Annotated in this window: 53 protein-coding genes (2 of these 53 only partly in view); 10 read left to right on the top strand and 43 right to left on the bottom strand. The window is 60.4% G+C overall.

Annotated features, from left to right (window positions below):
• From GS_RS16160 to GS_RS16130, 7 genes are all read right to left on the bottom strand, one after another.
• Positions 1-43 carry the start of a cytochrome c3 family protein gene (locus tag GS_RS16160; RefSeq protein WP_010943840.1) on the bottom strand. The gene continues 545 nt to the left of window position 1, outside the view, so only the first 43 of its 588 coding nucleotides appear in the window; the start codon lies at positions 41-43; its stop codon lies off the left edge, out of view.
• A 21-nt stretch (positions 44-64) separates the two neighbouring features.
• Complete coding sequence (locus GS_RS16155) at positions 65-1,303, bottom strand: SBBP repeat-containing protein (RefSeq protein ID WP_010943839.1); 1,239 nt, start codon at positions 1,301-1,303, stop codon at positions 65-67.
• Positions 1,304-1,451: 148 nt separating this feature from the next.
• Positions 1,452-2,237 (bottom strand): cytochrome c3 family protein, encoded by a 786-nt coding sequence (locus GS_RS16150; RefSeq protein WP_232008929.1) that lies wholly within the window; start codon positions 2,235-2,237, stop codon positions 1,452-1,454.
• Between the two features lie 403 nt (positions 2,238-2,640).
• The gene (locus GS_RS16145) at positions 2,641-8,733 is read right to left on the bottom strand and encodes a CARDB domain-containing protein (RefSeq protein ID WP_010943837.1); all 6,093 of its coding nucleotides are present in this window, start codon (positions 8,731-8,733) and stop codon (positions 2,641-2,643) included.
• A gap of 383 nt (positions 8,734-9,116) precedes the next feature.
• Positions 9,117-10,559: a cytochrome c3 family protein gene (locus GS_RS16140; RefSeq protein ID WP_010943836.1), complete on the bottom strand. Its 1,443-nt coding sequence runs from the start codon at positions 10,557-10,559 to the stop codon at positions 9,117-9,119.
• Between the two features lie 9 nt (positions 10,560-10,568).
• Complete coding sequence (locus GS_RS16135; RefSeq protein ID WP_010943835.1) at positions 10,569-12,074, bottom strand: sigma-54-dependent transcriptional regulator; 1,506 nt, start codon at positions 12,072-12,074, stop codon at positions 10,569-10,571.
• Positions 12,075-12,076: 2 nt separating this feature from the next.
• The gene (locus GS_RS16130) at positions 12,077-13,255 is read right to left on the bottom strand and encodes a PilZ domain-containing protein (protein ID WP_144011898.1); all 1,179 of its coding nucleotides are present in this window, start codon (positions 13,253-13,255) and stop codon (positions 12,077-12,079) included.
• A 506-nt stretch (positions 13,256-13,761) separates the two neighbouring features.
• Between GS_RS16130 and GS_RS16125 the strand changes: the two genes are divergently transcribed.
• From GS_RS16125 to gpmI, 8 genes are all read left to right on the top strand, one after another.
• Positions 13,762-14,400, top strand: coding sequence for a cytochrome c (locus GS_RS16125; RefSeq protein WP_010943832.1), 639 nt, complete (start codon positions 13,762-13,764; stop codon positions 14,398-14,400).
• 135 nt (positions 14,401-14,535) lie between these two features.
• Positions 14,536-15,552, top strand: a complete 1,017-nt coding sequence (gene obgE, locus GS_RS16120; RefSeq protein ID WP_010943831.1) for a GTPase ObgE — start codon at positions 14,536-14,538, stop codon at positions 15,550-15,552.
• An 8-nt stretch (positions 15,553-15,560) separates the two neighbouring features.
• Positions 15,561-16,682, top strand: coding sequence for a glutamate 5-kinase (proB, locus tag GS_RS16115; protein ID WP_010943830.1), 1,122 nt, complete (start codon positions 15,561-15,563; stop codon positions 16,680-16,682).
• A gap of 271 nt (positions 16,683-16,953) precedes the next feature.
• Positions 16,954-18,210 (top strand): glutamate-5-semialdehyde dehydrogenase, encoded by a 1,257-nt coding sequence (locus GS_RS16110; protein ID WP_010943829.1) that lies wholly within the window; start codon positions 16,954-16,956, stop codon positions 18,208-18,210.
• A gap of 31 nt (positions 18,211-18,241) precedes the next feature.
• On the top strand, positions 18,242-18,892 hold the full coding sequence (gene nadD, locus GS_RS16105; RefSeq protein ID WP_010943828.1) for a nicotinate-nucleotide adenylyltransferase: 651 nt from the start codon (positions 18,242-18,244) through the stop codon (positions 18,890-18,892).
• Complete coding sequence (gene rsfS, locus GS_RS16100; protein WP_010943827.1) at positions 18,882-19,277, top strand: ribosome silencing factor; 396 nt, start codon at positions 18,882-18,884, stop codon at positions 19,275-19,277. The genes nadD and rsfS overlap by 11 nt, the downstream gene beginning before the upstream one ends.
• Positions 19,278-19,314: 37 nt before the next feature.
• A complete protein-coding gene (locus tag GS_RS16095; protein ID WP_010943826.1) occupies positions 19,315-19,776 on the top strand; it encodes a 23S rRNA (pseudouridine(1915)-N(3))-methyltransferase RlmH in 462 nt (153 codons plus the stop codon).
• Between the two features lie 18 nt (positions 19,777-19,794).
• Positions 19,795-21,336: a 2,3-bisphosphoglycerate-independent phosphoglycerate mutase gene (gpmI, locus tag GS_RS16090; RefSeq protein ID WP_010943825.1), complete on the top strand. Its 1,542-nt coding sequence runs from the start codon at positions 19,795-19,797 to the stop codon at positions 21,334-21,336.
• 93 nt (positions 21,337-21,429) lie between these two features.
• Here gpmI and GS_RS16085 read toward each other — a convergent pair whose 3' ends face one another.
• The 15 genes from GS_RS16085 to GS_RS16015 all read right to left on the bottom strand — a co-directional run bounded on the left by GS_RS16085 (position 21,430) and on the right by GS_RS16015 (position 35,372).
• A complete protein-coding gene (locus tag GS_RS16085; RefSeq protein ID WP_010943824.1) occupies positions 21,430-21,849 on the bottom strand; it encodes a TraR/DksA family transcriptional regulator in 420 nt (139 codons plus the stop codon).
• 191 nt (positions 21,850-22,040) lie between these two features.
• The gene (gene rimO / locus GS_RS16080) at positions 22,041-23,384 is read right to left on the bottom strand and encodes a 30S ribosomal protein S12 methylthiotransferase RimO (RefSeq protein WP_010943823.1); all 1,344 of its coding nucleotides are present in this window, start codon (positions 23,382-23,384) and stop codon (positions 22,041-22,043) included.
• A 12-nt stretch (positions 23,385-23,396) separates the two neighbouring features.
• Entirely contained in the window at positions 23,397-23,882 is a 486-nt protein-coding gene (locus tag GS_RS16075; RefSeq protein WP_010943822.1) for a YajQ family cyclic di-GMP-binding protein, read from the bottom strand.
• A gap of 20 nt (positions 23,883-23,902) precedes the next feature.
• Positions 23,903-24,631: a LolA family protein gene (locus tag GS_RS16070; protein WP_010943821.1), complete on the bottom strand. Its 729-nt coding sequence runs from the start codon at positions 24,629-24,631 to the stop codon at positions 23,903-23,905.
• 91 nt (positions 24,632-24,722) lie between these two features.
• Positions 24,723-25,535 carry a LolA family protein gene (locus tag GS_RS16065; protein WP_010943820.1) on the bottom strand — a complete coding sequence of 271 codons (813 nt, stop codon included), beginning with the start codon at positions 25,533-25,535 and terminating at the stop codon, positions 24,723-24,725.
• A 39-nt stretch (positions 25,536-25,574) separates the two neighbouring features.
• Entirely contained in the window at positions 25,575-26,063 is a 489-nt protein-coding gene (locus GS_RS16060) for a chemotaxis protein CheD (protein ID WP_010943819.1), read from the bottom strand.
• Positions 26,060-26,674: a chemotaxis protein CheC gene (locus tag GS_RS16055; RefSeq protein WP_010943818.1), complete on the bottom strand. Its 615-nt coding sequence runs from the start codon at positions 26,672-26,674 to the stop codon at positions 26,060-26,062. Before GS_RS16055 ends, GS_RS16060 begins: the two co-directional genes overlap by 4 nt.
• Positions 26,671-28,356, bottom strand: coding sequence for a chemotaxis protein CheA (locus GS_RS16050; RefSeq protein ID WP_010943817.1), 1,686 nt, complete (start codon positions 28,354-28,356; stop codon positions 26,671-26,673). Before GS_RS16050 ends, GS_RS16055 begins: the two co-directional genes overlap by 4 nt.
• A 2-nt stretch (positions 28,357-28,358) precedes the next feature.
• Positions 28,359-28,724, bottom strand: coding sequence for a response regulator (locus tag GS_RS16045; protein WP_010943816.1), 366 nt, complete (start codon positions 28,722-28,724; stop codon positions 28,359-28,361).
• 16 nt (positions 28,725-28,740) lie between these two features.
• The gene (locus GS_RS16040) at positions 28,741-29,157 is read right to left on the bottom strand and encodes a chemotaxis protein CheW (RefSeq protein ID WP_010943815.1); all 417 of its coding nucleotides are present in this window, start codon (positions 29,155-29,157) and stop codon (positions 28,741-28,743) included.
• A complete protein-coding gene (locus GS_RS16035) occupies positions 29,154-30,440 on the bottom strand; it encodes a methyl-accepting chemotaxis protein (protein ID WP_010943814.1) in 1,287 nt (428 codons plus the stop codon). The genes GS_RS16040 and GS_RS16035 overlap by 4 nt, the downstream gene beginning before the upstream one ends.
• A gap of 59 nt (positions 30,441-30,499) precedes the next feature.
• Positions 30,500-31,375 (bottom strand): CheR family methyltransferase, encoded by an 876-nt coding sequence (locus GS_RS16030; protein ID WP_235044926.1) that lies wholly within the window; start codon positions 31,373-31,375, stop codon positions 30,500-30,502.
• Positions 31,376-31,480: 105 nt separating this feature from the next.
• Positions 31,481-32,467: a thiamine-phosphate kinase gene (gene thiL, locus GS_RS16025; RefSeq protein ID WP_010943812.1), complete on the bottom strand. Its 987-nt coding sequence runs from the start codon at positions 32,465-32,467 to the stop codon at positions 31,481-31,483.
• Positions 32,464-34,923, bottom strand: coding sequence for an endopeptidase La (lon, locus tag GS_RS16020; RefSeq protein ID WP_010943811.1), 2,460 nt, complete (start codon positions 34,921-34,923; stop codon positions 32,464-32,466). The genes thiL and lon overlap by 4 nt, the downstream gene beginning before the upstream one ends.
• Positions 34,923-35,372, bottom strand: a complete 450-nt coding sequence (locus tag GS_RS16015; RefSeq protein WP_010943810.1) for an Hsp20/alpha crystallin family protein — start codon at positions 35,370-35,372, stop codon at positions 34,923-34,925. The genes lon and GS_RS16015 overlap by 1 nt, the downstream gene beginning before the upstream one ends.
• Before the next feature lie 473 nt (positions 35,373-35,845).
• Here GS_RS16015 and GS_RS16010 point away from each other — a divergent pair, with 473 nt between their 5' ends.
• Entirely contained in the window at positions 35,846-37,762 is a 1,917-nt protein-coding gene (locus GS_RS16010; protein WP_010943809.1) for a tetratricopeptide repeat protein, read from the top strand.
• Between the two features lie 120 nt (positions 37,763-37,882).
• On the opposite strand, the gene GS_RS16005 is transcribed toward GS_RS16010, so the two are convergent.
• Positions 37,883-38,074 (bottom strand): twin-arginine translocase TatA/TatE family subunit, encoded by a 192-nt coding sequence (locus tag GS_RS16005; protein ID WP_010943808.1) that lies wholly within the window; start codon positions 38,072-38,074, stop codon positions 37,883-37,885.
• Between the two features lie 222 nt (positions 38,075-38,296).
• Between GS_RS16005 and GS_RS16000 the strand changes: the two genes are divergently transcribed.
• The gene (locus tag GS_RS16000; RefSeq protein WP_010943807.1) at positions 38,297-38,482 is read left to right on the top strand and encodes a hypothetical protein; all 186 of its coding nucleotides are present in this window, start codon (positions 38,297-38,299) and stop codon (positions 38,480-38,482) included.
• A gap of 51 nt (positions 38,483-38,533) precedes the next feature.
• On the opposite strand, the gene rd is transcribed toward GS_RS16000, so the two are convergent.
• The 20 genes from rd to GS_RS15900 form a co-directional block, all read right to left on the bottom strand.
• Positions 38,534-38,692, bottom strand: a complete 159-nt coding sequence (gene rd, locus GS_RS15995) for a rubredoxin (RefSeq protein WP_010943806.1) — start codon at positions 38,690-38,692, stop codon at positions 38,534-38,536.
• Between the two features lie 66 nt (positions 38,693-38,758).
• On the bottom strand, positions 38,759-38,950 hold the full coding sequence (locus tag GS_RS15990; protein WP_010943805.1) for a ferredoxin: 192 nt from the start codon (positions 38,948-38,950) through the stop codon (positions 38,759-38,761).
• A 130-nt stretch (positions 38,951-39,080) separates the two neighbouring features.
• Positions 39,081-40,088 (bottom strand): DUF2169 family type VI secretion system accessory protein, encoded by a 1,008-nt coding sequence (locus GS_RS15985; protein ID WP_010943804.1) that lies wholly within the window; start codon positions 40,086-40,088, stop codon positions 39,081-39,083.
• Between the two features lie 241 nt (positions 40,089-40,329).
• Positions 40,330-41,553: a hypothetical protein gene (locus GS_RS15980; protein WP_010943803.1), complete on the bottom strand. Its 1,224-nt coding sequence runs from the start codon at positions 41,551-41,553 to the stop codon at positions 40,330-40,332.
• On the bottom strand, positions 41,550-43,433 hold the full coding sequence (locus GS_RS15975; protein ID WP_010943802.1) for an amidohydrolase family protein: 1,884 nt from the start codon (positions 43,431-43,433) through the stop codon (positions 41,550-41,552). The genes GS_RS15980 and GS_RS15975 overlap by 4 nt, the downstream gene beginning before the upstream one ends.
• Positions 43,430-43,807, bottom strand: a complete 378-nt coding sequence (locus GS_RS15970; protein WP_010943801.1) for a hypothetical protein — start codon at positions 43,805-43,807, stop codon at positions 43,430-43,432. Before GS_RS15970 ends, GS_RS15975 begins: the two co-directional genes overlap by 4 nt.
• Positions 43,808-43,858: 51 nt before the next feature.
• Positions 43,859-44,239, bottom strand: a complete 381-nt coding sequence (locus tag GS_RS15965) for a DUF4150 domain-containing protein (RefSeq protein WP_010943800.1) — start codon at positions 44,237-44,239, stop codon at positions 43,859-43,861.
• A 19-nt stretch (positions 44,240-44,258) separates the two neighbouring features.
• Positions 44,259-45,302, bottom strand: coding sequence for a 3-oxoacyl-ACP synthase (locus GS_RS15960; protein WP_010943799.1), 1,044 nt, complete (start codon positions 45,300-45,302; stop codon positions 44,259-44,261).
• Entirely contained in the window at positions 45,299-46,552 is a 1,254-nt protein-coding gene (locus tag GS_RS15955) for a TIGR02270 family protein (RefSeq protein ID WP_010943798.1), read from the bottom strand. Before GS_RS15955 ends, GS_RS15960 begins: the two co-directional genes overlap by 4 nt.
• Before the next feature lie 20 nt (positions 46,553-46,572).
• Positions 46,573-46,818 (bottom strand): hypothetical protein, encoded by a 246-nt coding sequence (locus GS_RS15950; protein ID WP_164930461.1) that lies wholly within the window; start codon positions 46,816-46,818, stop codon positions 46,573-46,575.
• Between the two features lie 288 nt (positions 46,819-47,106).
• Positions 47,107-49,200, bottom strand: a complete 2,094-nt coding sequence (tssI, locus tag GS_RS15945; protein WP_010943797.1) for a type VI secretion system tip protein TssI/VgrG — start codon at positions 49,198-49,200, stop codon at positions 47,107-47,109.
• 56 nt (positions 49,201-49,256) lie between these two features.
• Complete coding sequence (locus GS_RS15940) at positions 49,257-50,174, bottom strand: LysM peptidoglycan-binding domain-containing protein (RefSeq protein ID WP_010943796.1); 918 nt, start codon at positions 50,172-50,174, stop codon at positions 49,257-49,259.
• A gap of 54 nt (positions 50,175-50,228) precedes the next feature.
• Complete coding sequence (locus GS_RS15935; RefSeq protein ID WP_235044925.1) at positions 50,229-50,651, bottom strand: hypothetical protein; 423 nt, start codon at positions 50,649-50,651, stop codon at positions 50,229-50,231.
• 151 nt (positions 50,652-50,802) lie between these two features.
• Complete coding sequence (locus GS_RS15930) at positions 50,803-51,288, bottom strand: Hcp family type VI secretion system effector (protein ID WP_010943794.1); 486 nt, start codon at positions 51,286-51,288, stop codon at positions 50,803-50,805.
• 81 nt (positions 51,289-51,369) lie between these two features.
• Positions 51,370-52,854 (bottom strand): type VI secretion system contractile sheath large subunit, encoded by a 1,485-nt coding sequence (gene tssC, locus GS_RS15925; RefSeq protein ID WP_010943793.1) that lies wholly within the window; start codon positions 52,852-52,854, stop codon positions 51,370-51,372.
• Between the two features lie 10 nt (positions 52,855-52,864).
• On the bottom strand, positions 52,865-53,350 hold the full coding sequence (gene tssB / locus GS_RS15920) for a type VI secretion system contractile sheath small subunit (protein ID WP_010943792.1): 486 nt from the start codon (positions 53,348-53,350) through the stop codon (positions 52,865-52,867).
• A 101-nt stretch (positions 53,351-53,451) separates the two neighbouring features.
• Positions 53,452-55,071, bottom strand: coding sequence for an esterase/lipase family protein (locus GS_RS15915; protein ID WP_010943791.1), 1,620 nt, complete (start codon positions 55,069-55,071; stop codon positions 53,452-53,454).
• A 15-nt stretch (positions 55,072-55,086) separates the two neighbouring features.
• Positions 55,087-56,115: a T6SS immunity protein Tli4 family protein gene (locus GS_RS15910; protein ID WP_010943790.1), complete on the bottom strand. Its 1,029-nt coding sequence runs from the start codon at positions 56,113-56,115 to the stop codon at positions 55,087-55,089.
• Complete coding sequence (locus GS_RS15905; protein WP_010943789.1) at positions 56,112-56,780, bottom strand: DUF4150 domain-containing protein; 669 nt, start codon at positions 56,778-56,780, stop codon at positions 56,112-56,114. Before GS_RS15905 ends, GS_RS15910 begins: the two co-directional genes overlap by 4 nt.
• On the bottom strand, positions 56,780-57,671 hold the 3' portion of the coding sequence (locus GS_RS15900; RefSeq protein WP_010943788.1) for a 3-oxoacyl-ACP synthase. Its footprint extends 302 nt past the window's final position; the window shows 892 of its 1,194 coding nt (coding positions 303-1,194); its start codon lies beyond the right edge, outside the window; it ends in the stop codon at positions 56,780-56,782. The genes GS_RS15905 and GS_RS15900 overlap by 1 nt, the downstream gene beginning before the upstream one ends.

Below are 57,671 nucleotides of genomic sequence, written 5' to 3'. Positions count from 1 at the left end.
GCCCCACCCGCAACAGCCATATCACAGCAACAGACCTTCTCATGCCGATGCGCGCCTCATCAGGCTACTTCGCGGCGGGTTCCGCAGCCTTGGGTTCGGCCTGGCCAGCCTTCTTCCCCTCCTGGGCCTCCTTTTCGCGGGCTTTCCGTGCACGCTCTTCCAGTTCCTTGCGGATTTTCTCGTACTCCTGCTCGTAATCGATCCCTTCGCGTTTGCCGTACCCGTACACGGCCACCTTGTTCGCTTTCCCCCCCTGGTTGGTGACGAACACCACGCCGTCCAGCTTGAAGGAAGAGTCCGCCATTTTCTGGAAGTACTCCAGGTTGGCCGTGGAATAGGCGATCCCTGCCGGGAGATTCAGTGATGCGGTGCTATCCTTGCCCGCGTCGCCGTAGAAGAGGAGCAGGCGTCCCGTATCCGAAAAGAGCTGAACGTTCTGATGTCCGCCGTCAACCACGTGGATCAGTCCGGTGGGATCCACCGCGATTCCCTTGGGGCGGGCGAACTGGCCGAAGCCATCACCCATCTGGCCGAAGGAGAGCAGCAGGTTGCCGTCCCGGTCGAATTTGAGGACTCTGCCGCTGACCCCGTTGGTGGCATAGAGAAACCCCTTGGAGTCCATGGCCAGGTTGATGGGCATGGCGAGCCGCTCGAAGGGGCCGCCCGCTGTGCCGAAACTTTCGAGATACTGGCCGCTCTTGACGTTGAACACTTTGATATCGCTGCTTTTGATGTCGAGCACGAAGGCCCGGTCGCCGCTAACGACCACATCCACGGGCTTCATGTCCCGGTCCCCGCCGATGGCCTTGAGGAAATCGCCTTCCGGCGTGAATACCACCACCTCTCTCCGGCCCGCGTCGGCCACGTAGATGAAGCCGTCCTTGTCCACGGCCACGTTGGCCGGAGTGGTCAGCTTGCCAGGTCCGGCAGCCCCCTTGAGCAGCTCGAATTTTTTGCCCGGCAGGTCGATGACGACGATCTGGGCGGTTCCCACATCGCTCACGTAGAGCTTGCCGCCGGCCTCGGTAATGCCGTACGGCTTCACGATGTAGCGGATCTTTTCGCGTTGCTCGGCCAATCCCCCGAAGAGGGAAAACGATGAATCCTTCCCTTCCACATCGGTCGAGTTGGCAATCCCCATCAGGTACTGGAGCCGGGGCAGGTTGGGAGGCGGCGGAAAAAAGGTCTTTCCCGCAGTGCCGGTTTTACCGGCACATCCGCTGATCCAGAGCAGCGAACAGAGCAGGAACAGCCGGGCAGCTTGTGTGAAAGGACGGTGGGCTACGGCGAAACGCGGCTTCATGAAAACCTCCTCGGAATAGGGTGGAGGATGATAACCAGTTGTAAATTCGTATTATTACGGTTTTTATATGATTGTGTTGGTGAAAAGGCCGCTGCCCGACAAGGCAGCGGCCTTTTCTGTTGCAACAGTAGTGCCGGAATAGTGCCGGTTACTTTTTGTGGCAGGTGAGGCAGATCTGGGAGCCGGCCTGCTTGTTAATGAGGAGGTAGTCCTCAGGGTTCTCGTTGTTGTGTACGTCGTGGCAGCTGGCGCAGGTCATGATGTTCTTGCTGCCGTTGTTGTACATAAGATCGGAGATCTTCCGGTCATGGGTACCGGCATAGTTAACGCCCGTACCGGCCAGGGTCACGGAGAACTGGGTGTTGGCAGCCTTGATGCCGGAGCCGAGGGTGCCGTTCCCTTTGTCGGTCGAGGCAACCGCATCGTAATCGAACCCGATCGGGTGATCGTTGGTGAGGCCTTCACCGAAAGCGAGGTCGCCGACGCTGATCTCGTTCCAGTTGTCACCCACGGCGGCGGAGCCGTTGCCCGCAGCCGGAGCGGTTCCATAGTGCTGGCTTACGGCGATGACGCCGTCATGGCAGCTCATGCAGAGACGGCTGGGACCGACGAGCGGGTCGGACTGCATGTTGTCGACAGAACCGCCGTCAAAGGTCCGGGATGCATAGGGAGTATAGGTTTCTTCGTTCACCTGGTGGGACCAGAGCGGGTTGTACTCGGCAATGGCGCCGCTGACGATGGCATGGTGCGGGGTGTGGCAGTAGGCACAGACCCGGCCGTACTCGTCACCGTTGGTTACCACGTTGTTGATGTTGTGCGGCGAGTTGGACACGCCGGTTCCCGGGGTGTAGGTCTGCTTGGCGAGGGCCACGCCGGCCAAGGCGCCTGCGGAAAGGGCGGCGGCGCAGACTACGGTAAGAATTCTGTTTTTCATGATGTTCATTCCTTTCTCTGCCTTAAATTGAATTACAGTGCTCAGCTCTCTTTCCCCTTCTTCGTTCATTCGAATCTGTTGCCCGCATGTAATGAATTGGTGCCCTTCCCCCAAAGGACCCCGCTTGGCAGGCTTTGTCAGATATATAGCAACGCCGGTGCCATTTATGGTGATGAATTTATATTTTTAAATATTTGGTTTAATAATTTGAAATTATTGCTTTATTTGAATGTCATGAAATGGGCCGTTTGCTCTTCGTAAATACCGATGGCTTTCCGGTCGGGGGATTTCCACCACCTTTGAGGGTGGGCGGGTGAAATCACTCAGGGGCACCAGACTCTCTGGGGGGGACGCAAAAGAGCCCGACCGGGGCCGGGCTCTTTTGCGTTCAGGATAAGGGTTGTTAGGGTACAGTCACCGCAATGGCGCGCGGTTGAGAGGTATTGTTGGTTTCATCCGCCTCTGCCACTGCATTGGCAGGGTCTGCAACGGCAATCAGGTAGTAGGTTGCCGGCTCCATGTCCGCGGGCAGTTTCACCGACTTGCCGACAGTGGCGCCGCCGCCCGGGCCCAGTGAAGGTATGGTGGATACTCCCAGATAGATGTCGTCTGGCGAGACAGTCTCGTCGGTTGACAGGTAATAGTTAACGAGCGAGTAAGGAGAGCCGCCGGCACGGGTTGTGACGATCACCTGGGCGGAGATCGTTTCGCCGGCACTGGCCGTAGCCGGCGCGGTCAGCGCCGAGACCGCGAGGTCGGCGCCAACCAGGTCGATGGGGGCCGCAGCCGATGCGTTGTTGCTCTCGTCGGTCTCGGGGATCAGGTTGCCACCGTCGACGATGGCACCCAGGTAGTAGCGTCCGCCCTCCAGATCATTGGGGAGCTTGAGGGTGGTAGTCACCGTGTTCGCGCCATCGATGTCCAGGCCGGATACGAAGCGGGTCCCCAGGTAGGCATCTGAGCGGGTTATGACGGCATCGCGCGACAGGTAGAAGGTGACATCGAAGCCCGGCACTGCGCCGCCGGCGCTCTTCACGGCATTGGCGACTCCGATGGTCGCCCCCGCGAGGGCGGCGGCCGGCCCGCTCAGTGCCTCGACCGTCAGATCCCTTCCGGTGACGGTGAGCTGCACGGTTCGGGTGTTGTCAGCCTCGTTGGCCTCCCTGACCGTGTTGTAGGGGTCGCTCACGGCGCCGAGGTAGTAGGTCCCGGGCAGGATGTCCGCTGGAACCTTCAGGCCGGTTGCGGCGTTGTTGGCCCCCCCCGCGGGCAGGGCTGAGACGGTGCGGCCTCCGAGATAGCGGTCGGCCGCGGTGATGATGCTGTCGGTCGACAGGTAGAACTCCATGTACGATGAGGGCGCCGAGCCTGCCGTAGTGGCAAGGGCGTTGACCACGGCGATGGTTTCGCCGGGCTTGGCCGAGGCCGGTGCCGAGAGAGACGCTAGTGCCAGTTCGGCACCCGTTACCTCCACGGCGACTGCCTGGTCTGTCCCGGTCGAGTTGTTGGTCTCCGTTTCCTCTTTCACGTAATTGTAGGGGTCCACGATGGCGCCCACGTAATAGCGGCCCGTGAAGACGTAATTCGGAATCGTCACCGTGGCCGTTGCGGTGCTCGCTCCGGCCACAGCCAGGCTGCTCACCGTGCGGCGGCCAAGGTACACGTCGCCGGTAGTAATGGTCTGGTCTGAGGAAAGGTAGAAGTCGACCGTAAAACTTCCGGATCCGCCCTGGGTCGAAAATGCCCGGCTGGAAATGGTGAGGGGGACCCCTGACAGGGCGCTGCCGGGGAGGCTCAGGCCGTCTACCTGGAGATCGGGGCCGATGATGTGCAGGGGGATGCCCAGGGAGTTGTCGTTCTCGTTCGCCTCTGCAATGACGTTGCCGGGGTCTGCGATGGCACCGATGTAATAGTCTCCCCCGGTCAGGTAGCGGGGGATCGTCAGGATTGTGGTCGCCGTGCTGCTTCCCCCCGCGGGGAGGGACGCGGTGCGGTAGCCGAGGTAAATGTCGGAGGTGGTGATTGCCGGGTCGGTGGAGAGATAGAACTCTACCCGGTGGGTGGGTGCGGCGCCGGCCATGCTCCTGATGGTGCTGGCCAGGCTGACGGTGCCCGCCGTGTAAGCCGTGTCGGAGGCGGAAGTAAGGGATTCCACGACAAGCTCGGGACCGTTAACCGTAATGGCACGGCCGGCAGAGGCGTTGTTGGTTTCATTGATTTCGGTAATCACTCCATAGGCGTCGGCAATGGCACCGAGATACCAGGTGTCGCTGGTCAGCGTCGTGGGAAGCGTCACGGTGGCAGTGACGGTCTGTGCGCCTGCGGCGCCGAAGGAGCCGACCGCCTTGGTGGCCAGATACGTATCGGCGCTGGTTATGACCGGATCACGCGAGACGAAGAATTGGACCGCGGATGCCGCCGCCGGCATGGTGGCGGCAACCGTTGCCGTAATGGTGACCGGTTGACCGGTGGTGCCGGAGGCTGGCGCGGTCACACCCTGAACGGTCAGGTCAAGGCCGTCCGCCAGGATCTCGACCTGATTGCCGGCCAGGGCGTTATTGCCCTCGTCGGATTCTGCGATCATCCCGAGATCGTCGACCACGGCGCCCACATACCATGTCCCCGCGGCAACGATGTCCGTTATGGGAACTGGTATGCTCACCGGCGCCGATGCCCCGGGTTCCAGGGATGCAATGACGCCGCTCCCCAAAAACATGTCGGAGGTGGTGATGGCGGTGTCGGACGAGAGATAGACGCCGACGCGCACGCCGGTTGCTGCATAGTGACCCGTATTGGCGACGGTTGCGGTGGCGGAGGCGGTCGAGCCCCGGACAATGCTGGCCGGCATCGTTACCGTAGTCACGGATAGTTCTGCCGTGCCGATGGTAAGAGGCTGCCCGGTTGCCCGATTATTGTTTTCGTCCGCCTCTGCCACCTCACCCAAGGCGTCGACGACCGCGATAATGTTCAGGGTGCCCGACTGGATGCCTGGCGGGAGGACGCCGCTGATGCCGACCGTGGTTGACGCGCCGGGAGACAGAGCGGCGGCGGGGGCGGTACCGATCAGGATATCGTCGCCGGAGAGGTTCGTGTCGACCGAAAGCCAGGCAGCGACTGTTGAAACGGGTGCGCTGGCGGCTCCGTCGTTGCGCACCGACAGGCTCGTCGAAATGGTGCCTCCCGGCGACATGAGGGTTGTGTTGCTCACCGTCAGCGGTACCAGATCGGGGCGGCCCACCGTAACCGGATTGCCGGTCAGGGAGTTGTTGTCCTCCCGGGCTTCGGCCACCTGGTCGGCGGGGTCGACGGTTGCGACGATGAAGTAAACTCCTGGTACGACTTCCGGAGGCAAGCTGGCGGTGAAGGAAACTGCGCCGCTTTGGCCCGCCGGGATGGGTGAGATCGGGATACTGCCGAGGGGGATGCCGGCGGCAGCCCCGCCGCGGGAGAGGTAAAAGGCAACCTCCGCCGACGGGGCATCCGCGGTGCCTTCGTTCCGCACCGTCCCGTCCACCCTGATGGCCGAGCTTGGCAGGAGGTTCGTGGTAGAGACGACCGACGTCACGAGCAGATCAAAGGGGGGCAGGGTCCTGTTGACCGTCAGGGTTTGCCCGGCCGGGTTGTTGAGCGTATCCGTCGCGATTACGGTAATGGTGTTGCTGCCGGGCACCAGGGAGGCGGTGGCCTCGTAGTAGCCATCGGTGGCGCGCCAGACGGCTGGTTGGCCGTTGACCGTCACCCGGTCGATTCCGGCCGGATCGGTGGCGGTGCCGAAGACCCTGACCGTCGGGAGATAGGTCTCGTTGTTTTCCGCCGAGCAAAAGACCTCCAGGGACGGCGGGAGGCTGGCGGTGCGGAAGGTATAGTTGTTGCCGCCATTGGTATCCGTGGAGACGTTGCCGGCGGCGTCGGATGAGGTGACGGAAAAGAAATAGTCCTGTCCTTCCGACAGACCTGAGAGTGCCAGGAGATGGTTCGAGACAAAGGCTCCGTCGATGACACTGAGACCCAGGGAGCCGTCAGAGCCGTAGCTGACCTTCGAGTCTGCGGGTTCGTCGGTGGTCCAGGCTACGGTCGCCGAGGTTTCGGAGAGCTGGGCTCCGACGCCAACCGCCGAGATCGTCGGCGGCACGCTGTCGACAATCCGGGCCGACACGCTCACGAGGCGGGGATAGCCGCTCAGGTTGATTTCATCGGTATAGCGGGCGCTGATCGTCTCGCCATGGCGCGCTTCCAGCGCACCGTTGTCATGGATGGCGGTGCCGCCGAGTGCGATCCGGCAGGTGCCGGTGAAGGTCCCGGTATTGGGGCCGGTTTCGGTGAGGACCACCTGCTCCGGGTTGCTCTCGGTCTCGCCGAGCAGGTCCACCGTCATGGTCTCGATCGCTGAGGCATCGCGGTTGATATCCCGGTCGGTCACCATGACCGACACCTGTCCCGGCGCCTCCAGGGTGCCGTTAGTGCTGTTGGTCAGGGCGATCCGGCCGTCCGAGGTGACCCCGGTGACCCCGGTCATTACCAGAGCGAAGGGCTGGGGACCCACCGGAATGCTGGCGCCGATCACCTTGACCAGGTAGGTGCCGGCCACGGGCCGCTTGATGACCACCTGCTCTTCAACGTTGACCCTGTCGGAGAAACCGCCGGTCCGTGATTCATAGTCGCCGTGGGAACAGTTCAGATCATTGCCCAGGTAGGTCGTTCCGTCCGGTGCGACAACCACCAGATTCAGGTCATTGGTGAGAGGGGACGTGGCACCGGGTGCCGCCGGGGCGTCGGTCCAGGCCAGTGTGATCTTGAGCCTTCTGCCGCCGGGGGAGAAGTAGAGCCGCTGCCAGACGCCGTCGGTTTCCAGCCCTGTACCCCCGTCGACTACTTCCAGGGAGTGGCTGTCACCGTTGAAAAAGAGGGTGTTGATCAGTTTGGGGCGCCCCCAGCCGCCCCTCTTCGAGGGGCACGAGTCGCCGGGGTCGTCCGAGAGGAGCGCTTCGGCGCTGTTCACGAGGACTGCCTTCAGCAGTGCTGCCGAGGGCTGCAGCTTGTTGGTGGCGACAGGGCTGCCGGTGGGGAAGAAGCCGTCGGTAAAGTACTGGCGGATGAGCGCGGCTGCTCCCGAGGTGACCGCCGCTGCCACCGAGGTGCCCGACATGGCCATGGTGCCGCTGTTGCCGCTGCCGAGAAGGCCGTCGGAGCGAGCCGAGACCACACCCTGGCCCGGAGCGCCCACCGACGGATTGGCACGGCCATCCGGAGCCTGGCCGACACTGCTTTCGGCGCTGACCGTGGCGGCATCGGTTCCGTTGCCGGTTGCCACTACGCTGGTGGCGTTCTTGGCTATGGCCGGACTGGTTGCCGTCTGCTCCGCCGGGCCGCCGTTGCCGTTGGCGAACACGGCCAGGAAATCTTTGTGCCGCCAGGAAAAGTCGTCAAGGGCCGCGGCGAGGGCGTCGTAGTTCCCGCTATCGACCCCCCAACTACCGTTGAAAATCCGGGCTCCGCTGTCATAGGCTTTTTTCAGCACGGTTTCCAGTTCCAGGCTGCCGGTCAGCGTGCCGTCGGTGCCGACCAGGTCCTGGACGTGGATGCGCGCGCCGGGTGCAATGCCGTTGCCGGGCATGCCGGGCCCCCGGTCGCCGCAGATGGTCCCGGCGATGTGGGTGCCGTGGCCGTCGGCCACATCGTGGTTGTCTCCCAGAGTGGCGTCGTACCCCACGATCTTGCGGTGTCCCGGCCCGGGAAGAGCGCCGTTCGGATCGGCGAACCAGGGCATGTCGTAGTCGACCCCCGAGTCGGCGATACCGACGATCTGCCCCGCGCCGGTAATTCCCTTCTCCCAGATCGTACGATTATCGACCTCATTGGTCTGTACCACCCAGGCAGCATCGCTGTTGTGCAGCCGCAACTCCCCGACCTCGCCGATCCAGGCTGTCTCCTCCTGCTGGGCAAGGGGGGCGAGCAGCTCCTCCGGTACCTCCACGGTAATGGTGCGTGCACCCACGTTCAGTATCCGGCCATTTCCCCGCAGGGTGGCGGCAATGACCGCTGCCCGGTCGGCGGGGTCGTCCACCCGGAGCACCTTCCGGATCCGGATCTCGGACGTCGGTGCCGCCGTCAGGTCCTTCCGCGCCGTGCCCACCAGTTTGTCGGCCGGTGCAAATCGGGTGATGTCCTCGACGAATGAGAGAAGGGCAACTCTTTTGGCCGCCTTGTCGTCCATGAGCGCAACAAACGCATTCGTGGGCATGTAATCGCCGATACGGCAGCCGAGCGCCTCCAACTGCCGTCGCTGCTCAGGCCGGACCGGACCGTTGAACTGGACGAGCCATCGCTTTCGTATTGCCTTGTCTGCCGACCCGGATTCTTTGGGGGCCGGCCGCTGTCTCTTGCCGGTCTCCGCGCTATAGCCGCTGCCCGTGACCTGTCGGGGCTCCGCCTGGACCAACAGCATGGCGAGCATCCCCACGGTCGCCAGCGACGCGATACATCGCCTCAGTTTCATCACCTGCCCCCTTCGTCCATCACAGTGGCCTTCACTGGGTGCCGCATGCAGCAGGTGCCTGTTCCCGACCGGAGTAGCGTACAGCACTGCATGCGTCATTGCGTGAAAGTTTTAATTAAATTAGATATTCGAATATGCAGTAAATATGCCCCAGTTGCGGCGGGCGGCAGGGTTACGGCAGGTGGCGGCTTTCAAGTGCCCGTGTTATCTGGCTTAAGCCGAGGGCGGAAAAAGTGTAAACGGATCTCGCGGTGGCATGCGACAGGGCAATACGGGGCAATTCACGCAGAGCGGTGCGGGGAGGCTGAGGCAAATCGCCCAGCCCAGCCCCTTGTCTGGGGGGCCGGGCTGGCGCGGAGTCAGTCCGACGGCGGGAGAGAAACCTATTTCGTTTGGCCGGAAGGAGCGGCGTCGCTGGTCGGGGGTGGTGTCTGGGGGACCTCTTTCGTCGCGTCTTTAGGGGCTTCTTTCTGGGGCGTGTAGGAAACCGGCTTTTCACGGTCGTAGGACAACTGCCGGTGACAGCCGGGGGCGCAGCTCCCGCCCGTGGCCGTGGTCTTGAATCGGGTCGGGATCTTCCATTTGCCGAACACGGCCCCATCGGCGCCGATCAGCTTCCGGCCGTTGACGGCGTGGGCGTCGTGGCAGGCCCGGCAGGTCCTTCCCTTGCGCTTGTCGCTCACGTGGAGGTAATGGAGGTTCTGCTTGCCGTTGCGGAAGTTGGTATAGAGCGTGGTGTCGGGATACTTGAGCATGCTCTTGTCGTGACACGAAAAGCAGAGGTCGTAGAGCCCTTCCTTGTACGGCACGTAGAAGGGAGCCGGGTAGCTCTTGACCAGCATGCGGAAATTGTCGCTGCCGTGGGGCGAGTGGCAGGCGGCGCAGGCACCATCGTTGATAGGGCCGTGTAGCTGGGATTTTTTGTCCAGGGCTTTTTTCATGTTTACCAGCGGCAGTCCCGAATACTCCCGGAATACTTTGCTTGAGTGGAGGCCGTCCTGACCGTGGCATCCGAGGCAGAGATTCTTCTGGTCCACGGCGAGCAGCCCCTTGGCCGGGGAGAAGTGGGCCGAGTGGCAGCTGCCGCAGCTCTTGGCCTGGCTGATGGGCTTGTGGGGCACCTTGACGTTCGGGACCTTGGTGGCCATGGCCGAATGGCAGCCATAGCAGAGGTCGGGCATCTTTTCCTTAAGTACGAACTGGCTTGCCGAGCTGTGCGGGTTATGGCACGAGGTGCAGGCATCGTTGCTCACCGGCGGGTGGACCCGGGGTGCCTTAGCCATGGTCTGGGCGAAGTCATTATGGCAGGAGAGGCAGAGTTGTCGGGATTGCTCCTTGAGGAGCTTTTTCTCCGTGGAGCTGTGGTGGGTGTGACAGCTCGTACAGTCGCCGACCGCTGCCGGCCCGTGCTGATAGTGGCGCCGGAACTCGCCCTCGTCGTGACAGCCGGTGCAGAACGCCGTCTGGTCCTCGCCCATGTCAAGGAGCTTGGGGCCGGAAGCCCCGTGATAGCGGTGACAGGCGGTGCAGTCGCCGTCCCTGACCGGCCCGTGGACCACGGGGCCCATGGCCAGCTTGTCATGGCAGAGGTAGCAGAGGTCGACTCCTTTCGCCTTCAGCTCGAACGCCTTCAGTCCCGGATAGGGATGCATCTCTTCCTTCTGAACGTGGCAGGAAAGACATTTCCCCTCCTTGACCGGCGCGTGGAGGTTCTTCAGGTCCTGCAGGAACGGGTGGCACCCCTTGATGGTGCAGGTGAGCGCCAGGGCTGTTCCTGGCAGAGACAGGGCCAGCAGGATGGTTATGGCAAAAAGCAGGCGGAACATGGTCCCCTCTCAGAGCGTGCGCCACGTGGTGGTCGGCCGTTCAGTCCGTCTGGGCACGCCCAGTTCCCCCTCCTTGTCGTCACCGGCGTCGTCTTGCCAGCCGCTTTCCGAGAGGCCGAACTTTTTCATCCGGTAACGCAGCGTGTCGCGGGTCATTTTGAGGTACTGGGCGGCCTTGGTCTGGTTGCCGCCGGTCCGCTCCAGGGCCAGGATGATGAGCTGTTTTTCTACCTCTTCGATGGAGAGCCCGTCGGAGGGGAGCCGGATGGAAAGGGTCCCCGGCGCATCGCTGGCGATCGAGCCAGCCGGGACCGGTGAAGATTCGGCGGCCCCTCCACCGTACTGGAAATCGTCGGTAAAACAGCCAAGGCTGAGGGTTCTGGACGGCTCCAGCATCATTGCCCGTTCAACGGAGTTGCGCAATTCGCGCACGTTGCCCGGCCAGTTGTGCCCGGTCAGCGTGGCCAGCGCGTCATCGCTGATCCCCTCCACCGAGCGGCCGTACTCGTCGTTGAGCCGCCGGATGAAATAGCTTACCAGGGTCGGGATATCCTCGCTCCGCTCTCTGAGCGGAGGCAGGCGGATGTTCATGACGTTCAGGCGGAAGAAGAGGTCGCCCCTGAACCCGCCGTCTGCCACCATCTTGGGCAGGTTCTGGTTGGTGGCGGCGATGATCCGTACGTCGGCCTCCACGTCGTCTTCCCCCCCCAGGCGCCGGAACCGCTTGGTCTCCATTACTTTCAAAAGCTTGGCCTGCATCTGCAGCGGCATGTCGCCGATTTCATCCAGGAAGACCGTTCCCCCCTCGGCCAGCTCGAAAATACCCTTCTGCTTGCGGGACGCATCGGTGAAGGCGCCCTTTTCATGACCGAACAGCTCGTTTTCCAGAAGGTTTTCCGGGATTGCGGCACAGTTGACTTCGATGAAGGGCCGGTCCGAGCGGGCACTGTGCAGATGGACGGCGCGGGCCACCAGCTCTTTGCCGGTACCGCTCTCACCGGTTATCAGGACTGTCTTTGCATCGGTGCGGGAACAAACGTTGATCAGCTTGAATACCTCCACCATTTTGGAGGAACGCCCCACCAGCTGGTCGAAATCTCCCTTCTTGCGTCGTTCGCGCCTGAAGATATCCACCTCTTTTTTGAGCTTCATCCGCTCCAGGGCCTTGTCAACCACGTGACGCAGGGTTTCCAGGCAGAACGGCTTGCCGAAAAAGTCGTCGGCGCCGCGCTGGAAGGCTGTCACCGCCTCGTCCGCGTTGGAGTTGGCGGTAATCATGATGACCGTAACGTCCTCGTTCTCTTCCTTGACCCGGGCGAGGATCTCAAGTCCGCTCATGTCGGGAAGACTGATGTCGAGCAATACGACCTCGGGGCGGAAATTCTGGAACTTCTGGAGCGCCTCGGTCCCCGATGCGGCCGTGGCAACGCTGTGCCCCGCCTTTTCGAGCATGGTGGAAATGGACCACGAGATGAGCTTTTCATCGTCGACTACCAGAATCCGGTGACTGTTCATTGTCAGCATACCTCGCTCTGATAACGGGGCAGCTCGACCACGAAGATTGAGCCGCTCGCTTGACTGCTGGCCACGTAAAGAAATCCCTCGTGCTGGTCAATAACCTGGTGGGCAAAGGGGAGTCCGTTGCCGCAACAGGCTCCGCTCACGGCAGGAAACAGGGTCAGCGCCCGATCGAAAGAAAACGGCGCCGTGCCCGTCCCCCCATCGCTGATCAGAACGCTCACGTGTTCGTTAATGCAGTTGGCGCCCTTCTCGCACGCGCATTCCGGGCAGTCGCACCGGGGAGTTCCCGAGCAGAACTGCACCGTGAGCATGCCACGGCTCATGGTGTCAGCCGCGCTTTCGAACAGGGCGGCGAATGCCTGGGTCAACAGTACCTCATCGGCTTGAATAATGGGGAGATCGGCACCCGGATGCAGCCGTATCTCGATGTCCTTGCTCTGCAGCACTTCCTTCACCGTCTCCAGTGCCCGTTCCACAACCGGCTCAAGTTTGGTCGAGCTGAACAGGGGGAGACTCGGCCGGTGGTAGCGGGCCAGGGTGTCGGCCAGTTTGTCAAGGGCTGCTATCTCTTCGAAAATGTCGCGGTAGATGCCGTCGGGAACGGAGGGGGGGAGCGTCTCTTCCGAGAGGATCTGAAGCGCGCCGGACACACCGGCGAGTCGGTCCTTGATCGCGGGAGCCAAGCGCGAGGCCACGTCCCGCAGAAATGCCATCCGTTCGGTGCGCTGGCGGTGCTGCTGGACAACGGTGTCACGATCTACGCAGGGCACGTCGCAGCAGACCGGGGGCATCTCGGGGTGCCGGCGGAGTTCCGGTTTCCGCTGCTCGTCGCACCGCAGCTGGGAGCCGGTCAGATAGTCGCGGATCAGGTAGGCTGATTCGCGGGGGACGTTGCGGAAATTGATGGCTGCGTACTGGATGGCGGCGCCTAGAGTGGTTGGTGCCGGTTCCGTGCGGACCACAACCCCTTCGCATTCGACCCCCTCCGCATCTCCCTCCGCAAAGGGTACTCCCACGATCACCATGACCCGGTCATTGATGTCGACCCCCCGGGGAACCGGGCAGAATACACCGTGAGAAGAAATGTTGAGTGACATGGAGCGGAAACTCTCCATGGTGTCACCGCAGATCCACAGGGGGACCTTCCGGTCGTACCGCGCGGCTCGTCTGCGCATGATGCTCGGCCTTGTCATTGCCACCCCCTTCCCTCAACGTCCTGTTGCGGGTGGTTTCAGTGCCGGTCGGTGCCGGCCATGTGTCCATTAAATAGCCTGTGTTAGTCTTTTGTTATGATGCTTTAACCTCATACAACAAAAAACAGCAGTAAAGAGCAAGCATAAAATTATTTATCCGAACATAACGAATCTTAATAATAAGGAATTCCGAATAGTTTGAAATATTAATTAGAATTTTTTATACAAAATGTTCACAAATTGCACAATTTGTCCGGCCATTCCGAGATGCTGAAAAACAGGGGCTCTGGGGGCTGTTGTTTCTGTTCTCGGATCAGCTGTTCAATCGTTGAACAGTAATATGTGAAATGACGAGGTCGAGGGGAGGAGTGGTCAGGGTTTTAAATTGTAATGATTTCAAATTGTTAAAACAAAATTTGCAGTAATTAAAGAATCGGCACTCCCCTTGTAATGTGGTCCATTGCAGGCATTTCACGGAGGAGTCCCCCATGGTCTGGTCGAGCGGAACACTACGTCACCTGGTCAGTCTGATTTCAGCCTTCGCGCTGGTTGCTGCCGGTTCCATTGCTGCCGAGGCTGCTATCAGCCGGGGCGTCTGCACCTTCTCGACCCAACTGGTCGACCCCGAGATGCGGGCCGGCTATATCGGCATGGTTGCCACGGCTGCCGATGCCTCTTACTCCACCCGGACGGCAGCGGTTGACGCCGTTGAAGACGAGAGCGAGGGTTTCGCCATTTTCGGAACTCTGCTCGACGCCGGCTACCATGAGCCGGTCGCCTCCCGTACCGATACCATCACCACTGCCTGTCTCGGCTGCCACGATGGTGTCAGCGCGCCGCCGGTGGAGGCGGCACAGCGGATAACTCGCGTGTCGACCGGCGGGTTCACGGCCCAGAGCGTTCAGACCGCTTCCCCCATGAAAACCCATCCCATGGGGATGAATTATGCCCAGGTCGCCGCATCGGGACGCGGCTTCAGGGACCCGGCCCTGGTGGAACAGTCGCTCATGCTCTTTGACGGCACCGTAAGTTGCCTTACCTGCCACAACATGCTCAATCCTCGCCCCATGCATCTGGCGGTGGAGGATTACCGCAGCGCCCTCTGTCTCACCTGTCACGTCAAGTAGGTCAGATCGAACACGCCACGGGGACCGACTCCCCACTCCTTTCCATCGGCAGCCGACGCTGCCGATTTTTTTTGCCCGCCACCTGACGAATTCTGCTATAGTCTCTGTTTCATTTCACGCATTTCACGGGAAGCCATGCAGTTTATCGATGAAGTAAAAATACACGTTCAGTCGGGTCACGGCGGCGCCGGCTGCGTCTCTTTCCGCCGGGAAAAGTTCATTCCCTTCGGCGGCCCCAACGGTGGCGACGGCGGTCGGGGCGGCGACGTTATCTTCCGGGTCGACTCGAACCTGTCCACCCTGCTGGACCTGCGCTACCGGCCCCACCTGAAGGCCGGCTCCGGCAAGAACGGCATGGGCAAGGACCGCCACGGCGCCGGCGGTGAGGACCTGGTCATTCCTGTCCCGCCGGGTACCATCATCAAGGATGCGGAAACCGGCGAGATCCTGGCCGACCTGGTGACGGCCGGTGAGGAAATCGTCTTGCTCAAGGGGGGACGGGGCGGCCAGGGCAACGCGCGGTTCGCCACCTCCACCAACCGGGCGCCCAAGTTCGCCCAGCCGGGCGAGCCCGAGGAGCAGCGGTGGCTGAGGCTGGAGCTGAAACTCCTGGCCGATGTGGGGCTTCTGGGTTTCCCTAACGTGGGGAAATCTTCGTTCATCACGCGTGTTTCGGCGGCCCGACCCAAGATCGCCGATTACCCGTTCACCACCCTGAAGCCGAACCTGGGGGTGGTTCCTTACAAGAACTACCGTTCCTTTGTCATCGCCGACATTCCGGGGATCATCGAAGGGGCCTCCGAGGGGGCGGGACTCGGCCATCGCTTCCTCAAGCACGTTGAACGGACCACCGTGCTGCTCCACGTGCTCGACCTCTCGTGGATGCCCGACCGCGATCCCATTCGCGAGTACGAGGCCCTCAACCGGGAATTGGCCCTCTTCAGTCCCGAGCTGGCCGACAAGCGCCAGATCGTGGTGGTCAACAAGATGGATCTCCCGGCGGTGAGAGAGAATCTGCCTGCGGTGCTCCCCTGGTTCCGGGAGCGGGGCCTTGCGGTCTTTCCCCTCTCTGCCGCAACCGGCGAGGGGATTTCCCCTTTGCTCGACGAAATCGCCCGCTCCCTCTGGGGCAAGGACGAGGAGGAGTGGTAGACGGCGCTATGCGTAGCGGAATCCTCTCCAAGGTCAAGCGGATCGTCATCAAGATCGGCAGTGGGGTCCTCACCTGTGGGGACAACGGGCTCAACAAGCCCCTCATGGGCAGCATCGCCGCCCAGGTGGCCGAGCTGCGCGCCAGCGGCCGCCAGGTGATCATCGTCTCCTCGGGCGCCGTTGCCGCGGGGCGGAAAGAGCTCGGCATCGACGGCAGACCCCGGAGCATTCCCCAGAAGCAGGCGGCGGCGGCCATCGGCCAGTCGCGCCTCATGCACGCCTACGAGGAGGCCTTCGAGCCCTTCGGCCACAAGGTGGCGCAGATCCTTCTGACCCGCGACGACCTGGCCCACCGGGGACGGTTTCTCAACGCCCGGGCTACCCTTGATACCCTCCTCTCCTTCGGGGTGATCCCGATCATCAACGAAAACGACACTGTGGTCTTCGACGAGATCAAGTTCGGCGACAACGACAGCCTCTCCGCCCTGGTCACCAACCTGGCCGAGGCCAATCTGCTGGTGATCCTGACCGACATCGACGGTTTCTACGAGGCGAATCCCCGTACCAACCCCGACGCGCGGCTCATTCCCCTGGTTCGGCAGATCACCCGGGAGATGGAACGGGCTGCCGGCGGCAGCGGTTCCACCGTCGGCACGGGCGGGATGGTAACCAAGCTGGCTGCGGCCAAGAAGGCCGGCCAGTTCGGGGTGCCGACGCTCATGCTCAACGGCAGGAATCCGTCCCTGCTGGCCGAAGCCTTTGCCGGCCGCGAGGTGGGGACCCTGTTCCTCCCCGGCAAGGAGAGCCTCAACCGGCGCAAGCACTGGATTGCCCATACTCTGAGGCCGTCGGGGAAAATCATCGTGGACGACGGCGCCCGCACGGTCCTTGCCCGCCAGGGGAAAAGCCTGCTACCGTCGGGGGTGGTCCGGGTCGAGGGGAAGTTCGACCGGGGCGCCTGCGTCCGGGTCTGCGGCACCGACGGCACTGAGATCGCCCGGGGGCTCGTAGACTATTCCCATGACGAGATCACCCGCATCCTCGGTCATCGAAGTGGCGAGATCGAGGCCATCCTCGGCTACAAGTACGGGGACGAGATCATCCACCGGGACAATCTTGTGGTGCTGTAGCCCCCTTTTGTCACAGTTCATCCAAACGTCCCGTAAGGGGGCCGGGGGCTTTCCCGGAGAAAAAACTCCCGCAAAAAGTGGGGAGCCTGTTCGATGGGAAATCGGCTCAATGATCTGTTCAAGCTCATCAGAGTTATGAAGGTGACGCTTTGGGTTTTTCGGAGGGGGAGCCGCCGGCCCTCTTCCCACAGAGCCGAACCAAAGGTGACAACGTAGAAATTAGTGTCCTGCCACAGCATCAACAGCTGAATCCGCAAGGGAGGGGTTTGACATGTCGATCGCCGAAAAGATTCGAAACATCGCCGCCGACGCCCGCCAGGCCGCAATAGCCATGGCGAAGCTTTCCGCCTCCGCCAAGAACGAGCTTCTCCTGGCCATGGCCGGTTCTCTGGTCAGGAACACCGTCCAGCTCATTGAGGAAAACCGGAAGGACCTGGAAGCGGGCGAGGCCAAGGGGCTTTCGACCGCCATGCTCGACCGGCTCATGCTCAACGAGGCCCGAATCAAGGCCATGGCCGACGGCCTACGTGAGGTGGCGGCTCTCTCCGACCCGGTGGGGGAGGTGACGCGGATGTGGACCCGCCCTAACGGCCTCCGTGTGGGCAAGATGCGGATTCCCTTGGGGGTCATCGGGATAATCTACGAGGCGCGCCCCAACGTCACCGCCGATGCCGCGGCTCTCTGCCTCAAGAGCGGCAACAGCGTCATTCTGCGGGGCGGCTCCGAAGCGATCCATTCCAATCTGGCTATCGCCCGCATCCTCGGGGAAGAACTGAAGCGGGCGGGCATCCCCGCTGCGGCCTTGTCGGTCGTTCCCTTCCCCGAGCGCGAGGGGGTTCTGGAGATGCTCAAGCAGGAGGAGTTCATCGACCTGATCATCCCGCGGGGAGGCGAAAGTCTGATCCGTTTCGTGGTCGAGAACTCGCGCATCCCGGTCATCAAGCACTACAAGGGGGTCTGCCACGTTTTCGTGGACGCGGATGCCGATTTCGACATGGCGGAAAAGATCATCGTCAACGGCAAGGTCCAGCGGCCCGGGGTCTGCAATGCCCTGGAGACGCTCCTGGTCCACAAGGATATTGCGGAGACCTTTATCCCCCGTATTGCCGAGACCCTCATCGAGCTGAAGGTGGAGCTGAGGGGCGACGACTGCGTCCGCCAGTTTGTGCCCCAGGCCACAAAGGCCACCGAGGACGACTGGCATGCCGAATACCTGGAGCTGATCCTCGCGGTCCGGGTGGTGGACGACCTGGACGAGGCCGTGGCCCACATCAACCGTTACGGCTCGCTCCACACCGAGGCCATCGTCACCCGCGACTATCACAATGCCCAGCGCTTCATCCGGGAGGTGAACTCCAGCACTGTGCTGGTCAATGCCTCCACCCGATTTGCCGATGGCAACCAACTGGGGCTCGGTGCCGAGATCGGCATCTCCACCACCAAGCTCCACTCCTTCGGCCCCATGGGACTGGAGGATCTGACAACGACCAAGTTCATCGTCTATGGCGATGGACAGGTGAGGCCGTGAGCGGGGGCAGGGACCCGGAGGCCGGCAAGGGATGAAAACGGGCATTCTCGGCGGCACGTTCAACCCGGTGCACGTGGCTCACCTCCGCATCGCGGAGGAGGTGCGGGACACCTTTGCCCTGGACCGGGTTCTGTTCATTCCGGCAGCGTCCCCGCCCCACAAGGCCATGGAGGGGGAAGTCCCCTTTGAGACGCGCTGCGCCATGGTGCGGCTCGCCACGGCGGACAACCACGCCTTTGCCGTGTCGGACATGGAGGGGGGGCGACCGGGTAAGTCCTATTCCGTCGACACGATCCGGGCTCTCAAAGAGGAGTATCCGGGGGACGAATTTTTTTTCATCATCGGCAGCGACTCGTTCCTCGACATTGGCTCCTGGTACGACTACGAGGCGATCTTCGCCTCCTGCAACCTGGTGGTGGCGGCCCGCCCCGGAGCCGAAGCGGCGGACCTGCTCGCGGCGCTGCCGGTTGCCATAACAGCGCAATTCTGCTATTATCCCGCGGAAAAACGGCTCGCCCATCGCTCGGGATATTCGGTCTACTGGCTGGCCGGCGTCCCCCTCGACATCTCGTCCCGTTCCATCCGCGGACTCGCTCGCCTCGGCAGGTCGATCAGGTACTTGGTCCCGGAGGCGGTGGAGCGCTACATCAACGAACAAAGGATCTATGCCCATGACGGATAAACTCACGCTCACTCCCCTCGAGCGCGCGCTCCAGTGCGCCCGCTTCGCCCTCGACAAGAAGGCCCTTGATGTGAAGGTCCTCGAGATCGGCCGGATATCGTCCATTGCCGACTATCTGGTGCTTGCCACGGGCCGTTCGGACAAGCAGGCCCAGGCCATTGCCGATTCGGTCAAGAAGGGGCTCAAGAAGTACGGCAAGGTCATCGATATGGAGGGGCTGCGGGAAGGGAACTGGATCGTGATCGACTACGGTGACGTGATCGTCCACATCTTCCGGGAGGAACTGCGCTCCTACTACGACCTGGACGGCCTCTGGTCCGCTGCCGGGCAGGTGGCGATTCCCGCGGAGTACCTGTGGGAAGGGAAGGAAGGGGGAGGGGAGTGATCCTCGCCCTCTCCGTGCCGGCCGGGGTCGGAGCGCCGTGAAACTGCGCGTGCTCTGGGTCGGCAAGACCCAGGAGGAGTGGGTTCGGCGCGGCATTGACGAATATGCCGGCCGGGTGAGACGCTATGCTCCCCTGGAGATCGGCGAGGCGCGGGATGAAAAGGGCGCTGCGGCCGAGGCCATGCGCGCTCGGGAGTGTGAGCGGCTCGACAAGCTCGTTCCCCGCACCTCACGCCTGATCCTTCTGGATGAGCGGGGCGATCAGCTCACTTCGCCGGAATTCGCCGCCTACATCTCCCGTTGCCGGGACACGGCGGTACCCGAACTGGCCTTCGCCATCGGCGGGGCCTACGGCTTTGCCGACGAGTTCAGGCGCCGGGCCGACCGGGTCATCGCCCTGTCGCGGATGACCTTTACCCACCAGATGGTCCGGGTGGTGCTGCTGGAGCAGATCTACCGGGCTTTCACCATCATCGGCAACGAACCCTATCATCACTAATCCTGTCACGGAGGAGCAATGCCCAGACCGCTCGTGCTCATGATCCTCGACGGGTGGGGGATCAATCCCGACCCTTCCAATAATGCCGTGGCCATTGGCCGGACCCCGGCCATGGACCGCCTCATGGCCGAGTACCCCTCGGTGGAGATGGAGACGTCGGGCATGGCTGTGGGGCTTCCCGACGGCCAAATGGGGAACTCGGAGGTGGGCCACCTGAACATCGGCGCCGGCCGTGTGGTCTACCAGGACCTGACCCGCATCACCAAATCGATCGACGACGGCGACTTCTTCACCAATCCGGTGCTTCTCGACTGCATGGCCCGCGTCAAGGCTGCCGGCGGCAGGCTGCACCTGGGCGGGCTCCTCTCCGACGGGGGAGTCCACTCCCATAACACGCACCTCTATGCCCTCATTGAGTTGGCCCGGCGTCAGGGGGTGAAGGACGTGTTCGTTCATGCCTTCCTCGACGGCCGCGACACCCCGCCCAGCAGCGGTGCGGGCTACCTGGCCGAGCTGGAGGCGGAGATCGGCCGGATCGGCTTCGGCAGGGTCGCCACGGTCATGGGGCGCTACTGGGCCATGGACCGGGATAATCGCTGGGAGCGGGTGGAGCGGGCCTATAACACCATTGTCAAGGGTGAGGGGGCGCACCGTCCGGACTCGGCTGCGGCCATCGAGGCGAGTTACAGTGCCGGTGTCACTGACGAGTTCGTTGAGCCGGCCGTCATCGCCCCTAACGGCAGCCCACTCGGACTTCTCGCCGACGGGGACGGCTTTATCTGCTTCAATTTCCGTTCGGACCGGGCCCGTGAGATCACCCGGGCACTCACGGACCCCGCCTTCGCCGGCTTCGATCGTTCACCGTGGCCCCGCCTCGCCTCCTATGTCTGCCTTACTGAGTACGATGCCACCTTTCCGCTCCCCGTGGCCTACCCCCCCGAAAGCCTCGCCAACATCCTGGGCCAGGTGGTGAGCCGGGCCGGGCTCCGGCAGCTGCGGATCGCCGAGACCGAAAAGTATGCCCACGTCACGTTCTTCTTCAACGGCGGCGTGGAAGAGCCGTTTCCCGGCGAGGAGCGGATCCTGATCCCCTCTCCCAAGGAAGTGGCCACCTACGACCAGAAGCCGGAAATGAGCGCCCCGCTCGTGACCGATGCGCTGCTGAAGCGGATCGACGAGGGAGTAGACGATGTGGTGGTGGTCAATTTCGCCAATGCCGACATGGTGGGACACACCGGCATCCTTGATGCCGCCGTGCGCGCCATCGAGACGGTTGACGAGTGCGTGGGCCGGGTGGCGGCAACGGTGCTGGAAAAGGGGGGGGCACTGATCATAACTGCCGACCACGGCAACGCCGAGATGATGGTGGACGAGACCGGCGGTCCCCACACCGCCCATACCAACGAACGGGTACCACTCATCCTGGTGGACGATTCCCGGAAAGGGGCACGACTGCGGCCCGGGACCCTAGCCGACATCGCGCCGACCATGCTTGGGTTACTGGGGATTCCGCAGCCGCCGGAGATGACGGGGAAAAGCTTGCTGGTCGCTACCGAGTGATGGTTGTGGCGGTATTTTGACTCCCAGGTCAGAGGCGACAAAAAAGGGCGCTGTCGGCAGCGCCCTTTTTCTCTCGGTCCGCTCGAGAGGCTGTCAGGCCTCTTCTTCTTCGCCGAAGGCGATCTCGCGATACGCCCGCTCTTCCTCGAAACGGCGGGTCTGGGCCTGGATCTTTTCGATGTCCGACTGGCACTTGACGCAGTAGCGTGCAAAAGGCATGACCTTGAGGCGTCCCAGGGGGATTTCTTCCTCGCACTCCTCGCAGATGCCGTATTCTCCGTCCTCGATCTTCAAGAGGGCCTCATCGATTTTGCGCAGCTTGTCCCGCTCCCGGTCACTCAGAAGCAGTCCCAGCTCCCGGTCGCGCTCGCTGGACGCCTGGTCGTAGATGTCGCCCGTGGGCTCGCCCCCTGCATTCTCGGAGCCGCTACGCATCGCCTTGTGTATCTCCTGAAGGGTCTCATCCTTGAGTTTGACGAGAAGAGCCTTCATTTCCTCAGATTTTTCAATCATTTACTATCTCCCTCTGCTGATTTTCCGGCCTCAAGAGCCACGAAATGATACCGAAAACTTTTTTGAAGTCAAGCAAAAAGCGGGCCTGAATGCCGATCAGCCTTTGCCGGTGAGTATACGGGGAAATGCCGAGTGAGCGGTGCTGGACGCGGGCCGGTCAGATGTCATCCGCCGGCCCGCGGGAGGCAGGGTCAGGAGATGATCTCGCCGATGAGATCGTAGTCGGAGGAATCGGTAATCCGAAGACGTACGATGTCACCCACGTTGGCGTTGCCGGCGGTGATGTAGACCTGGCCGTCGATGTCGGGCGCCTGGCGGGAGGAGCGTCCCTTCAGGAGGAGCTCTGTCTCCTCGCTGTATCCTTCCACGATGACCTGTTCTTCCGTGTCGATGAGCCGGCGGTTCCGCTTGAAAGATACCCGAGCCTGGGCCTTCATAAGCTTTTTGTAGCGCTCGCGCTTCACCCGCTCGGAGACCTGGTCGGGCATCTCCGCGGCCGGGGTCCCTTCTTCGCGTGAATAGCAGAACACGCCGAGACGGTCGAACTGGGCTTCTTCCACGAAATGGAGGAGCGTGCGGAAGTCCTCTTCCGTTTCACCGGGGAAGCCGACGATGAGGGAGGTGCGGAGCGCGATGTCCGGGATCTCCTCCCGCAGCCTGGCCACGAGCTCCCGGATCTGGGGCTCGGTGCTGCGGCGGTTCATCCGCTTCAGGATCGGGTCGCTGATGTGCTGGATGGGCAGGTCCAGGTATTTGCAGACTTTTGGTTCGTTCTTGATGGTCTGGATCAGGCCGTCGGTAATACCGTCGGGGTAGGCATAGAGGAGTCTGATCCAGGCGAGGCCGTCAATGGCGGCCAGTTCGCGGATGAGGGTCTCCAGGGAGGGTGCGCCGGGCAGGTCGCGGCCGTAGGTGGTGATGTCCTGGGCAATCAGGTTGATCTCCCGCGCCCCGCCGGCCACGAGGGAGCGGGCCTCAGCGAGGACGCTCTCCAGAGGACGGGAGCGGAAGGCTCCCCGCAGAGACGGGATCACGCAGTAGGAGCAGCAGTTGGAGCATCCCTCGGCGATTTTCAGGTAGGCGGTGTAGGCCGGGGAGGAGTTGAGGCGCGTGAGGCTTTCGTCGAATACGAAGTTTGGGTCGCCGATATAGCGCAGCTGCTCCGGCCGCGAACTCTTCTCCTCGATGATCTCCGCGATGCGGGGATAGTCGCCGGTGCCCACGAAGATGTCCACCTCGGGCAGTTCCCTGGCCAGCTCTTCCTGGTAGCGCTGGGGGAGGCACCCGGTCACAATGAGGAGCCGGCAGCGGCCGTCCTGTTTCCGGTCGGCCAGGTCGAGGATCGTGTCGATGCTCTCCTGTTTCGCCTCTTTGATGAAGGAACAGGTGTTGACGATGATAATGTCCGCCTCGCGCTCATCGGTGGTGATCTCGTAGCGGTCCTTTGCCAGGCGGCCGAGCATTACCTCTGCATCCACCAGATTTTTGGGGCAGCCAAGGCTGACCATGCTGACTTTTTCTTTTGCGTTACTCACTGAATCCCCTCGTTAGTCCCTGAAATTGACGAACTGGAGTTCCACCCCCAGATCCTTTCCCTTGAGAAGCTTGATGACATCCTGGAGGTCGTCGCGGTTTTTGCCGGTCACCCGCACCTGGTCATCCTGGATTTGCGCCTGAACCTTGAGCTTGGACTCCTTGACGACGGCAATGATGTCCTTTCCCTTCTCCTTGGAGATACCCTGCTGGATATCGACCGCCTGCCGCACCATGCCGCCGGATGCCGGTTCCACATTACCGTACTGGAGCGATTTGATGGATATTCCCCGCTTGATGCACTTGGACTGGAGAATGTCGACCACTGCCTTGAGCTTGTAGTCATCGTCGGCCAACAGCTTGATGGCGTCCTTTTCCAGCTTGATCTCGCACTTGCTTCCCTTGAAATCGTAGCGCTGTGAAATCTCTTTCACGGTCTGGTTCACCGCGTTGTCGACCTCCTGCATTTCCACCTTCGAGACGATGTCGAATGAGGGCATAGTTTCCTCCCTGAATAATGTTATTTGACTCCCGGTGCCTGGATTACCTCAACGCCGGCAGGAGCCTTGAATGTAAAGAGAGAACCGGCCAGCCCACGGTTCACCCGTATTTTCGAGAATTCGAAGGACGTGCGGCTCCCCATCTGGTCAACCACAACAGATGAAACGATGGGAAAGGGTACCGTGGCTTTGCCCGCCCGTTGGTACTCTTCGACCGCCTTGGCCGAAACGGTGAGCTGGAGCCGGGCAAAGGCCTGGCCCTGTTTTTTGGGCACCAGGTCCAGGACGTGGTTCCCTTTGGCGTCGCGTCCGTTGCCCGCAAAGCTTACGGCGAAGTCGCGCGATATCTGGCCTATGCCGGTCAGGTAGGAAAGGGCGACCCCCCCGCCGCCCGCAAAGAGGGCAGAGGCATCCATGGTCATGACCTGCCGGTTCTCGGGCAGATAGTACCAGACGGTCTTGCCGTTGGAGACGATCTGCTGGGACGGTTTGACGTAGTTGAAGCGAAAGAGCGCCCGGTCGCCGGCACCTTTGCGGATGAACAGCTCGCCGGAGCCGGTCTGGGACCGCTTGACCGCCGCCATTTCGGTCCGTTGGGTGAAGGATGCCTGCAGGTCCTTGAGGGAAGCGTATCCCTGTTCCAAAGTGGCTACCACGTCGGCCAGGGGGGCTGACGGCGCCGCCGTGGCGGCACCTGTCCCCAGAAGCAGGGTGACGGCAAACAGCAATAGTATGCGCGGCAGAGTCATGTTCCGGTCCTCGTTCTGTTCAAAGGATGACGCGATTGAAAAGGGCGAGGCGGCATATGTCACGCCGCCCTCGCCTGAGCCAGATTCGGGGTCAGCGCCGCTGGGGCGGTTGAACCACCTGAACTCCCGGCGGGATGGCGAAGGTGAAGAGCGACTCGCTCAAGAGGATGTTCGTCCGGGCGTTGCTGAATTCGATGATCGTGGTGTTTCCCTGGTGGTCCACCACGGTGGTGGAAAGGATGGGAAACGTCCACTCCTGGCGGCCGAGGGATGCAATGCTGTCGGCAATCCTCCTGCCGCTGCGGACATAGTTTGCCACCGCCTCGCCGTTGACCGCCATGTAGAGCCTGGCGATGGTTGCCGTTGCCCGGCGCGGCGTCAGTTCCAACACGTAATTGCCCCCGATGTCCCTCCCCTGGGGTGAGAAGACGACGAGAAAATCTTTGGATATCCGGCCGAGCCCCTGGAGGAAGTTGGACGCCTGGTTGCGCTCAGGGTCGAAGGTGTAGGGGTTGAAGACCGGCGAAACATCGCTCACGATTACCTGGCGGTTTTCGGGGAGGTAGGTCCAGAGGGTCCGGCCGTTGCTGACGATCTCGTGTCTCAGGGGGCGGAAGTAATCGAACCGGAACATGAGCGGTTCCCGGCTCGTGGCGGGCCTGAAGAACATCTGGCCGTCGGCCCGCATCTCGCGGTTCTGGGCCGCCAGGGTCGAGCGCTGGAAAAAGTCGGCCGTCACCGAAACGAGGGGGGGCATTCCCGAAGTCCGGTTTGGCCTGAATGTTTTTTCCACGGTGTCGATCACGTCCTGAAGCCCGACATTCACCGGGCCTGGCGCGGCCATGACCGTCAATGGAAGCAGGGCGACCGCCATGATCGCCGCCAGGAGTCTGAGCCCCTTCATATCACCTCTCCGTTGCCCGCCGGCGTCCGGACCGTGCGATCACATGCGCTTGATGGGACGCTGCAGCGCCCGCACCGTGATGACTCCTGTTACCGTATTGAATTCCAGGCTCCGGCCGTAATCGTCGCCGGTGTCCGATGCCACCAGAGGAATGCCGCGCCGCTCGAGAGCCTCTTTGGCCGCCGTCACGTTACGCTCGCCGATGCCACTGTGGGTGGTGCGGTGTTGTGGTTCGAACATGGTCGCGCCGCCGGCCAATTTTGCCACAAGACGTTCAGCGACGCAACCGCATTTAATGAGCTCTTCAACCATCAGGTCAACCGCCCAACAGGTGAATTTTGCTGATTTAACCATGGAGTCCATCCCCCGGACCGGAGCGGGGAGGAGGGTGTGGGCGAGCCCGCCGGTGAGCGCGACCGGATCGTGGAGTGCAATGCCGACGCAGGAGCCGAGGCCGTAGGTCATGAGGATCGTCGGGGCCGATGCAATCTTGAATTCCGATATGCCGACGCTGACGATCCGGCTCAAAGTTTTACTCCGATGGCGTCAAGGATGATCCTGAGAGATTCGGGGTCGGGGAGCAGGAAGAACTGACCGCCGATTTTCTCCTCTTCGCCGAAAAATTCGGTTTCCACCATGAGAGCCAGGTCGCCTACTTCGCCCAGTTCGATCAGGACGTAATCGATGACCGCACCTGCCATGTCGAAGGAAAGGACCGGAACCGAAGGAATCAGGGTCTTGCGCATAAGAGCGCCCAGGGCGTTGAGGTAGGCCGAGGCCAGGATGTTCCCCACTTCCTTGAGCGCCGAGATCTCTAGCTCTGTGAGGAGGGACCCTTCGCTCTTTTCACGGGGGAGAAGCCGTGAAAGGAGCTTGAGGGCGCTCTCCCGGGGCAGGACGATGAGGATGTTGCCCCGGGCGTCGCCGAGCATCTGGAGATAAATTCCGACAACGATCCGCTCGGCTCCGCCGAACGCTTCGGGAACCTCGGTGATCTTCATGAGGTGGACCTTCGGCACCTGGAGGGTTATCCCCTTGCCGATCAGCTGGGAAAGGGCAGTGGCTGCGTGAGCCACACCGATGTTGCTTACTTCCTTGAGGGCGTCCAGGTGCTCCTCGGTCAATGCATCGAATTTCATGCGGTCGTTCCCCCTTTGTGCGCACCGTCAGGGTGCATGAAAACGCGGCGCCGGCTGGTGGCCCCGTCGACAAGATTGGGGAGGTCGAGGATGAAGATGACCCGACCGTCTCCCAGTATAGCTCCTCCCGCAAGCCCCCTGGCACGGTTGAGCGGCGTGCCGAGCGGCTTGGTGAATACCTCTGCCTGTCCGAAAAAACGGTCCACGGCAAACCCCATTGTGCGTCCTGCAACGTCGGCCGTCAGAACGGGCGAGAAATCCCCGCCGGCAGTCGGGCCGGTCCCCACGAGCAGGCCCAGGTCAACCAGCGGGAGGGTTTCCCCGCCCAGATCAAAAACAGCCCGCCCATCTTCGATGCGCTGGAGCCGCCGGTCCAGCTCGACGGTCCGGCGGACGGCGTTGACGGGAACCGCCATGGTCAGCGGGCCGCAGCCCACCAGGAGCACCTGGATGATCGCCACGCTCAGGGGGAGCCGAAGGGTGATCCTGCTTCCCCGGCCTCGCTCGGACTGGATGGACAGGCTGCCACCCGCCCGACTTACAGCGGCTTGCACCGCATCCATCCCCACCCCTCTTCCGGATACCTCGGTGACGCTCCTGGCCGTGGAAAAGCCCGGCCTGCAGACGAGCATCAACGCCTCCTGCCGGCTGAGCGTCGCCGCCTCTTCCGGGGTGATGATTCCCTTGGCAAGGGCGGCGTTGACGAGAGCTGCCGGATCCATGCCCCGCCCGTCATCCGTCACTGTCACGTCCAGATGGTCTTTTTCCCTGCGAACCGACAGGACGATCCGACCCCCCGCTCCCTTTCCGGCCGCACTCCGTTCCTCCGGCGACTCGATGCCGTGATCGACGGCATTGCGCAGGGCATGGAGCAGAGGGTCGGGGAGAATTTCCAGAATGCCGCGATCCAGTTCCTGATCCTTGCCGTCGATGGCCAGCGTCGCCTCTTTCCCGCTACGGCGAGCCAGATCCCGCACCATGCGGGGGAAACGGTCGCAGATGGTGCCGAAGGGCATCATTCTGGCCGACATGACCTCGCGCTGCAGGTCGCGGACCAGTTTCGACAGTTCGGCCGCCGCATCCCGCAGTGGTTCGGATTCGAGTCCCGCCGCCAGTTCCATGATCCGGTTCTTGCCGGTGACCAGTTCGCCGGTTATGTTGACAAATCGGTCAAGAAGCTCTGACCGGATCCGGACGGTTCGCGCCCCGTCGCTTTCGTCGCGACGTGCCGGTTCCGGCTGGTCGGATGGCTGCGGGGAGGGGGATGTCTCTGCATCGGCTGGAGCCGCCGGGGCTGCGGCCTCCTGCCCGGCAACCAGGGCGAGTCTGGCGCAGAGGTCTGTCGCGTCGAGGGAGCCGTTCCCGCCGCCGGTCACGTCTTCCACCATTCGTCCCAACTGGTCCGCGCAGGCCAGCAGCAGGTCGGCGATGTCCCGGCCAAAGGGAATCCGGCCCTTGCGGACGCGGTCCATCAGGTCTTCCATGCGGTGGGAAAGGTCGGCTATGCCGTCATATCCCATGGAGCCCGCCATGCCTTTGATGGAGTGGGCGGTGCGGAAGAGCGAGTCGAGGCGTTCGCCGTTGGCCGGGTCCTTTTCCAGGGCCAGTACCTCTTCGCCCAGGCGCTCCAGGTGTTCCCGGGCCTCGGCAACGAAGAGGTCCCGGTACTGGGACATGTCCATGTCTAGCCCTCGGTCACCTGCTTCATCACATCCTTGACCCGCTCCGGATTGAACGGTTTGAGGATGAAGTCTTTCGCGCCCACGCTCCGGGCTTTGTCCACAAGGCTCTCCTGGCCGACCGCGCTGCAAATGACCACGCGGGCCTTGGGATCGATGGCCATGATTTCACGCAGGGCTTCAATACCGTTTTTCACGGGCATGATGATGTCGAGGGTGACGACGTCGGGGCGCACGTCACGGAATGTTACCACTGCCTCCGCGCCGTCCGAAGCCTCGGCGACCACTTCGTACCCCGCATCCTCGAGTATGCCCCGCAGCATGTTGCGCATGAACAGAGCGTCATCCACTATCATTACTCTTTTGGCCATGAGCCCTCCATAACAGTCACAGAATCTCTTCCACTTCTTCGATCAGTCTGCCGGTCGCCAGGATGCCGACCCGCTCACCGGCAATCTCCAGGTATCCCTCGAAACGCGGATGTTCACTCGGGGACCGGTCGCTTTCCTCCACGCTCACGATGGCCACCGGTCCCTCAACCAGCAGGGCCAGGTCGGCCACGTGGTGGTTGAGTGCAAGAAACGCATGGTTCCGCCCGATCGCCCCTCCATGGAGAAACGTCGCCAGATCCAGGGCCGGAACGATTCTTCCGTGTACGTTCAGTGCCCTGCCGAGCAACGGCGGGACTGCCGGCACCGGATGGGTGGCGGCGCCCTCCAACACCTCCGCCGTCTTGTCCAGGGGGAGGGCCAGTTTCCGGTCAGTCACCGTAAAGATGACGTAGCGGTCCATTCGGTCACTCACGGCGCTTTGTTGCCGCCCTCGGAACGGGGAAGGATAAAGCGCTCCACTACTCCCATGAGGACTCCGGCCAGGTCGGCCAGGTCGCGAGCGGCCACGGTCATCTCGTGCATGGCGATTGCCTGCTGCTCGGAGGCGGCCGATACCTCCTCGGTGGCGGCGGCGTTGTCTTCGGCAACCCGGGCGATTTCGTCGACGGCAGTGACCATCTTCTGCGCTCCATCGGTCTGGATGTGGGAGAGGTCGGCGATGCTGCCCGCCCTCCGCTCCGTTTCCAGGGCGTTGGAGAGAATATCCTGGAAGGCGCCGGCCGTGATATCCACGTTGCGCTTCCCTTCGCCGATGTCGCGGGAGCTTTCTTCGATGAGTTGCTGGACGCGACGGCTTTCCTCGCGCACCGCGGCAATGAGTTCCGTGATGTGAGCCGCCGATTTGCCGGTGCCGTCCGCCAGTTTCCGGACCTCGTCCGCCACTACGGCGAACCCCTTGCCGTACTCTCCGGCCCGGGCCGCCTCTATGGAGGCATTGAGGGCCAGGAGATTCGTCTGGCGGGCGATCTCGGCGATGAAGTCAGCGATCTTGCCTACTTGCTGCAGTCGGGCGTTGAACGAGAGAAACTGGGCGCTGCTCTCCTCAACCTTGCCAAAGAAGCTGGTCATCCGCTCCAGCGAGTCATTGGCCAGTTTTTGCCCCCGCCGTGCGGTGCGACTCGTTTCCTGGGCCGCCTTTGCCGATTCCCGCGCCCGCTTCGACACCAGTTCTACGGAGATGGCCATTTCATGGATGATGCGGGAGCTTCGCTCCACCATCTCAGCCTGGGTGCCCGCGCCCCGGGCGATCTGCTCCACGGCCTGGGCCACCTCCTCGGAGGAGGAGTTCACCTCGACCGTCGAATCGGACAAGGTGCGGGCAGAAGCAGCAACCTTTTCGGCCGTGGTCCGGATGTGTCCCACAAGCTCCCGGAGGCTGCCGACCATGATGTTGATGGAATCGCCCAGGTCAACTGTCTCATCGGGGAAGCGCCCGGGCGGGAGTGCCACGTCCCTGGTCAGGTCGCCGCGGCTGATGGCCTCGGCCGAATCGGTCAGAAGCCCCATGTTGCGCGCGACTCCCCGCGAGAAGATCCAGCCGAGAATCAGGCCGATGGTCATGGCCACGACGTAAGTCAGGATATGGGTGATTTCGGGCGCGTAGCCGAGGAGACGGATGCCGGTGGGAACAAAGGCAACCGCAGCCACGACCACCACGAATCCGAGGATGAACTTGTAGCCAAGAGGGATGCGCATACTCGCTCCACTGGCCGACGGCGCCGCAGCCGCACGTCGTCGGGGGGAAATCACGGCTGTTAGTATACCGAAAAGCGATTCTTCGTGTAAATCCGTTCCACCGGGCAGATGGTCCCGAAGCGCCGCCGCAGTTCTCCTACGAGGGTCTCGGCCTTGCCGAGGATCAGGATGCCGCCCTGGGTGAGGGCATTGGATAGCCCCAGAAGAATGCGTTCCTGCTCCCGCCGTTCAAAGTAGATAAGAACATTGCGGCAGAGGATCAGATCGCTCTCCACATGGTTTCCGGTGTCGAAGAGGTCTCCGCGGCGAAACTCCACCATCCCGCGGATGGCCGGACTGAGGCAGTATTTGTCGCCGTTACGGCAAAAATGGCGGTCGAGCACGTGAGCGGGGGCTTCCTGGAGACGTTCGTGACCATACATCCCCTGCTGTGCCGCTTCAAGGATCCCATCATCTATATCGGTCGCAACGATGGAAACCTTGAACTCTTCCAACTCCTTCGCGAACCGCTCTGCCAGGATGAGGGCCAGGGTGAACGGCTCCTCGCCTCCGGCGCATCCGGCGCTCCACAGGGTCAGGTGTTCCCGCCCTTCGGCTCTCAGTCGGGCAAAAAGCGCGGGGAACACCTCGGTGCCGAGCTTTTCAAAGGTGGATCGGTTGCGGAAGAACTGACTCACATGAATAGTCAGCCCTTTAACCAGCAGGTCCAGTTCTTCTTCGCTCCGCTGGAGCAGATCGCAGTAGTCGTCGACCGTTGCCGCCCGGGTCGCCCTGATCCGGATGGAGATCCGGCGCTTGATGTATTTGTCCTTGTAGCTGGCGATGTCAAAATTTCGCCTTGTGCAGAGGATGTCGCGTATGCGTGAGAATGCCGTGTCCGAAAAGCCGCCGGCCGGTTCCTCGGGAGGGATGCTCACCCGTCTGTGCTCGTTCATGTGCCTGTTTATCATGTGGTGATTGATCCGTCTTTCCACAGACAGCAAGAAGTGTTCCGTGACGGCGCACGCGCGATGCCGCGAGGCAGTGGGCCGGCGCAGGATTTACGGCGCGAAATGGTTGAAGCCGCGGCGTCTCGGAGGGATAAGGGTCCCGTCTGCTGCGGTGACCGTGACGTCCGACCCGGCAACGATGGAACCGATCCGGGTCGCTGTAACGCCGCACGCCGCCAGCAGCGTTTCCACCTCGGCCGTCCGTCCCGGCGCCGCAGTAAAGAGTAGTTCGTAGTCCTCGCCTCCCGCCAGTGCCAGAGAGAGGGGGTCAGGTGCCACGTCGGGCGCCCGTTGGCTGAAGTAGGGAGAAAGGGGGATGAGGGATGCGTCGATGCGGGCGCCGACCCCCGAGCCGGTCAGGATGTGCCCCAGGTCGGCAAGGACACCGTCGCTCACGTCGATCATGGCCGAGGCCATGCCCGATTCGGCCAGGCTCAGGCCGGCGGAGACGCGGGGCGAGGGGTTGAGGTGGCGTTCGACGGCATGTCCGGAGCGTTCGCCTCTGCGCAGCAGTTCGAGCCCCAGGGCTGAATCTCCGACGGTACCGGTGACGAACACGTCGTCGCCCGGCCGAGCCCCGTTGCGCGGGATGATCCGTGTGGGGACCTGTTCGCCGTGGAGGGTGATGGAGATGACAAGCCCGGAGGAGGAGCGGCAGGTATCGCCGCCGATGAGGGTGACACCGAATTCCTCTGCCAGGGAGATGACGCCGTCGGCGAACCGGTCGAGAAATTCAACCGGCAGATCGGTTGGAATGGCAAGACAGAGCAGCGCATGGCGAGGGTGTCCCCCCATGGCGGCAATGTCGGAGACGTTGACCGCCAGGGATTTGCGGCCGAGCCTGAAGGGGTCGGTGAAGGAGAGGTCAAAGTGGATGCCTTCAACGAGCATGTCGGCGGTGGACAGCAGGAGGCGCCCCGCTTCCGTTTCGGTAACGGCAGCGTCGTCGCCGATGCCGAGGCGAACCCCGGCACCGGCGGCTACTTTGCCGGCAATCCTGTCGATAAGGCCGAATTCACCGATCTCGCCGAGTCTCACCCCTTGGCCCCGGCGGCAGTGGCTTTAGTGGGAGCCGCTATGCCGCGACGCGGAGCGGTACGCGCCTTTGCGGCCGGTTTCCCCTCGGCGGCGGCGGGCGGAGGCGGCGGATAGCTTTCCAGGGCCACCTTCAGTACGTCGTCGATAACCTTGGCGGACACCACCGTGACCTTTTTGAGGATGGGCTTGGGTACCTCGTCCAGGTCCTTGACGTTCTGCTCGGGGATGACGATGGTGGTGATCCCCGCCCGGATGGCGGCCAGCATCTTCTCCTTGAGCCCGCCGATGGGAAGCACTTTGCCCCGCAGGGTGATCTCGCCGGTCATGGCCACGTCCTTGCGGACCGGCACGCGGGTCAGGGCCGAGACCAGGGCGGTTGCCATGGTGATGCCGGCTGAGGGGCCGTCCTTGGGGATGGCGCCGGCTGGCACGTGAACGTGGATGTCGACCCCGGCCAGGAAATCCTCAGGCAGGTGAAGTTCCTGTGCCTTGGAGCGGATGTAGGACAGGGCGGCCTGGACCGACTCCTTCATCACGTCTCCCAGGTGTCCCGTGAGGGTAAGCCCACCCTTGCCCTTCATAATGGTGGCCTCCACGAAGAGAACCTCTCCCCCCACCGGCGTCCAGGCAAGGCCGGTGACCACGCCCACGTCGTTGTGCTCCATCTCCACTTCGCGCAGATACTTGGCCGGACCGAGGTACTTGGCCACCGTGGCGGGGGTGATGCGATAGAGTTTCTTCTCCCCCTCGGCGATCTTGCGCGCTACCTTGCGGCAGACGCTGCCGATCTCCCGTTCCAGGTTCCGCAGTCCTGCTTCGCGGGTGTACTTGGCGATGATGGTGCGGAGCGCGTCGTCGGTAAAGCTGATGTGTTTGCCGGTAATCCCGTTCTCTTTGGTCTGGCGTGGGATGAGATACCGTTTGGCGATTTCCAGCTTCTCTTCCTCGGTGTAACCCGACAGGTTGATCATTTCCATCCGGTCCAGCAGCGGCCCCGGAATGGTGTCGTACTGGTTCGCGGTGGCGATGAACATCACGTTGGAAAGGTTGAAGGGGAGGTTGATGTAGTGATCCGAGAACATGTGGTTCTGTTCCGGATCGAGCACCTCGAGGAGCGCCGAAGAGGGGTCGCCTCTGAAATCGGCGCCGAGTTTGTCAAGTTCGTCGAGCATGAAGACCGGGTTGTTGGAGCCCGCCTGCTTGAGTCCCTGGATGATCCGCCCCGGCAACGCTCCCACGTAGGTGCGCCGATGGCCCCGTATTTCGGCCTCGTCCCGCACGCCCCCGAGGGAGATGCGTACGAACTTCCTGCCCAGGGCCCGGGCAATGGACTTGCCGAGAGAGGTTTTGCCGACCCCAGGAGGGCCCACGAAGCAAAGGATCGGTCCCTTCATCTTCTTGCGGAGCTTGCGCACCGCCAGGAATTCAAGAATCCGCTCTTTGATCTTGTCCAGGTAGTAATGGTCCTCGTCCAGGATATTCCTCGCCCGTTTGATGTCGAGAATGTCGCGGGTCGAGGTGCTCCAGGGGAGTTCCACCATCCAGTCGAGGTAGGTCCTGAGCATTCCGGCTTCGGCGGCCTCCGGATGCATCTGCTCCAGGCGTCCCAGTTGCTTGAGGGCCTCCTTCTCGACGGGCGGAGGCATCTTGGCCTGCTCGATGGCCTTGCGCAATTCCATGATTTCTTCGGACCTGGCATCGGTCTCGCCCAGCTCCTGCTGGATGGCTCGCAACTGCTCGCGCAGAAAATATTCGCGCTGGCTTTTGCCCATCTCCTCCTTGGCTGCAGTCTGGATCTTCGCCTGCATGTCCAGGAGCTCGTGCTCTTTGCTCAGGAGTTCGTTCACCCGCTGGAGGCGTTCCACCGGGTCGATGATCTCCAGAAGCTTTTGGGCCTCTTCCACCTTGAGGCCGATATTGCTGGCGACCAGGTCGGCGAGGCTGCCGGGCTCCTGCATGTTCTCGACGATGACGAGCACCTCGGGCGAGACGGGCTTGCCGAGGGAGACGATCTTGGTGAGCTGCTCCTTCACGGCCCGCATGAGGGCCTCCACCTCCAGCGAATCCTCGGGAGGGGTCGGCTCGACCACCCGCTCGATAGCTACGGAGTAGTAGGGCTTCGATTCTACGAACGAAGTGATCCGCCCTTTGGCAAGGCCCTGAACGAGAATCTTGACCCGTCCGTCCGGCAGCTTGAGCATCCTCATGATCATCGCTACGGTGCCCACGGGGTAGATCCCCTCGGGGGTCGGATCTTCGTCGCCGATCTCTTTCTGGGTGGCCAGGAAGATGAGCCGGTCCTTGGAAAGCGCCTGGTCAACGGCGTTGATCGAAATCTCCCGGCCCACGAAAAGCGGAAGAATCATGTACGGATAGACCACAACGTCCCGAACCGGCAACAGGGGCAGCACGTCCGGTATTTTTAGCTCCTCGTTTTCCTGTTTATGGTCATCCATCAGTTGTCTCCTTGTATGATCGGTATATCCCGCATGACCTTCCGCCGGTCGCTGAGGCGGGGAAAGGTCACTGTCAGTACGCCGCGGCGATAGTCGGCACGGACGGCGCTTACATCAACCGTCGGCGGGATTTCGACGGTTCGGCAGAAGCGCCCGAAGCGGCGCTCGAGGCAGAGGTAGCTGCCCCCTTCGCGGGAATCGTCCCGCTTCACCCCTTCAAGGATCAGCATGTTGCAGCAAAGCTTCAGCGACAAGTCGGCGGGATCGGTGCCGGGAAGGTCGAACTCCACGGAAAAGGCATCCGGCGTCTCGAAAATATCGACGGGCGGCGAAAGATCACATTCGGCGACGCTGCCGGCTTCCGAGCGAAGAATGAAGTCGAACGCCTCGTCCATCTGGAGCTGCAGCAGTGCTGCCCAGTCGAGCGGATCCTTGGGAGATGCGGCCATGTTCACCCCGCGAGTTCAGAAAGGCCGGAAGAGGGCGCACATCTTCGTGCCCACCCTTCCGGCTTTTGAAGATTTAATCATCTTTAGCCGTGAAGTCAAGGTAATACCCTCCGGAGCCCAACAGCGAAAACCGGTATAACTCGGCTTGCCGCTTGGGATTGCATGACAATGATTTGAAATTTGGCTGACGTCTGTGTATAATCCGCCCGTCGTCAATTCTGGCTGGAACAATGTCCGCACCGCCCCTTCCCGTCCGGACCCTGTCGCTCCGGTGGCTGCCTTCTCCTTCCCACGGGGTCTGCGGCGCCACAGACTCACGCCGCGTGTTTTCTCCGCCCGGAGCACCCCTACGGTTTCCGTCTCCCGACGATACCCGCATTATCCGTTCCGGCCCAGGCCTGCCCGCCAGGCACCGACCCTTGCGAACCTCACGTTGCGGCGAGTTCGCAGCAAACCACTCTGGGAGGACCTTTGTGAAAAAATACCTTACACTCTTCGTGCTTTCCCTGTCGGCCGCGACCGCGCTGGGGGGGGAGGCAGTTGCCGCCCAGGAGCGGTGCTGGGAGGCGAAGAGGCTTGTCAAATCACTTTCGGGCGAGGATGAGGACGCCCGGGCGAATACTGAAAAACGAATCCTCGAATATTGCTCCGACGGCGCTGCCGGCCATTTCGTCAAGGGGCTCCGGGCCGAGCGTGAAAAACGCTTCGACCAGGCGGTGACGGAATATCGCGAAACGCTCCGGATGGACCCTTCGTTTCCCGATGCCCAAGGAAGTCTCGGCCTGGCCCTGCTGGCCAAGGGTTCCGCCGACGAGGCCGTGGTGGAACTGACCCGCGCCCTGGCCGAAGATTCCAAGCCCCGCTATCATCAGGGCCTCGGCAAAATTTTTGCTGAACGCTCCCTCTATTCCCTAGCCCTTTATCATTATGCCGAAGCCCTGCGCGAACTCCCCGACGACCCGTCGATTCGTGTGGACCTCGCACAGGTCTACCGGCAGGCAGGCAAAAAGGAAGAGGCGGAGAAGGAGCTGAAAAAGGCCCTCACCGTTGCTCCGGCCAATGAAAATGCCCGCCTTGCCCTCGCATCTCTCTATCTGGCCGATGGCCGCACCGAAGGCGCGGTCCAGGAACTCAAGCAGGCCCAACTGGCCAATCCCGGCAACCGCGGCATCCACCTCCTCCTTGCAGAAGCATATGAAAAACTTGGTGATCGCAAGGCCGCCGAGTACGAATACACCCTTTCCGGGCGCCAACGAGGCGTCCTTCCCGAAGAATACCTCCGTCGGGGTGACGAACGGATGGCAGCCAAAGAGTTCCCCAAGGCCGTGGAGGAGTACCGTGCTGCCCTGAAAGAGCGTCCCGGGTCCGCGGAGGTGCTGCATAAGCTGTCCGGTGCCCAGGCAGCCGCGGGGCTCGATGACGATGCCATTGCATCCTACCGCGAACTGCTGCGAGTAAAGCCCGGCAATGCCGCTAATCATTACAACCTCGGCATTATCTACGAGCGCAAGGGGCTCATCGACGAGGCCGTGGTGGAATACAAACAGGCGGTTCGACTCTCTGCCGAGCACGGTGACGCCCGGCGCCGACTCGCCGATATCTACACCCTGCGCGGCAGCCATCCCCAAGCCATTGAGCAGTACCGCGAACTCCTCAAGCGGGGCGACAGCAATCCCGTCCTCCATCTCAAGCTTGCCCGCGGTTTCATGTCCTCGAAGAACACCAAGGATGCCATAGCCTCTTACAACGAGGCCCTCAAACTGGACCCGGACAACCTGGAAGCCCATCGGGAACTCGCTGCCGTCTACCGCAAGTTGAACCAGATGGACGACGCGTCCAAGCAGTATCGCGAGGTGCTCCGCATCAAAAAAGACGATGCCGAGGCCCGCAACATCCTGACAGCTATTTACGTCAAGGAGAAGAAATACGATGAACTGGTCCCCCTTCTCCAGGAAGGGGTCGAATTGGCTCCCAACGATGCCATGAGCCACTACAAGCTCGGGCTCATTCATGAATTCCGCAAGGACTACGATTCAGCCGAGGTGAGCTACCGGAAAGCGACCGAACTCAAGGATGATCACGCAAAGGCTCTCAACGCCCTGGGGCGCATCTATCTGAAAACCGGCAAACTTACCGAGGCCAAGGAGGCCCTGGAAGCGGCCAAAAAGGCCGACCCTGGCATGGAAGAGACGGCTGTTCTTCTCAGCAACATCAAGGATGAGCTGAGCCCGGAGCCGAAGCGGTACGTGAAGAAGAAAGGGACCAAAGGGCGCAAGTCCGCCGTTTCCAAGAAGAGGTCCGGCAAGAAAAGCTCCGCCAAGAAGAGTACAACGAAAAAGAAATCGACGAAAAAGAGTTCGTCGTCCGGAAAGAAAAAAAGCGGCACATAATCAGTGGGCCGGTTGCGCCGCAGATTCGGGAGAAAACGTCCGGCGCGGCGGGATGGAGCCTGATGCATAACAAAAAGGGGGCGGCGGATTGCCGGCCCCTTTTTGTGTTGTTCGAGCGGATCAGGCGTCTTTTTTGGGTTCGTCTTTCTTCTGAGGTTTGATCTCGATCTCCTCTTTCCCCTCGGACGCCTTCTTGAAGTTGCGGATGCTCTTGCCGAGTGCACCACCGATTTCCGGCAGCCGTCCCGCGCCGAATACCACCAGAACGATAATCAGAATCACGATAAGCTCTGGCATGCCGAATCCGAACATACAGTAACCTCCAAAAAACCATAGAGTTGTCAGCGAGTATTGCATCCGTCCGGCGAAAAATCAAGCGCAACGACCGTGGAGTACTTATCCCGCGCGACTTCGCGTCCCGGTCTTACATTTCCTCCGTTTGCTGCTATACTGTATAACCATTTAGTTCAGGTCGCCGGCTTTCATGCACGGCGAGATCGTCGGCCAACGGCGGCCGGGCGAAAGGAGAAAACGATGAAGTGTCCCCATTGCGGCAGCAGAACAGCGGTCCAGATCGACATGCATTCGGAAGGGTTCAGCTCGGAAGAGTCGCCCGTGAAGGAGTGCGGCGACTGTGGCCTTGTCTGGCGGGTACGGGTGGTCAAGGGCAGTACACAGATAGACATTATCAAGGAATCCAGCCAAGCGGCTAAAAAATGAAAAGCCTCCCGTGCGGGAGGCTTATGCCGCTGTGACAATGGGAGCCGCCGATCAGGCCGGCTCGAACAGATCCTTGCCCGCCCCGCAGATGGGGCAGACCCAGTCATCGGGCAACTCCTCGAAAGGCGTGCCGGGATCTATGCCGTTTTCCGGGTCTCCCGCTTCAGGGTCATACTCGTACTGGCAGATGGTACATCTCCAACGCTCCATGGACCATGGTCTCCTTTCCAGCCGGAGAGGGATTTCTTCTCCATCACTCCGAGCCGTGGTTGATGGCTATCCTTTCCAACTGATGCACTGAACCGGGCACCCGTCGATGGCCTGCTGAATTTCCTGCTCGCTGGCCCCGTTGGGATCATACACCTCCGACTTGCCGTCCTCGTTGAACCGGAACACTCCCGGACAGGTCGATACGCAGAGCCCGCAGCTGATGCATGAATCCTGATCAACCGTCGGTATTCGTGCCATGTGAAGCCTCCTTGTGTGTCGAATGGAGTCCATTGTAGCAGTGGAACAACCGCTGTCAATGGCGGCGCAGCCGTGCCGTTTGCCGGAATTTTCCCTCTGCACGCGCTCGCAGCCAGTCAGCGGGGACCTTTCATCTCGCCTCGATACATACCCTCTTCAGGCTGTGAAGCTTCCCATGAACATTGTGGTTTCCGCGCCACACAAGGACAAGGCGCTCCTCGTCCGGTTCGACGATGAGCGTATCGAGCTGCATCTTCAGTTCATGGACCGTCGCTCCGATCGCCACCGAGACGCGGGGTGCGATGCCGGGCAGGGTAAATTCCAGCCTGCCGTTGCGCGAGGCGTTTGCGACAAGCACCTGTTCCGTGCCCGACAGGTGACGGTTTGACATGAGGCCCGGTGGTGCGGACGAGTGGAAGCGCGAATCCATATCCTCCGGCAGGAGGGGGTTCACGTACTTTCGCCAGTGATCGTCATAGGTGCCGGCGTACTTCGCCCGAGGCTGCCAGTGGGGCGGAATCGGCCCGAACCCCATGGGCCGGGGATGGTCGTCGGTCTTTCTTATGGGATGTGTCGGGTCTTCCAGGTTGGGAAGGCGAAGACCGTCGATCTCCTGTTTCGTTCTTTTCGCCAGAATGCCCCTACCCACCGGATTTTCGAGGCAGAATTCATGGTTTTTCGGGTCGGGCCAGCTCGTATCCGCCCCCCCGAAGGCCCGCTCCCAGACGAGGGGAATCTTCTCGAACGGAGCAGCTCTCGACATCGACACCATTCCCAGGCACTTCATCCAGATCCGTTCGCCGAAGACCCGCACCGCCTTTCGCACCGGCCCCACGGCGAAGGTCACATCCACCGACTCGACTCCCACCTTTGGCGCCCAGGCGTGGCCGAGGAGGATGCAGTCGGTCCCCGGCTTTTCCAGTATGATGTCGGTGTCGTGGATGAGACTCGATGAGGCGGGATCGCCGGAGTAGAGAGGCTCGAAGCGGATTGGCACCTGCTCTTCCGCCACGGAGAGGGTTCCGTCCCGATTGATCCGCCACGTTCCCTTGACGATGACGAGGAGCGTTTCGGCGCCGTGGCGGTCGGAGAGAAAGAGCGGGGTGGCGGCGAAGGGGGTGGAGTTGAGGAGGTCCATCCGGTCTGTCTCTTTCTAACGTTATGCTGCAGAGCATCCACAACAATTTCCGCCAACCGCAGATGGGTCAGTGTACCGGCCGTAATAATCCAGAGCAGGCTGATCACCAGGGGACAGGATGAGCCGCAACGTCTTTGCCATACTTTTTACCTCGTTGATATCGCAGCAGGCTGTTGAAACAGTCATCACGCAGCAATACGCCTGAACCATCGCACGATACGCCAATGTCTTGTCGCGGCATTCAATGCTTGTTCCCAAGTCCCTGCTTCTTCTCTCTGGTCAGCTTTTCCAGATCGTTCTTAACGATGTAGTCGTGGAACGACATCTTGCCCTTTTCGGGAAAGTCCCGGTTTTCCAAATCCCAGTGGTAGATCTTGTCAAGTCTTGAACCGACAAAACCGGTCGGGTTGGTGGTCCAGGCGAATTTTCCTTCATCGAAATACGTATCTGCCAGCAGGATGGGGGAACCCAGGTAATGGGGGTATTTTTCGGATACGGGCATGAGGTAGGTCTTGGCAGCACCTGTGCGTTCATATTTGAAAACGACCCATTGACCATCTGGCGAGATAACAAACTGGGATGCACCACTTATCAACAAATGTGGCACTGGTATATTTTTCTTTTCCCACCCAATATAGACGGCCCCTTTTTTCCCGCGAAGAATAGCAAAGGGGAATTGGGGATGAACATATATTCGTGAAAAATCAATTTTGTCTTTATACTGCTTTAGAGCATCCTCCAGCGGATGGTGGGCCACCTCCAGCTTCATGTCGAAAACTTGAAGTTTCTTTTCTAAGATATGGTACAGAAATACTCTCTCTTTCGTAGTTGTCCATATTGTACCAGCCGGCTTAAATACTTCCTTTATTACCTTGTGCTTATCATCACTCAAATCAATCAATTGTAAAAAGTTGTTTGAATCGAATGGTTCTTTGGCATTACGCTTCTGCGATTCTATTTCAAACAGAAACCGTTTGCGTTCTGAATCGGCTAGAGCGATTTTTTCAATGTATTGTGTAATTGGAAACACTATGCGGTACTCCCGGTGCAGTTTCTTTTTGAAGTCAAACAACAGGAAACGCCGAACCTGGCCGTAGCCCAGGATATCCTTGGCGGTTTGCGAAACAAACTCTCCACCGCCGCTCATGTCGTCCGCGGCATTGCGGAAGTAGCGGTCGTAATCGATCTTCCCCTTGGGAAAGGAGATGATGGTAATGGCGTTGCCCATGTCGTTGCTTCCCACAGCATTATCAAAAGGCACTGGAAAGACAGAAACGTTGCGGTAGCCGCCGAATAGGCCACCACCAATCGTGAAAATTCGGGGTTCGAGAGACTGCGCAGATGTGAAGTCTTGTATTTCGTACAGATAAGAGGGTTCCATTTGACTACCTCCATGAGCGATCGCATTTGTGGAAAACAAGATGATGCTGATCAAAGTAAAATATAGCCATTTCAAGTAGTTCATGGTGTCTCCTTGAATATTACATGGCCGTGATTGGCAAACTTGATCCAGGCAACTTCTCTACGAATTTCATTGATTTGATACTCCTCGAGTTCATCGAGCACTTCTAAAATCTTCTTATCTTTCGCCCGCATCTCAATGATGTTCTCCGCAATCCGTCCAATCTGCTGATCCAGCCGATAGAAGCGGTAGGGGTTATACTGGGTGAAGGCCGGCCAGAGGCTGGTATCGAAGTCATCCAGGAACTTCTTGGTTTCCGTGCAGTAGTCCCACAGATTCTTGCCCACGAAGGGAGCGCTGTAGACGAAGGTCATGTACCAGTCGGTGCCGAACAGGATGCGGTCTTTGATTTTTGGGTGCTTCCGGATGATGGCTTTGAAATCCTTGCGAAATCCGCTGTCGGCGAATGATGACGAGATGTCGGTGTAGAGGTTGGGGTATTCCCCGCTTTCGATCATCTCAATAATCTGGCGGTTCCATTCCATGCCCAGGTCGGTAGGCCCGCCGAAGTGGGCCAGGCAGAGGTACAGGTTTTTAAACGATACGTGCATCCGTCCATCCACCAGTTCAGCGCCTCCGTCCAGCAGTTCCTTCCAGGCCTGGGGGGAGACGAAGTGCCTGCTGAAGTAGGCCGACCTTTTGTCTTGCTTCTGTTTCCGGTCGTTCTCCCCGTCGAGGGGGTGTTCGAAACCGAAGTATTCATCTCGTTCGTAGGCGGCAGCCCCTTTCGGGGTGCAGTGGTTCACGATGGGGGTGCCGCGCAGACAGCATTTGGCGTAGAAGTCCTTCAGAATCGGCAGCCGCGGATCCCACGGACGATACCCCTGGGCGGTGTACATCTTGAACCCCAGGTAGATACCCCTGTCTCCAACCTTGTCGAGCACCTCGGTGGCGTTTTTCTCCAGATGCCAGCGGCGCGGATCGAAGTGGTACATGGGGAGAAGCTTCAGAGGATATTTCACGACGGCAAGCTCGGTGTATTGCAGCTGCTTTATCCAGTTCTCGTAGAGAACGGTCTCCGCGTCCGGCAGCAGCACCGGCGCGGCGACGATTTTCACCTCTCTGGCATTGCCTTTGTCATCCAGGTAGGAGGCGGTTATTCCTTCTATCCGTGCCTCTTCCTGGTAGCTATCAAACTCCTCCGGCGTCATGTGCTTTTCCGAGGTATTCGCCTGCTTGTCCCGCCTTACATAGACGCTATTGTCGCGCGGGGCCTTTACCCACTCGCCATGCTGCGGCGTCCAGTAGGCGCAGGGCTTGTTCGCTTCGATGTCTTCTCGGTTTGTATAGAGGGGGTTGTAGACCTTGAGACCGAAGTAGCCGTCAATATGGCAGTACTCCATGTCCATGGTCATGACTACGCTGGTGAAGATGAGGTGGGGGGCATCCTTGTAAAGGGCTTCCTTCATGAGGTAGTTGGTTAGAACCTTCTCGCGCTCCAGTATGAAGCCTTCGGCAACCTCGATGGTTTTTTTCTTCTGCTGTGCTACCAGATCAATTAAGGGTGAGGCCTGCAGGATGCCTTCATCAGGATTGTGGGGGGAATTGTCGAACAACTGGGATACGGCACGCACTGGAGCCCAGACAGGCTCGAGCAAGGCCGTAAAGATGGCGCCAAGGGTGAGGCCGCTCCCCTCTATCCATCCCCGGGAGGCGGAAGTCGCGGTCTGCAGCATGGCCACTGGGCCCGGCCCCTGGTCCCTGACGAACTGCAGGGGGGCACAGCGCCCGCTCTGAATGTGCATGTGGGAATCGACAATGACGGTCGGCTGGTACATGCTGATAGTGTGGATCTCGCCACACATCATGTCGGGCTTGACGTGCTGGAGAACCTTTCCCTTGGGATCGTTTTCCTCGATTCGCTTGTGGCTGGCGTCTGTCACGGGGTGTCCCCAGGGAGTTTTGTTTGCACTACAGCCGTCCGGTTGTAGAAAAGGGTGTATTTGTTGTTAAGGGCGGCTTCTTCCGGTTCGAAGATGACTTCGAACGTTGCATTGGCGTCCTGATCAGTCAGTTCAATTATTCCCTTTTCGTCGGTAGACTTTTCAACGATGCTGCCGTCCGGCATCTTGATTTTGAATACTCTGCCGCCGATGGGTTTGTTGTCTTCGTGACCGAGTTTGAAAGTCCGGCTGTTCTCATCGCATGTGTCCCACGAAAGATACTCGACCACCTTAAGGCGAAAGGTCCGTTTATCGGGCACAACTTTCTGCTCGCCGCTCGACGGCCCGGCATTGGAATCGTTGTTCACTCCCATGATTTGTGCTCTCCCGAAAACTGTGGCGATGCGGCCGAGGAAACCTCGTGCTTACATGGCGTTTTTATTGTTCTGCGTCATGGGGTCGAAGTTGCGGCATGCCCCTTTCCCCTCAATCTTGACATCGAATGAGTAGTTGATGAACTCGGCCTTGTCCTGTATCGTGCCCGACCCAACTCCTTTTTTACTGCCAGACTCATCACCACTGCTTTTTTTATAGCAGCACCCATCGATTGCGCCCATGGTGCCGTCGATCTTCACCGTCTTTGTGCCATCGGCGAGACTGGCCGATCTGGCGACGTTGGTATAGGGTATCGGTACGACTGTAGTGCCCATCGGGGTAAGACAGACATCCGGACCGCTTACGACAACAGCTCCACTCCCTTTGTTGCTCATTCCCTGTTTGTTAACGAAAACCGTTGATTTTCCCACGATCGCCTCCTTGGGGATTCTATTTCTCGCTCTCCAATACCAAGGCACCGCATGGCCCATGGTCATCGGAGCAGGTTACCAGTATCGGCGATTGCAACCATCCACGAACAAGCCCTTGCATGGCAATACTTGCCAAGGCCACGCCGCTGGCGGCGCCGATGTCGCCGTAGCAGTTAGCCGGCGTCCAGAGCCGCCTGCTTTCATCCGGTTTGTCGAAACAGCGCATTTCGGCCATGCCCCATTCCCTTGCTCGGGAGTTTTCACCATTGAGATCGCTGAATATCGCGCGGATCGCCTTTTTTTGCACCCCGCTCAGGGCGGCATGGCAGGCCTCGGTGAGCCCGCTGTTTCGTCCGAGGGCGCTCGATGCCCGCGGCGCTGGTTCTACTGCCAGCCCAAGCCCTGCAATACTCCCGAGGATCGGCCTGTCTGCCTGCTTTGCTCCTGCGTGTTCTCCAATGACCATGAACCCGACCGCCTCTCCGGCAATGAGCCCCTGGTGACGGCCATAGCTTGCGGATTTGAGGCGGCAGTCCTTTTCGAACCAATTCAGGGTCGAGGTTCTTAGCAATGAATCAACTCCGCCGACGATGCACACCGCGTCGGGATTGCTGTCGATCAGGCGACCGGCCTGTTCAAGGGAGCACATCATGGATGCGTTTCCCCGGCGGATAGCCTGAAGGCCGGGTTTGTCCGTCCATTTCCCGATTATCCCGCGCAACGGGAACAGGCTGCTTTCTTCATAGCGCGGACCGGGCCGTTCGTCGGAGGCTACTCCAAGGAAGAGATGGATCTGTGAAGGCCTACGTGCGTCTCGACGAAAATACTCGTCAAGGAGCTTTTCAAGGCAAAGAGCGGCGACACCGGCCATCCGCTGGGGGGTATCCCAGCTGTCATGAATCCCACAGATTCGCGCCGCGGTGATAGGGTTGTCGTTTTCGTCCCGATAGTCGTCGTACTCGGCAAAGCGGGAGATTCCCGCCCTGACTGAAGCCGCCGTCGAGGGGCCGTCATGCCCTACGGCAGTAACGCAGCTTGCCCCGGTAATCGCCAGGGTCCTCATATGGCCGCAACCTCTTTGCGCTGTCTGGCCGCTGGTGCCCGCACTTCAAACATCGGTCGCCCAGGATTCATTCGCGCCAGCTCAAGGGCGGCAGCCGCACGCTGACGCTGAAGGCCCGTTTTGAGAGCCAGCCGGAGATGTTCAGGCGAGACCGGCTTCCCGAGAAAGTAACGGGTTCCGCTTTGAAAGCGGCCTTTATTCTTGCCCCACCATGCGGCAACCCGGTCGGCATCGGGCCAGGGGAGGTTTTCATCGGCATCCATGGCCACATTGAGATCCTTCGGATCATCGGTGGGGCCGGCATTGAAGCCTTCGGGCCGTGAGCCTGCCAGTTCTTCGAGCTCGATATCGATGCCGGTTATCATGGTGAGCGCTTCACCCGCCACTCGTGCGATCGTCGGCGTATCCATCCGGTCGATGAGCCACGGAACAAGGGACGGATCGCCCAGAGCCCCCGCGCATATCGCAGCAAATCTGATCGTTTCAGACGATTGAGCGAGCTCCCGTTGCCAGGCACGTGCGCTTTCGGGGCGCATGCACCGCACGGAAACGTTCAGGGCTTTCTCGGCATATCGGGATGAGGATGCGACGAAACTTCTCAGCACGCCGACGGCTGTGCCAATGCCCGCAAGGGACGCGGACCATGCGGCGGCAAAACGGATTTCGTCGTCGTGGTCCGTCAAGTATTCTTGCAGCCTGAAATCATTCAGTTCGCAACCTCTGCCCAACTCCCCGTATGCACGGAGCCCGCGGGCCATCAATAACGGGGAGGTATCGTTCACGGCTCTTGTCAGCTGTGGGCCCGGATCGTGCCGGTGGATGGCGCAAGCCGCCATGCCGATGTAGCGATGAAAGGGCGATTCATCTGCCAGTAATTGCTCTATGCGCGGCCTGGCCTGTTCGTAGGGAAGCCACCCCAGTGCGGAAATGACGGCGCGGGCCTTCTCCCGATCCGTCCCCATCGCGTCCATGACCTGCTGAAGGTGCTCACTGTTGACGCCTTCGAAGGCCAATACCGCCGGGGCGAAGAGTCCTTCGACCGTGTCGCCCGGAAGCGCAGATCGGCATATCTCCCAGGACGCGTCGCCGCCCACCCGCAAGCCATCGACCTGTGCTTCAAGTCGTTCATCGAAACGTTCGAGGTCACTCAGAGAAAAATGCGGAGATTGCAGGATGCCACCTCGAAGATGCCAAAGAAACGCTGCCTCCTCGGCAAGTTGGTGTAATATGGATGATATTGTTGGATTCATCAGTTGAGTAGTGTGATAATTCAATTGATTCCAACGGACGCGCCTTTGATCCTGTTTTCGCCAGAAGACTGGCTGAGCAGGTAGGCTCCCTTGATGATTACCTTGCCGGCGCTGGTGAGAACGATACTGGCTTTTCCGCATTTGAGCTCGATTTCTTCCCGAGCATCAAACGTGATCCGCGTCCCGTCGACAATCACTTCGTTCGGAACGGCCTTCGCAGTTTCGGCCGCTGTCGCATCGGCGATCTCATCAAGTAGTGAGTACATTGTGTCGACAATGATCGGCTGTCCGGGATCGTTGTTCTCAAATGCCAGGAGAATTTCTTTTCCTCTGCCGGGTTGCCCGTGTCCAGAAGCCGGTTTTTCACCGAGGTCGTGAGCCGGGCGGCGATGGGACCCAGAGAGTTCTCCGGGTAATCGACGATAAACCTGTTGTCGGTTGCGGAAACGATGCGGCCGACGCGAAACCCTTCCGACAGGGTGCCGTTAATTCCAAACGAAATAGCTGAAGCCTTTTTTCTCACATCATTCTCCGCATATCCCGTGGCCCTGGGTTCAATTCTGGAAAATTTTGCTCGCCTTGATCGTTATGCTGCTCCCATCCATGACAATGGATGAAGAACCGGCCTTAAGCGTGATTTTGGGCGCCTCGATGACATATTCGTCAGCTTTGGCGTAATATTTGGCGCTGATGGTTTCCGTGTAGTTGCCGTTTGTATTGGTGGTTCTGTCACCTTTTACGTTCTCACTCATGTTGTTGCCGACGAACACCGCTTTTGCCAGTCCGACTTCTTCCGTTTTGGCGCCGGCAACCGTCTCGTTCATGACGCCGCCTACCGCAACTTGGTAGAGGCCGCCAATGGCTAGCTCCTTTGCACCGCCGATTGTTTCGAGTGAATTTATGCCGACAGTCTCATTCTTGAAACCGCCTACGCTCAGAGTCATGTTGGCGCCGATGCTTTCGTTGTGGTTTGCCCCTACCTGGATGGACTTGTTGACACCGACACTCTCGCTCTGATCCACCCCCACCGTTTTTGAGCGGTTGTTGCCGACGGTCAGGCTCTCGTTCCGCCCGACAGTCTGCCCCTTGTCGTTTTTAACCAGAATGTTCCAGTCCTTTTCGCTCTGCAGGTAGATCTCCTCGCTTCCCTTCTTATCCTCGAAGCGGAGTTCATGGAAATTGTCAGTACCGCCGTTTGGGTAGCTGCGGGTGCGGATGCCGCTCTGGGTTTTACTGGCGGGCAAAGCGTACAGTGGTTGATTTTCGGAGTTGTACGCACTGCCGATTACCATGGGGCGGTCGGGGTCGCCTTCAAGGAACGTGACAAGCACCTCGTCTCCAACACGGGGCAGAAACTGGGTTCCCCATCCACCGCCTCCCCAGGGCTGGCCGACCCTGACCCAGCATGAGGTCCTGCCATCCTTCCGGCCACGCCGGTCCCAGGGAAACTGCACTTTCACCCGCAGGTAGCCGTCGGGGTCGGCGTGGATTTCTTCGCCGGGCGAGCCGGTAACGACGGCAGTCTGGAGTCCGACGATGGCGGGCCTGCCGGCGACAATCTGGGGGCGGACCGTTACGGCGGCCGGCACGGCGATAAATTCGTTGTCGTAGCGAAAGCCGCCATCTCCGGCATGCTCGCCAAGCACCTGGGGCTGAGCGCCATGATGGATGACTGCCACTGGCAGATACTTCCCGGCATAATCGTGGCCGGAAAGTTCCCACTCGTGTCCCGGCATCATGCGAGGGCACGAACTCTGCCCTTCTGCGGTCGCGCCGAGCACCAGCAATCGCTCCAGGCGGACGTTGGCCAGATAGGTACCTCGTTCCTCATTGAAGTAATTGCCGGGGAAGTCGTAGACCTCCCGCTGAGCGGACACCTTTCCCTGCCGCTGGGTGGTCAAGTCGAGGTTCGTGTGCTTGTAGCAATAATCGCGCTGTGACACCTTGCCGGGGCGAACGCGGCGCGAGTAGATGAAGTCGAAGACGCTCTCCTTTCCGGGCACCATGCCGTCATTGGTGTTGAAGGGGATCTGGCGCTTGCCGGGCATGTAGAGATAGCCTGAGCCGGTGTCGGAAAAGACGATGACGTGCTTGTCTTCGTAGTGCTCGAAAAAGTAGAAGATTCCCTCCTCTTCGAGAAGTCGCGAGACAAAGTTCAGGTCCGTTTCCCGGTACTGGACGCAGAATTTGCGCAGGCGGTCCTCCCTGGAGAGTGCGAAGCGGTAGCGGTCACTGGTGATATTACTCTCTTCGAGGATTTCGGCGACTATGTCCTGAACGTTCTTGAACTGGAAAACACGGCAATCCTGCTCCAGCGAAAGGAACCACAGGGCCGGCACAATGTGGGCGTGGTAGAGGTCGTAGTCGCCGTCCGTCCCGAGAGAGGTGAATTCCCGGACAACACCGTGGAAATAGCGCGTTCCGCCCTCATGATCTACGGAAAGCACGGCTTCCTTGTCGATCACCTCGTCGAGATCCACATTGTCCTTTGTGGCCAGGGTGAGGTGGATGTCATAGGGATGGGATATACGCTCGTCGACGGTGAATCCCGCTACCGACAGTAAGTGCCTGGTGGCGGGAATCTCGAACTGAAAGCTTGATGTTGAGCCCTGAGAAAGGAGGCTTGCCGCGGCCTTTTGGATTGTCATGGCGTTTTCCTCGTGAAACTTACGAATTGCTCAGAGAGGCGGTGGCGATGACCCCCTCAGTTCCATTTCTTGCGGAATCCTCCGACAAATGTTTCTCCCCACCACGGTTGCCGAGGTGTTGAGCCAACTTGAGGATGTGATGCAGGCGCATAGGGTGTCTTGCCGTAACTGTGACTGGCAGTTTTGTCCGAAGGGATTACCAACTTCTGTCCGACAGCTATCCGGTTCCTGTCGGTTATTGAGGGATTAACCGTAAGTATTTCGGCCACTGAGAGGTTATGCATGCGGGAAATTCTAGACAGGGTATCTCCAGGCCTTACAACATAATGTTGAGCGTTGCCCCCGTTTCCAACATGCTTTTTCGCCAATTTAGTCTTTGATCGGGATTGACCAACAGTGGTCATGGCTCGGTGATTCTCTGCGTTGTCGGTTGCTCCGCATGCCTCCTTCAGAATGCTCTCAATATCATAGCCACCAAACGTTGACACATAGTGTTCAATGGACGTGCCGTTTCCATCTTTCGGAATGTTGCGGCCTGCAGATTTGAGATAACTTTTCAGCCCTCCGACCCCCTTCAGATGGGCTCCTCCGATCATTCCCGATTTCGTGATAACGATCCCGTTGACCGTTGTGCCCTCGTACAAATCCAGATGCAACGCTTTGATTTGTTTCCAGAGGTTGGCCACGTGGTGCCGGATTGCGTCTTCCTGGGCTTCAGGGGCAGAGAGAAAATCCACCTTGCTCTTAACGCCCTTCCGTCCCGTCCAGTGACCGATCCAATCGTTGTCAACGTATTTGCCTTCTGCATTTTTCCTGGCGCCCGTTCCATCGTGGAGATAATATCCCGCATCGATCAGGGCATACTCCCCCACTTGGTACTTACCCAAATAGCCACTGTAGTTTTCGATGTCATATCTCCTGCTCGACTCTTTCTGTGCCAAAGCAGTCAAAAAATCCTCAAACGTCTTACTCACGGCATACGCCCTCAATGGAAATTATTACTGTTCGGTATCAAGTTGTTGAATGAATCATGGAAGTTTATGCGAGAAGTCGTATTTGTAATCATGCCAACTCCATACTGACTTGTCTTCCACAATCAGATCAACAAAATCTGATGTTGAAATGCTGGATAGGCTGACATTTTCCTGAATTATCAACTGAAGTATGTTACGCCATGTTCGGCCTTCTTGCCTAAAAATCACGAACCAGCACCCTTCAGTGCCGCAAAAATAGGGAGACTGTCGCACATATGCCAGAATCTCACGTGTACCGTCGTGATTAAGGTCGGCCAGTGCAATATCGATCTGAACAGGTTCTTTCGAGAGGGTCTTTGCTTCCCGGATCTCTTTCTTCAACAGTGTCTTTACGATTTTTCTCTCTCGCTCGTGCTTTGTGGCAGAAAAAGTCACCTGCTGGTCAGCGTGGGCCGAGACAGCCCCGAGCAGTAGCATATAGATAGCTACACACACGCCACAGAATCTCATTTGCTACCTCGCAATTGCTTTGCCATCTTCGGGTAATGCACACGCCATGTTGCAATGTTGAGATTATCTGAAAATGCACCCTCCCCGTCGCCGAGGAGGGCATACCATCAGAAAATAACTACTTGGGCACGCTCCAGGAATCCTCAGCCTCGATACCGTTGGGCTCCCAGGTCCACTTGATCTTCTTGTAGGAGAATGCCACCTCTTCCATATGGCCGTAGGGCTCGTTCGCAGGAAGGAGCGTCATGGGCATGTAGGGTTTCATCTCGACCACGATGGCATCCTCAAGGGTGGTGGTGAAATAGTGCTCTTCCAGCCCTTGTTTGTTGATACGGTACCACTTGATCTGCACGTTTTTCATGTGCTCTCCGGTGCAGAGGGCCTGATAGAGTTTCGGCGAACTCTTGTCGAACATCTTGACGATCGACAGGGGGCCATGGACGCGCTTGCCGGTGGGCAGGCCGTCATGGGGATTGCGCGGCATGTGGATGTCGTGCTTCATTTCGTAAAGCTGGATAGTGTTTTCGCGCCCCTGCAGTTCGCAGGAACCGTCGATCTTTCCCTGTTTTTCTCCAGTCAGGGTCATGTGGGCGGGCATTGCCATCTGCTGCTACCTCCTTGTGATGTTAAATTGCGGCCCCTGATGGTCCGCATTGCAGGCACAGTCTCGGATTCTGTCGCGTCCCTACTCTTTATCCAGTTTCCCCACCAGTGACAGCGTGAAGTATGCCCCCATGTACTTGAAGTGAGGGGTGACCTTGAGGCCCACCCGGTACCAGCCCGGTTCGCCCGGGACTTCCTCAACGGTCACTTCGGCCTGGCGCAGGGGACGGCGGCTGCGAACGCCGGGCATGGGGTTGTCCATCTCGGAGACGTACTGACGAATCCACAGATTGAGCTCATTCTCCAGATCGCCCCGTTCCTTCCACGTGCCGATGTGCTCCCGCTGGATCACCTTCAGATAGTGGGCGAGGCGACTGACGATGAACATATAGGGGAGCTGGAGCCCCAGCTTGTAGTTGAGCTCGGCCTCTTTTCCCTCCTTGGAGCTGCCGAAGAATTTCGGTTTCTGGACCGAGTTCGCGGAGAAGAAGGCGGCATTGTCACTGCCTTTTCGCATGGTAAGGGCAATGAACCCTCCTTCGGCCAGCTCGAATTCGCGGCGCTCGCTGATGAGCACTTCGGTGGGGATCTTGGTCTGGATGGCTCCCATTGCCTGGTACTGGTGGAGCGGCAGGTCATGCACCGTTCCGCCACCCTGGGGACCGATGATGTTGGCGCACCAGCGGAAGTTGGCAAAGCTCTCGGTGAGCCGGGTGGCGAAGGCGAAGGCTGCGTTGCCCCAGCAGTAGCGGTCGTGGCTGTCGGAGACCTGTTCTTCGTAGTTGAAACACTTGGCCGGCCTGGTGGCCTCGCCGTAGGGGAGTCGCAGGAGGAACCGGGGCAGGGCCAGTCCCACGTAGCGGGCATCTTCGCTCTCGCGGAACGCTTGCCACTTGGCGTACTGGGGGCCTTCGAGGATCGATGAGATGTCTTTGAGATTCGGCAGGGCGGTGAAGTCATCACAGCCGAAGAACTGGGGAGATGCGGCGGCCATGAAGGGGGCGTGGGCCATCCCGGCTACGGCAGCCAGGCTCTGGAGGAGCTTTATGTCCTGGGCCCCCGGACCGAAGTCGTAGTTGCCGATGATCGCTCCGAACGGCTTACCGCCGAACTGACCGTACTCGGCGGAGTAAACGGTCTTGTAGAGGCCCGATTTGGCCACCTCGGGCGCGTCCTCGAAGTCGTCCAGCAGTTCCTCCTTGGTGGCGTTCAGGAATTCGATCCGGTTGTTTTCCCTGAAGTCGGTTCGATCTACCAGGAAGTGGAGCGAACGCCAGGATGATTCAAGTGCCTGGAACTGGGGGTGGTGGAGGATTTCGTCCATCTGGAGGGAGAGCTTGCGGTCGATTTCGGCGATCATGTCATCAAGCACTGCTTTGGATACCTTCCGGGCTTCGGCTCCCGGCTCCAGAAGCTGGGCCATGAGGGCCGCGACCCCTCTTCTGGTGATAGAGTAAGCTTCGTCGGCCGGTTGAAGTTTAGTGACCCGGACGATATCCTCCAAAAGCGACACGTCAGTCGCACCCTGGTCCTGAAAGGGGGCAGTGCCGTTCATCTCTGAGCTCATTGTTTCCTCCTTACCCTTCGATCCCTATTTCAGCCAGCAGCTTGGCGCGGGCGGCATCGTCAGTGACCAGTTCCTGAATTTTTCTCCGGAAGTCCGGAATGTTGGAGAGGGGAGCCTTCAGCGCCCGCAGTGCCTCGCGCAACTCCAACAGGCGTTTCATCTCCGGGACCTGCTCCACAATGGCCTCCGGGCCGAAATCTCTCAGGGATTCCATTTTCAGCTTCACCGGCAGCTCCTCGTCGGGTGCATCGTAAAGCCGGTTGGAGACGGCGATGTTCAGCATGATTCTCTGGGCCTTCATGACCTCGCTGAAGTTTTCTTTGTCCACTGGCACCGGGTCCCGCTTCTCCACGGGCCGCTCGTCCGGTTGCCCGGTAAAGTCCCCTAACACCAGGATTTTAAGGGGAAGCTCCACTTCCTCGCGCCCTTCGCCATCGGCGGGACGGTAGACGATGTTCACCCGTTCCTTCGGTGCTACGGATGCTTCATTCGACATGTAGTTCTCCTTTTGTGTGTGATGGGAACGTGCCGTCCGTGGCGTGTATCCCGTTGAATTTAGCTTTACCCTTCTGTCAACCGTACTGGTTCAGCCTGCCTTCAATCACCGGCCGGCCCCCCCACCTGTTCCTCGATCCGCTTGATCGCCAGGTTCCAGACGGTGGTGAAGACAATTTTCTTCGCTGTATCCGTCCCATAGATTCCCTGATGGTCGATGGAAAAGAAATCGGCGGGCGAATCCCGACCGATCCGTGCCGTGGGAACCTTCAGGGCCTTGCCCGACGAATCGGGGACGGTGCCGTCGCCGGTGCCGGAGAAGGGTTCCAGGGCGACCACCGCCGTTGCTCCTGCGAAGGTTTCCCGTATTTCGTCGTTACTGTCCACATAGGCCCGGAATGCCCCCTTATTCCTGAACTGGTGGGGCGTAGAATGCACGTGGGGTTCGCGGGTGTAAACGATCCGGTCCGGTGAGTCGAGGGTGGTGGAGTAGAACTGGACCGTGTCGTCGTGGACCCGGGAGCCGAGGTTGTCGTGGAATTCTTCGGCCTCAAGGAGATATTCCTCATAATGATCCCATGATGTTTTGCTCCGATAGCTCTTGGAGCTGCCAGTTGGATTCCCTGGATCGAGCCAGTCCGGGTTCACCATCCGCCAGGGTACGTTGTCTCGGACGCGGTAGATATCCTCGTAGGGGTCGCTCCGGGGAAGGCTCAGGGTACGGCCGTCGGCCCCTGGGTAGGCGAGCCACTGCCGGCTGCCGCTATTGTCCCGGTAATCCTTATTCGGCAGCAGTTGCAGCCCCCCCGGCATGTTCCCCAAGAGCGCCGTCACCTCCTCACCGTCGGTACCGAGGATCCAGGCCGAGGCATACCCCATGGCCCGCCGCTCGAACATCTTCACGGGATTGAGAAACCAATCCCAGATGCTCTTGCGGGGTCCGCCGGCAGGGCGTTCGAACCCGGCTTTCATCCGCCAGTAGGCGGCGGGTGAGCCGGTGGCCGGCTGCACGCCGTGGACGACCCCGAGCACTTTTTCTGCGGCACCGTGGAGCACGCAGGCGGACCGGGCCACGAGCCCTCCCATGGAGTGGGTCACGAGGATAACCCGAGTGCAGAGGCGTTCCAGGGGGCGCCCCGCTTCGTCCCTCAATCCTTTGGCATAGTGGTCGATGGTGGCACCGATATACTCCTTCAGCTTCCTGCCGGCCTCCATGTTGGAGGCGGTCCAGTTGTAGCCGAAGGCGTGGACCGGGAACTCGAAACAGTGTCCCACCGGTTCCTCCCATTGGTGATCGTGAAGTGCCCGCAGGATCGGTCCGTAACTCCCCCACATGACCCCGCCCCAACCCCGTTTGTCGGCTCTCGGGTAGCGTCGCAGGAAACTTTTGTCGAGCTTCGGGTTGTTGGTGTCGACCTCCAGGTAGTCGGGATCGAACTCCGGGCCGACGAGGAGGGCCTTCTTTTTCTTTGCGGAAACGTCGAATCTGCCGTAATTCAAAAACATGAAGCCAGAAGAGTCGGGGTCCCATGCTCTCGTCCCTTGCTTCTTCCCCTTGGCGAACTTCAGTCGGCTTCCCATGATGCCGGGGACGAAGATGATCGGGATCACCTCCCGCTCGATGACGATCCGGTTCTGCACCTCGGTCCTGAGACCCCGTATGGTGTCGAACAGCTCCCACCACTTGATGTCGATCTGGTTGATTTCCGAGGAAATACTCACCCGTGGTTCTCCCCGTTATCTGCCGGTTCCGTACATCGGTTTCAGCGAGTTAAGGATGGCGTCCCAGACCTGGAGCTTTTGCTCCAGTTTGCCATCAGCGCTGTCCATGGTAATGCGTATCTCCGGATACTCTCCGGAATCCTTTCTTCCCCGGTATTCCCATGCGAAGTTCAAGACGGTTTTGTTGCCATCGTTCATTTTGAGAACTTCTTCTTCTCCGTCGAGGCCGGCAACAGTCTTTTTCCTGGAGCGGATTTTGTCGATATCCAAACCGGTGGCGAATCCTGTCGCCATGGCGGCCATGGTCTTTTTGATGAGACCGGCTTCTTCTACCTTGTGCGTCTCCGTTGTCTCGATGTCGATCTCCAACCCCAGCGGGTGCCCCTCGAACCGGGCGGCGGCCGTTTCCTGCTCCAGGTAGGGGAGATTGATGGCACCACGTTCGGTATAGAACCAGTTGCCAGGGGGGAGTTTGAGATCGCCGAAGCGACGAGCTTGATAAGATTTCGCAATCTCGGTCAGATCGTGAAGCATATCCTGCTCGTATTGAACGAGCCCCTTTAATTCCAGCCATGCAGCAGTTTGACCCACATCCATAAGAATCAGCCAATTCCCGTCCTTTGGACTCATTCTGTTGCCGTAGAAGAGGATTCCCCGCGCCCACGCCCCAACACCGGGAAACTCGCGAGTCTCGATGATCACCCGCTCCTTTCCTTTGGGTGGAGTGAGTTTGCCGATCTCTGTCAGGCGCTTCTTCCATGCCTCGTCACGGGCCCGTTCGCGGGGAACGCTGCCGGACCAGGCAAACTCCTCGATCTCCGCGTAGCGGAGCCTCTGCCACTGGTGAACCAGCTTCATCTCCGCCGGCACATCGATGGCGAATCTTCCGATGGGGTAGGTGGTCATCCGTGGTACTCCTTTGTCAGTCGAGGGTTGCGTGCTTTTTTTCTGCGTCCCTTCGCTGCTCGTGCAGGCAAGCAGGGTGACGATCGGCGTGATGAGCAGGAAGAGGAGCGCCCTGCGCAGGGTGGCGGATATGGTCATGTGGTGGTCTCCTCGCGGGGGAGTTTCTTCCGTTCGCGCTCGAAGTCGGCGAACCTCAGGTCGTGGGTCCCCGGCGCGCCGGCGAGGTGGACGTCGTCGCAGTAGCCGTCGGGGTCATCCCCCGGATCGGTCGTTCCCTCCATGGCGTGCCGGGCGGTGAATGAGGGGAATTCGACCCTGCCGCTTTTCAAGTCCGGATGCCTGAAGGAGAAGGTGAACGGTATCCGGTGCCCCTGGTGATCGTCGGCCGCCACGGCTATATTCTCCTGCATCAGAGGCGCCGGCGGGGTGTTCCCCGTGCCGGAGAGGTTGCTGACCATGGGGTCGAGACGGCGGCAGACCGGGCGTCCTTCGAAGAAGACGTTGTTCGAGAAGTTGACGAACTTCGCCTTGCCGCCGGTGACCCCGGAGGCGACGCCGCCGAGGGAGCCCGGCTCATCTCCGCTGCTGCGGCTGAAGACCGAATCCTTCAGCATGACCGGGTGGCCGTCCACGGCCACGGTACTGCTGCCGTTTGCCACATCGACCGACCGGGCGACGTTGGTGTAGGGAATCGGCACCACGGTGTTTCCCACCGGCGTCTTGCAGACGTCGGTGGTGGTGACTACGCCGCCGCTTTCCTTGTGGACGACGGTCTGGCCGTTGACGACAAGCGTTGCTCCCATCAGGTTACTCTTTCGTTCGTTTTCGCCTGCCGCTCCCGCCGCCACCGGTTAAGGGCATGGCGATCGGCGAAGTCCCCCTGATCGAGACAGAGTACCCGTGTCTCTCCTCCGTCATCGGAGGAACAGAGGGCGACCTGCTCCCCGTTGGCGAGGTCCTTGGCAAGAGCTGCGACGGCGACGACGGTCTGCACCACGCCGAGGGCCGCGCCGCATTCCCCGACGGAGAAGGCGGGGAGCCACAGTTGCCGCTCCCGGTGTGAGGGGCCGAAAACCCGTTCTTCGGTCACGGCCCATCCCAGCGCACGCTGCCGTTCGCCGTTCAGGTCGGCGACGACCAGCCCCATCTCTCCACCGGTGGTGGGAAGTCCATCGAAGGCCTGAAAAAACGCTTCGGTGAGCCCCCTCCCCTGCGAAGGGCGGCCTCCGGTGCGGGGAGCGGGATCAATGCCGTGGCCCCGTGATGAGACGAACGCGTAGATGGGGGCGCCCCGCTTCCGTGCCGACTCTTCCCGCTCCAGGAGGATGGCTCCGGCCGCCTCTCCGGGGATGATCCCCTCGGGGTTCGGCCCGCTCAGAAGTCTGCCGGCCGCCAGGAGTTCTTCGAGCACCGGCAGGAAGCAGAGGGAGTCGACGGCGGCGACGAGCGCCCGCGGACATCTCCCCTCTCTGAGGGCCTTCGCCGCCTCGGCTACCCGGTCAAGAAAGAGGCAGCGTCCGGAGCCTGCCTCCCGGCCAACCGGTAGATGCTCCATCGGAGAGAGGAGGGGAAGAATGTCCGCCGGACAGGGAATTGCCCCGACTTCTTCCGAAGGGATCCCATTGATGATCCATGCCGGCACCGCGTCGCCAGGGGAGGGTGAAAGGCCGCTGGTGGCCTCCCGGAGCGCCGGT

The organism is Geobacter sulfurreducens PCA, from assembly GCF_000007985.2.
Taxonomy (GTDB): domain Bacteria; phylum Desulfobacterota; class Desulfuromonadia; order Geobacterales; family Geobacteraceae; genus Geobacter; species Geobacter sulfurreducens.
This window is presented reverse-complemented; position numbering and strand designations above follow the sequence as displayed.

Coding starts and splice junctions, on each gene's coding strand:
- GS_RS15950 (WP_164930461.1), bottom strand. CDS start 46,818: ATGTACTCACTACTTGATGAGATCGCCGATGCGACAGCGGCCGAAACT.
- rsfS (WP_010943827.1), top strand. CDS start 18,882: ATGACGGATAAACTCACGCTCACTCCCCTCGAGCGCGCGCTCCAGTGC.
- GS_RS15970 (WP_010943801.1), bottom strand. CDS start 43,807: ATGGGAGTGAACAACGATTCCAATGCCGGGCCGTCGAGCGGCGAGCAG.
- GS_RS15955 (WP_010943798.1), bottom strand. CDS start 46,552: ATGAATCCAACAATATCATCCATATTACACCAACTTGCCGAGGAGGCA.
- nadD (WP_010943828.1), top strand. CDS start 18,242: ATGAAAACGGGCATTCTCGGCGGCACGTTCAACCCGGTGCACGTGGCT.
- gpmI (WP_010943825.1), top strand. CDS start 19,795: ATGCCCAGACCGCTCGTGCTCATGATCCTCGACGGGTGGGGGATCAAT.
- GS_RS16130 (WP_144011898.1), bottom strand. CDS start 13,255: ATGCGCAGACGAGCCGCGCGGTACGACCGGAAGGTCCCCCTGTGGATC.
- GS_RS15905 (WP_010943789.1), bottom strand. CDS start 56,780: ATGGGAGCAACGCTTGTCGTCAACGGCCAGACCGTCGTCCACAAGGAA.
- GS_RS16005 (WP_010943808.1), bottom strand. CDS start 38,074: ATGTTCGGATTCGGCATGCCAGAGCTTATCGTGATTCTGATTATCGTT.
- GS_RS15980 (WP_010943803.1), bottom strand. CDS start 41,553: ATGAACTACTTGAAATGGCTATATTTTACTTTGATCAGCATCATCTTG.
- GS_RS16065 (WP_010943820.1), bottom strand. CDS start 25,535: ATGAAGGGGCTCAGACTCCTGGCGGCGATCATGGCGGTCGCCCTGCTT.
- GS_RS16135 (WP_010943835.1), bottom strand. CDS start 12,074: ATGAACAGTCACCGGATTCTGGTAGTCGACGATGAAAAGCTCATCTCG.
- GS_RS16125 (WP_010943832.1), top strand. CDS start 13,762: ATGGTCTGGTCGAGCGGAACACTACGTCACCTGGTCAGTCTGATTTCA.
- GS_RS16070 (WP_010943821.1), bottom strand. CDS start 24,631: ATGACTCTGCCGCGCATACTATTGCTGTTTGCCGTCACCCTGCTTCTG.
- GS_RS15990 (WP_010943805.1), bottom strand. CDS start 38,950: ATGGCACGAATACCGACGGTTGATCAGGATTCATGCATCAGCTGCGGG.
- GS_RS16000 (WP_010943807.1), top strand. CDS start 38,297: ATGAAGTGTCCCCATTGCGGCAGCAGAACAGCGGTCCAGATCGACATG.
- proB (WP_010943830.1), top strand. CDS start 15,561: ATGCGTAGCGGAATCCTCTCCAAGGTCAAGCGGATCGTCATCAAGATC.
- GS_RS16150 (WP_232008929.1), bottom strand. CDS start 2,237: ATGAAAAACAGAATTCTTACCGTAGTCTGCGCCGCCGCCCTTTCCGCA.
- GS_RS16050 (WP_010943817.1), bottom strand. CDS start 28,356: ATGGACATGTCCCAGTACCGGGACCTCTTCGTTGCCGAGGCCCGGGAA.
- obgE (WP_010943831.1), top strand. CDS start 14,536: ATGCAGTTTATCGATGAAGTAAAAATACACGTTCAGTCGGGTCACGGC.
- tssI (WP_010943797.1), bottom strand. CDS start 49,200: ATGACAATCCAAAAGGCCGCGGCAAGCCTCCTTTCTCAGGGCTCAACA.
- GS_RS16035 (WP_010943814.1), bottom strand. CDS start 30,440: ATGCGCATCCCTCTTGGCTACAAGTTCATCCTCGGATTCGTGGTGGTC.
- GS_RS15960 (WP_010943799.1), bottom strand. CDS start 45,302: ATGAGGACCCTGGCGATTACCGGGGCAAGCTGCGTTACTGCCGTAGGG.
- GS_RS16140 (WP_010943836.1), bottom strand. CDS start 10,559: ATGTTCCGCCTGCTTTTTGCCATAACCATCCTGCTGGCCCTGTCTCTG.
- GS_RS15985 (WP_010943804.1), bottom strand. CDS start 40,088: ATGGACCTCCTCAACTCCACCCCCTTCGCCGCCACCCCGCTCTTTCTC.
- tssC (WP_010943793.1), bottom strand. CDS start 52,854: ATGAGCTCAGAGATGAACGGCACTGCCCCCTTTCAGGACCAGGGTGCG.
- GS_RS16015 (WP_010943810.1), bottom strand. CDS start 35,372: ATGGCCGCATCTCCCAAGGATCCGCTCGACTGGGCAGCACTGCTGCAG.
- GS_RS16030 (WP_235044926.1), bottom strand. CDS start 31,375: ATGAACGAGCACAGACGGGTGAGCATCCCTCCCGAGGAACCGGCCGGC.
- GS_RS15935 (WP_235044925.1), bottom strand. CDS start 50,651: ATGCTACTGCTCGGGGCTGTCTCGGCCCACGCTGACCAGCAGGTGACT.
- GS_RS15930 (WP_010943794.1), bottom strand. CDS start 51,288: ATGGCAATGCCCGCCCACATGACCCTGACTGGAGAAAAACAGGGAAAG.
- GS_RS16145 (WP_010943837.1), bottom strand. CDS start 8,733: ATGAAACTGAGGCGATGTATCGCGTCGCTGGCGACCGTGGGGATGCTC.
- rd (WP_010943806.1), bottom strand. CDS start 38,692: ATGGAGCGTTGGAGATGTACCATCTGCCAGTACGAGTATGACCCTGAA.
- GS_RS16055 (WP_010943818.1), bottom strand. CDS start 26,674: ATGAAATTCGATGCATTGACCGAGGAGCACCTGGACGCCCTCAAGGAA.
- GS_RS16085 (WP_010943824.1), bottom strand. CDS start 21,849: ATGATTGAAAAATCTGAGGAAATGAAGGCTCTTCTCGTCAAACTCAAG.
- GS_RS16110 (WP_010943829.1), top strand. CDS start 16,954: ATGTCGATCGCCGAAAAGATTCGAAACATCGCCGCCGACGCCCGCCAG.
- GS_RS16045 (WP_010943816.1), bottom strand. CDS start 28,724: ATGGCCAAAAGAGTAATGATAGTGGATGACGCTCTGTTCATGCGCAAC.
- lon (WP_010943811.1), bottom strand. CDS start 34,923: ATGGATGACCATAAACAGGAAAACGAGGAGCTAAAAATACCGGACGTG.
- GS_RS15910 (WP_010943790.1), bottom strand. CDS start 56,115: ATGACCATATCCGCCACCCTGCGCAGGGCGCTCCTCTTCCTGCTCATC.
- GS_RS16155 (WP_010943839.1), bottom strand. CDS start 1,303: ATGAAGCCGCGTTTCGCCGTAGCCCACCGTCCTTTCACACAAGCTGCC.
- GS_RS16075 (WP_010943822.1), bottom strand. CDS start 23,882: ATGCCCTCATTCGACATCGTCTCGAAGGTGGAAATGCAGGAGGTCGAC.
- tssB (WP_010943792.1), bottom strand. CDS start 53,350: ATGTCGAATGAAGCATCCGTAGCACCGAAGGAACGGGTGAACATCGTC.